Origin of the sequence: Microbacterium sp. Kw_RZR3, from assembly GCF_029222405.1 — a bacterium.
Classification (GTDB): Bacteria; Actinomycetota; Actinomycetes; order Actinomycetales; family Microbacteriaceae; genus Microbacterium.
In genome coordinates this window covers 1-57,671 of sequence record NZ_JARHXC010000221.1, presented here as the reverse complement: position 1 = coordinate 57,671, position 57,671 = coordinate 1, and the positions used below count along the sequence as shown (strand labels likewise).

Annotated in this window: 49 protein-coding genes (1 of these 49 running past the window's edge); 28 read left to right on the top strand and 21 right to left on the bottom strand. The window is 71.3% G+C overall.

The features are described 5' to 3' along the window. Positions 1 to 199, bottom strand: the start of a protein-coding gene (locus P2P98_RS12355; RefSeq protein WP_275800158.1) for an ABC transporter substrate-binding protein. Its footprint begins 1,331 nt before the window's first position; 199 of the gene's 1,530 nt are visible here — the first part of the coding sequence; the start codon lies at positions 197 to 199; its stop codon lies beyond the left edge, outside the window. A 160-nt stretch (positions 200 to 359) separates the two neighbouring features. On the opposite strand from P2P98_RS12355, the gene P2P98_RS12350 reads away from it, so the two are divergent. The 5 genes from P2P98_RS12350 (at position 360) to P2P98_RS12330 (ending at position 8,691) form a co-directional block, all read left to right on the top strand. Then, complete coding sequence (locus P2P98_RS12350; RefSeq protein ID WP_275800156.1) at positions 360 to 983, top strand: DUF1028 domain-containing protein; 624 nt, start codon at positions 360 to 362, stop codon at positions 981 to 983. 99 nt (positions 984 to 1,082) lie between these two features. Then, positions 1,083 to 3,059, top strand: coding sequence for a glycosyltransferase family 39 protein (locus P2P98_RS12345; RefSeq protein WP_275800154.1), 1,977 nt, complete (start codon positions 1,083 to 1,085; stop codon positions 3,057 to 3,059). A gap of 52 nt (positions 3,060 to 3,111) precedes the next feature. Next, positions 3,112 to 4,587: a DUF3375 domain-containing protein gene (locus P2P98_RS12340; protein WP_275800153.1), complete on the top strand. Its 1,476-nt coding sequence runs from the start codon at positions 3,112 to 3,114 to the stop codon at positions 4,585 to 4,587. 97 nt (positions 4,588 to 4,684) lie between these two features. Beyond that, a complete protein-coding gene (locus P2P98_RS12335; protein WP_275800171.1) occupies positions 4,685 to 5,344 on the top strand; it encodes a DUF4194 domain-containing protein in 660 nt (219 codons plus the stop codon). Next, the gene (locus tag P2P98_RS12330) at positions 5,341 to 8,691 is read left to right on the top strand and encodes an SbcC/MukB-like Walker B domain-containing protein (protein ID WP_275800152.1); all 3,351 of its coding nucleotides are present in this window, start codon (positions 5,341 to 5,343) and stop codon (positions 8,689 to 8,691) included. Before P2P98_RS12335 ends, P2P98_RS12330 begins: the two co-directional genes overlap by 4 nt. Before the next feature lie 52 nt (positions 8,692 to 8,743). Here P2P98_RS12330 and P2P98_RS12325 read toward each other — a convergent pair whose 3' ends face one another. Next, positions 8,744 to 9,430 (bottom strand): hypothetical protein, encoded by a 687-nt coding sequence (locus tag P2P98_RS12325; RefSeq protein ID WP_275800150.1) that lies wholly within the window; start codon positions 9,428 to 9,430, stop codon positions 8,744 to 8,746. A gap of 78 nt (positions 9,431 to 9,508) precedes the next feature. Between P2P98_RS12325 and P2P98_RS12320 the strand changes: the two genes are divergently transcribed. Genes P2P98_RS12320 through P2P98_RS12305 form a run of 4 tightly spaced genes read left to right on the top strand, consistent with a single transcriptional unit; the run spans position 9,509 to position 16,126 of the window. Further along, positions 9,509 to 10,960: a DUF3375 domain-containing protein gene (locus P2P98_RS12320; RefSeq protein WP_275800149.1), complete on the top strand. Its 1,452-nt coding sequence runs from the start codon at positions 9,509 to 9,511 to the stop codon at positions 10,958 to 10,960. After that, positions 10,957 to 11,649 carry a DUF4194 domain-containing protein gene (locus P2P98_RS12315; protein WP_275800147.1) on the top strand — a complete coding sequence of 231 codons (693 nt, stop codon included), beginning with the start codon at positions 10,957 to 10,959 and terminating at the stop codon, positions 11,647 to 11,649. Before P2P98_RS12320 ends, P2P98_RS12315 begins: the two co-directional genes overlap by 4 nt. Before the next feature lie 5 nt (positions 11,650 to 11,654). Beyond that, a complete protein-coding gene (locus P2P98_RS12310) occupies positions 11,655 to 14,996 on the top strand; it encodes an SbcC/MukB-like Walker B domain-containing protein (RefSeq protein WP_275800169.1) in 3,342 nt (1,113 codons plus the stop codon). Beyond that, positions 14,993 to 16,126, top strand: a complete 1,134-nt coding sequence (locus P2P98_RS12305) for a Wadjet anti-phage system protein JetD domain-containing protein (RefSeq protein WP_275800145.1) — start codon at positions 14,993 to 14,995, stop codon at positions 16,124 to 16,126. The genes P2P98_RS12310 and P2P98_RS12305 overlap by 4 nt, the downstream gene beginning before the upstream one ends. 362 nt (positions 16,127 to 16,488) lie before the next feature. Here the strand turns inward: P2P98_RS12305 and P2P98_RS12300 are convergent, their stop codons facing one another. Then, the gene (locus tag P2P98_RS12300) at positions 16,489 to 18,315 is read right to left on the bottom strand and encodes an HNH endonuclease signature motif containing protein (protein WP_275800143.1); all 1,827 of its coding nucleotides are present in this window, start codon (positions 18,313 to 18,315) and stop codon (positions 16,489 to 16,491) included. 259 nt (positions 18,316 to 18,574) lie between these two features. Here P2P98_RS12300 and P2P98_RS12295 point away from each other — a divergent pair, with 259 nt between their 5' ends. Continuing rightward, complete coding sequence (locus tag P2P98_RS12295) at positions 18,575 to 18,967, top strand: DUF3021 domain-containing protein (RefSeq protein WP_275800141.1); 393 nt, start codon at positions 18,575 to 18,577, stop codon at positions 18,965 to 18,967. Positions 18,968 to 19,001: 34 nt separating this feature from the next. Here P2P98_RS12295 and P2P98_RS12290 read toward each other — a convergent pair whose 3' ends face one another. After that, complete coding sequence (locus P2P98_RS12290; RefSeq protein WP_275800139.1) at positions 19,002 to 19,325, bottom strand: hypothetical protein; 324 nt, start codon at positions 19,323 to 19,325, stop codon at positions 19,002 to 19,004. Positions 19,326 to 19,344: 19 nt separating this feature from the next. Between P2P98_RS12290 and P2P98_RS12285 the strand changes: the two genes are divergently transcribed. The 4 genes from P2P98_RS12285 (at position 19,345) to P2P98_RS12270 (ending at position 25,237) form a co-directional block, all read left to right on the top strand. Continuing rightward, on the top strand, positions 19,345 to 20,808 hold the full coding sequence (locus P2P98_RS12285; protein WP_275800137.1) for a PLP-dependent aminotransferase family protein: 1,464 nt from the start codon (positions 19,345 to 19,347) through the stop codon (positions 20,806 to 20,808). Between the two features lie 213 nt (positions 20,809 to 21,021). Continuing rightward, a complete protein-coding gene (locus tag P2P98_RS12280) occupies positions 21,022 to 22,782 on the top strand; it encodes a Na+/H+ antiporter (protein ID WP_275800136.1) in 1,761 nt (586 codons plus the stop codon). Between the two features lie 381 nt (positions 22,783 to 23,163). Then, entirely contained in the window at positions 23,164 to 24,210 is a 1,047-nt protein-coding gene (locus tag P2P98_RS12275; protein ID WP_275800135.1) for an alpha/beta hydrolase, read from the top strand. Between the two features lie 79 nt (positions 24,211 to 24,289). Further along, entirely contained in the window at positions 24,290 to 25,237 is a 948-nt protein-coding gene (locus tag P2P98_RS12270; RefSeq protein WP_275800134.1) for a hypothetical protein, read from the top strand. On the opposite strand, the gene P2P98_RS12265 is transcribed toward P2P98_RS12270, so the two are convergent. The 5 genes from P2P98_RS12265 to P2P98_RS12245 all read right to left on the bottom strand — a co-directional run bounded on the left by P2P98_RS12265 (position 25,179) and on the right by P2P98_RS12245 (position 29,847). Continuing rightward, on the bottom strand, positions 25,179 to 26,210 hold the full coding sequence (locus P2P98_RS12265) for a branched-chain amino acid ABC transporter permease (RefSeq protein ID WP_275800133.1): 1,032 nt from the start codon (positions 26,208 to 26,210) through the stop codon (positions 25,179 to 25,181). The genes P2P98_RS12270 and P2P98_RS12265 overlap by 59 nt on opposite strands. After that, positions 26,207 to 27,061 carry a branched-chain amino acid ABC transporter permease gene (locus P2P98_RS12260; RefSeq protein ID WP_058594834.1) on the bottom strand — a complete coding sequence of 285 codons (855 nt, stop codon included), beginning with the start codon at positions 27,059 to 27,061 and terminating at the stop codon, positions 26,207 to 26,209. Before P2P98_RS12260 ends, P2P98_RS12265 begins: the two co-directional genes overlap by 4 nt. A gap of 76 nt (positions 27,062 to 27,137) precedes the next feature. Then, positions 27,138 to 27,815, bottom strand: coding sequence for an ABC transporter ATP-binding protein (locus tag P2P98_RS12255; RefSeq protein WP_275800132.1), 678 nt, complete (start codon positions 27,813 to 27,815; stop codon positions 27,138 to 27,140). Beyond that, complete coding sequence (locus P2P98_RS12250) at positions 27,812 to 28,654, bottom strand: ABC transporter ATP-binding protein (RefSeq protein ID WP_275800131.1); 843 nt, start codon at positions 28,652 to 28,654, stop codon at positions 27,812 to 27,814. Before P2P98_RS12250 ends, P2P98_RS12255 begins: the two co-directional genes overlap by 4 nt. Then, positions 28,651 to 29,847: an ABC transporter substrate-binding protein gene (locus P2P98_RS12245; protein ID WP_275800130.1), complete on the bottom strand. Its 1,197-nt coding sequence runs from the start codon at positions 29,845 to 29,847 to the stop codon at positions 28,651 to 28,653. The genes P2P98_RS12250 and P2P98_RS12245 overlap by 4 nt, the downstream gene beginning before the upstream one ends. A gap of 185 nt (positions 29,848 to 30,032) precedes the next feature. Here P2P98_RS12245 and P2P98_RS12240 point away from each other — a divergent pair, with 185 nt between their 5' ends. The 9 genes from P2P98_RS12240 (at position 30,033) to P2P98_RS12200 (ending at position 40,891) form a co-directional block, all read left to right on the top strand. Then, on the top strand, positions 30,033 to 32,267 hold the full coding sequence (locus tag P2P98_RS12240) for a LuxR C-terminal-related transcriptional regulator (protein ID WP_275800129.1): 2,235 nt from the start codon (positions 30,033 to 30,035) through the stop codon (positions 32,265 to 32,267). Between the two features lie 361 nt (positions 32,268 to 32,628). Then, a complete protein-coding gene (locus P2P98_RS12235) occupies positions 32,629 to 33,345 on the top strand; it encodes an alpha/beta hydrolase (protein ID WP_275800128.1) in 717 nt (238 codons plus the stop codon). After that, entirely contained in the window at positions 33,342 to 34,808 is a 1,467-nt protein-coding gene (locus P2P98_RS12230) for an aldehyde dehydrogenase family protein (protein WP_275800127.1), read from the top strand. The genes P2P98_RS12235 and P2P98_RS12230 overlap by 4 nt, the downstream gene beginning before the upstream one ends. Next, entirely contained in the window at positions 34,805 to 35,929 is a 1,125-nt protein-coding gene (locus tag P2P98_RS12225) for an NAD(P)-dependent alcohol dehydrogenase (RefSeq protein WP_275800126.1), read from the top strand. Before P2P98_RS12230 ends, P2P98_RS12225 begins: the two co-directional genes overlap by 4 nt. 185 nt (positions 35,930 to 36,114) lie before the next feature. Next, positions 36,115 to 37,044, top strand: a complete 930-nt coding sequence (locus P2P98_RS12220) for an iron-siderophore ABC transporter substrate-binding protein (protein ID WP_275800125.1) — start codon at positions 36,115 to 36,117, stop codon at positions 37,042 to 37,044. Further along, positions 37,041 to 38,087: an iron chelate uptake ABC transporter family permease subunit gene (locus P2P98_RS12215; RefSeq protein WP_275800124.1), complete on the top strand. Its 1,047-nt coding sequence runs from the start codon at positions 37,041 to 37,043 to the stop codon at positions 38,085 to 38,087. The genes P2P98_RS12220 and P2P98_RS12215 overlap by 4 nt, the downstream gene beginning before the upstream one ends. After that, positions 38,084 to 39,118: an iron chelate uptake ABC transporter family permease subunit gene (locus tag P2P98_RS12210; protein WP_275800122.1), complete on the top strand. Its 1,035-nt coding sequence runs from the start codon at positions 38,084 to 38,086 to the stop codon at positions 39,116 to 39,118. The genes P2P98_RS12215 and P2P98_RS12210 overlap by 4 nt, the downstream gene beginning before the upstream one ends. Continuing rightward, positions 39,111 to 39,944, top strand: a complete 834-nt coding sequence (locus P2P98_RS12205; RefSeq protein WP_275800121.1) for an ABC transporter ATP-binding protein — start codon at positions 39,111 to 39,113, stop codon at positions 39,942 to 39,944. The genes P2P98_RS12210 and P2P98_RS12205 overlap by 8 nt, the downstream gene beginning before the upstream one ends. After that, entirely contained in the window at positions 39,941 to 40,891 is a 951-nt protein-coding gene (locus tag P2P98_RS12200) for a siderophore-interacting protein (RefSeq protein WP_275800120.1), read from the top strand. Before P2P98_RS12205 ends, P2P98_RS12200 begins: the two co-directional genes overlap by 4 nt. A 165-nt stretch (positions 40,892 to 41,056) precedes the next feature. Here P2P98_RS12200 and P2P98_RS12195 read toward each other — a convergent pair whose 3' ends face one another. The 4 genes from P2P98_RS12195 to poxB form a co-directional block, all read right to left on the bottom strand. After that, the gene (locus P2P98_RS12195) at positions 41,057 to 42,934 is read right to left on the bottom strand and encodes an amidase family protein (RefSeq protein ID WP_275800118.1); all 1,878 of its coding nucleotides are present in this window, start codon (positions 42,932 to 42,934) and stop codon (positions 41,057 to 41,059) included. Continuing rightward, positions 42,931 to 44,055, bottom strand: a complete 1,125-nt coding sequence (locus P2P98_RS12190; RefSeq protein ID WP_275800116.1) for a cohesin domain-containing protein — start codon at positions 44,053 to 44,055, stop codon at positions 42,931 to 42,933. The genes P2P98_RS12195 and P2P98_RS12190 overlap by 4 nt, the downstream gene beginning before the upstream one ends. A gap of 117 nt (positions 44,056 to 44,172) precedes the next feature. Further along, positions 44,173 to 44,451: a hypothetical protein gene (locus P2P98_RS12185; RefSeq protein WP_275800115.1), complete on the bottom strand. Its 279-nt coding sequence runs from the start codon at positions 44,449 to 44,451 to the stop codon at positions 44,173 to 44,175. Between the two features lie 89 nt (positions 44,452 to 44,540). Continuing rightward, the gene (gene poxB / locus P2P98_RS12180) at positions 44,541 to 46,265 is read right to left on the bottom strand and encodes a ubiquinone-dependent pyruvate dehydrogenase (protein WP_275800114.1); all 1,725 of its coding nucleotides are present in this window, start codon (positions 46,263 to 46,265) and stop codon (positions 44,541 to 44,543) included. Positions 46,266 to 46,367: 102 nt separating this feature from the next. On the opposite strand from poxB, the gene P2P98_RS12175 reads away from it, so the two are divergent. Beyond that, positions 46,368 to 47,267 carry a hypothetical protein gene (locus tag P2P98_RS12175; RefSeq protein WP_275800113.1) on the top strand — a complete coding sequence of 300 codons (900 nt, stop codon included), beginning with the start codon at positions 46,368 to 46,370 and terminating at the stop codon, positions 47,265 to 47,267. Here the strand turns inward: P2P98_RS12175 and P2P98_RS12170 are convergent. After that, positions 47,264 to 48,040 (bottom strand): AraC family transcriptional regulator, encoded by a 777-nt coding sequence (locus P2P98_RS12170; protein WP_275800112.1) that lies wholly within the window; start codon positions 48,038 to 48,040, stop codon positions 47,264 to 47,266. The two genes, P2P98_RS12175 and P2P98_RS12170, sit on opposite strands and share 4 nt — an antisense overlap. Before the next feature lie 49 nt (positions 48,041 to 48,089). Between P2P98_RS12170 and P2P98_RS12165 the strand changes: the two genes are divergently transcribed. Next, positions 48,090 to 48,524 carry a DUF2000 family protein gene (locus tag P2P98_RS12165; RefSeq protein WP_275800111.1) on the top strand — a complete coding sequence of 145 codons (435 nt, stop codon included), beginning with the start codon at positions 48,090 to 48,092 and terminating at the stop codon, positions 48,522 to 48,524. Between the two features lie 53 nt (positions 48,525 to 48,577). On the opposite strand, the gene P2P98_RS12160 is transcribed toward P2P98_RS12165, so the two are convergent. Next, a complete protein-coding gene (locus tag P2P98_RS12160) occupies positions 48,578 to 49,243 on the bottom strand; it encodes a response regulator transcription factor (RefSeq protein ID WP_275800110.1) in 666 nt (221 codons plus the stop codon). After that, positions 49,240 to 50,472, bottom strand: a complete 1,233-nt coding sequence (locus P2P98_RS12155; RefSeq protein ID WP_275800109.1) for a histidine kinase — start codon at positions 50,470 to 50,472, stop codon at positions 49,240 to 49,242. The genes P2P98_RS12160 and P2P98_RS12155 overlap by 4 nt, the downstream gene beginning before the upstream one ends. Before the next feature lie 132 nt (positions 50,473 to 50,604). On the opposite strand from P2P98_RS12155, the gene P2P98_RS12150 reads away from it, so the two are divergent. Both P2P98_RS12150 and P2P98_RS12145 read left to right on the top strand, forming a co-directional pair. Next, entirely contained in the window at positions 50,605 to 51,312 is a 708-nt protein-coding gene (locus tag P2P98_RS12150; protein WP_275800108.1) for an ABC transporter ATP-binding protein, read from the top strand. After that, on the top strand, positions 51,309 to 52,604 hold the full coding sequence (locus P2P98_RS12145; RefSeq protein WP_275800107.1) for an ABC transporter permease: 1,296 nt from the start codon (positions 51,309 to 51,311) through the stop codon (positions 52,602 to 52,604). The genes P2P98_RS12150 and P2P98_RS12145 overlap by 4 nt, the downstream gene beginning before the upstream one ends. Before the next feature lie 70 nt (positions 52,605 to 52,674). Here P2P98_RS12145 and P2P98_RS12140 read toward each other — a convergent pair whose 3' ends face one another. After that, positions 52,675 to 53,028 carry a YnfA family protein gene (locus P2P98_RS12140; protein WP_275800106.1) on the bottom strand — a complete coding sequence of 118 codons (354 nt, stop codon included), beginning with the start codon at positions 53,026 to 53,028 and terminating at the stop codon, positions 52,675 to 52,677. Between the two features lie 7 nt (positions 53,029 to 53,035). Beyond that, positions 53,036 to 54,025 carry a hypothetical protein gene (locus P2P98_RS12135; RefSeq protein WP_275800105.1) on the bottom strand — a complete coding sequence of 330 codons (990 nt, stop codon included), beginning with the start codon at positions 54,023 to 54,025 and terminating at the stop codon, positions 53,036 to 53,038. Positions 54,026 to 54,114: 89 nt separating this feature from the next. On the opposite strand from P2P98_RS12135, the gene P2P98_RS12130 reads away from it, so the two are divergent. Continuing rightward, entirely contained in the window at positions 54,115 to 55,137 is a 1,023-nt protein-coding gene (locus P2P98_RS12130) for a putative zinc-binding metallopeptidase (protein ID WP_275800104.1), read from the top strand. Positions 55,138 to 55,167: 30 nt separating this feature from the next. On the opposite strand, the gene P2P98_RS12125 is transcribed toward P2P98_RS12130, so the two are convergent. The 3 genes from P2P98_RS12125 to P2P98_RS12115 are packed head-to-tail and all read right to left on the bottom strand — an operon-like array spanning position 55,168 to position 57,516. Further along, positions 55,168 to 55,824 carry a response regulator transcription factor gene (locus P2P98_RS12125; RefSeq protein ID WP_275800103.1) on the bottom strand — a complete coding sequence of 219 codons (657 nt, stop codon included), beginning with the start codon at positions 55,822 to 55,824 and terminating at the stop codon, positions 55,168 to 55,170. Continuing rightward, positions 55,821 to 56,978, bottom strand: coding sequence for a histidine kinase (locus tag P2P98_RS12120; RefSeq protein WP_275800102.1), 1,158 nt, complete (start codon positions 56,976 to 56,978; stop codon positions 55,821 to 55,823). The genes P2P98_RS12125 and P2P98_RS12120 overlap by 4 nt, the downstream gene beginning before the upstream one ends. A 7-nt stretch (positions 56,979 to 56,985) precedes the next feature. Beyond that, positions 56,986 to 57,516 carry a hypothetical protein gene (locus P2P98_RS12115; protein WP_275800101.1) on the bottom strand — a complete coding sequence of 177 codons (531 nt, stop codon included), beginning with the start codon at positions 57,514 to 57,516 and terminating at the stop codon, positions 56,986 to 56,988. Positions 57,517 to 57,671: the final 155 nt, after the last annotated feature.

Here is a 57,671-nt window from a genome sequence, read left to right as displayed (position 1 = left end):
CGAGCACCTCGAACGCGAAGTACGACGTCGTCTTCTGGGGGTCGAGCTGGTCGGGCTCGCCACCGATCGCGGCGACGAGGGTCTGACCGGATGCGGAACCGGAGTCGCCGAGGTCGACGCTCTGGCCCGCGGAACAACCGGCGAGGGCGAGGACCGCGGCGAGCGCGCCGGCGATGCCGAGAGTGGTGCGCGATGTCATGTGATTGCCAATCGGGTGGGCGGGTCATCATTTAGATGATGTTTCGATCAGTATGTGCAAGCATGGGGGCGGGCACAAGCCCGGGGCGGCCTCGAAACACGATCGTCACAAAGCCGCTCCGACCCGACCGCCCGCCCTTCGTCGACCCCCGGGAGCGCCCATGACCTTCACCGTCCTCGCCCGTGACACCCGTCGCGGCCTGATCGGTGCCGCGACGGCCAGTCGCTCCCTCGCCGTGGGGGCGTCGGTGATCGCCGTGGATCCCGCCGTCGGCGTCGCGGCCAGCCAGGCGTGGACCAACCGCGCCCTGCGGGGACGCCTGCTGACCGCGATGCGCGAGGGGAGCACGGCCGCCGAAGCCGTGGCATCCGTCCCCTCCTGGGATGACGGGCACGCCCTCCGGCAGGTCGCGGCTCTCGCGTGGGACGCGCCCGGGGCGGCTCGCTCGGGTGAGTCGATCACGGCCTGGGCGGGGCAGGCGACGGCGACGGATGCCGTGTTCGTCGGCAATCTGCTGACCGGGCCCGAGGTGCTCGAGGCGATGAACGATGCCTGGGTCCGCGGTGAAGGCGACTTCGCGGACCGACTGATCGAGGTGCTCCGGGCCGGGGAGGCCGCCGGTGGCGACGCGCGCGGCCGGCAGAGCTGCGCGCTCCTGATCGCATCGCCCGAGGACACCGTCCTCGACCTCCGCGTCGACGACCACGACGAACCGCTCGCCGAGCTGGCGCGGCTGCGGACCCTGTCGATGATCCCCGTCGAAATTCCGAGCGCTGCCCGCTGAGCGGGATCACGCGGACCTGGACATCTCCACCCGCACATCACGGCGAGCTCATAGCCCGCTGCTATGCCGACACGGATACGCGGGGCGATGCTGTGGGGCGTGACCGAACCCCTCCCGCTCGCGCGCTGGTGGCGCGAACCCCTCTGGGCGAAGGGCGTGCTGGCCGCGATCCTCGCCGGCAGTGCCCTGTTGATGACCTGGAACCTCGCCCGCGGCGGCGACTTCGCCTTCTACGAGGCCGCGGCCCGATCGATGTCGGAGTCGTGGCGCGCCCTGCTGTTCGGCGCTTTCGACCCGGCAGGGACGGTCACGCTCGACAAGCTCGCGGGCTTCGCCGTGCCCCAGGCCATCGCGATCCACCTCTTCGGCATGTCGACCTCGGCCGTCGCGCTCCCCCAGGTGATCGAGGGTCTGGTCACCGTGATGGCCTGCGCGGTGGTGGGCCTGCGCGGGGGAGGGACGGGAGCGGGACTCGTCGCCGCTCTCGCGGCCGCGTCGACGCCGATCTTCGTGTCGATGTTCGGCCACCCGATGGAGGACGGCCTGCTCACGATGGCGCTCGCGGTGGCCCTGGTGTGGTGGCAGCGCGCGATGCTCACCGCGCGGTGGTGGCCGCTCGTGATGGCGGCGGTCTTCATCGGGGTGGGGTTCCAGGCCAAGATGATGTCGGCCTGGTTCGTCCTTCCCGCCCTCGTGGTGGGGACCGTCATCGCGACGCCCGCGATTCGGCGGGGACTGGCCCGCGCCGCGGCGCTGGTCGGCGCGAGCGTGGTGGCCTCGATCGCGTGGATCGCCGCGATCGCCCTCACCCCGGCCGCAGCGCGCCCCTACATCGACGGCTCGACCGACAACGACGTCTTCGCGATGGTCTTCGGATACAACGGCCTCGACCGCTTCGTTCCGGGTGCCGTGCCGGGCTCGGTCGGCGGCCCGACCGGAGGCGGGCTCGGCGAGGGTCTCAGCGCGCTCGGTCGCGCGGTCAGCGCGCACGCGGGCGCCGCCAACGGGGGATCGTCTCCCACGAAGCTGCTCGAGATGCCGCTGGTGACGCAGATCGGCTGGCTGTATCCCGCGGCCCTGGTCGGTCTGGCTCTCGCTCTCTGGCGATTCTGGCCGCGGCGCGCGCGCCCCGGGGATCGAGCGCGCTTCGCGCTGGCCGTCGTCGCGGGTCTGTGGCTGACCACCTCGGCGGTGGTCCTGTCGGCCACGAAGGTGCCGCACACCGCCTACGTCGCGGCCCTCGGCGTGCCGCTCGTGCTGCTGACCGCGATGGCGTGGAGCGAGGGCGGCCGCCTGCTCCGCTCGCCGCGGCGCCGGGATCGACTGGTGCTTCCCGCGCTCCTCGTCGCACAGGGCGCCTGGTGGAGCGTGCTGGCCCGCGAGGCGCAGCTCCCCGAGGCCTTCGCGACGGGCGCGGGCGTCGTCCTCGTCGCCGGCGTGGTGCTGGGCATGATCGGCGCGTGGCCGCGTCGCACCCGTCCGGCGCTCGCGCGCGCGCTTCCCGCCGTCCTCGCCCTGGCTCTGCTCTGCGCCCCGGTCGCGGCGAGCCTGCAGGTGCTCGATGCGAACCGCGACGGGAGCGGCGGCGACGCGTACGTCGGGATCGCCCCGCGCTCCGCGCACGCCACGGAGCCGTTCGCGATCTCACCGCCGGCGTTCTGGGGCGGCACCCCGCAGATCTCGTCGGGGGTGGCGCAGCTCGCTGCCGCCGCGCGCGCGGACGGCGGCGGCGCCGACGGCGCGCCGCTCCTCGTGAGCGACAGCTGGTCCGTGTCGGCGCAGATCATCGACGCCACGGGTGCCAGCGTTCTGACCGACGGCGGATACTCCGGTCGCGTGCCCGTGTTCACGGCATCCGCTCTCCAGTCGATGGAGCGGTCGGGTCACGTCCACCTGTTCGCCGTGTCGTCGGGGGCGTCGAAGAGGGATCCGGTCCGCGAGGTGGCGACGGAGCCCGGATGCCACGAGGTCAAGGCGTGGCAGCTGGGCGACCCGGGCAAGGCGGGAGACACCGCGCACGGGTCGAGCAAGCCGGGGAGTGTCGCGCTGTATTCCTGCGGGGGCGGGGCGACGTGAGCTCCCGCCGGCGGGATCGGTCGCGAGTCTCCGCGCCGGTAGACTCCCCTCAGTGACCACCACCCGCACCGAAGCCGCGTACCTGCGCTCGGTGACGGCGTTCAAGAACCCGACGCTCGACCTCCTGCACGGGCGTTTCGCGCCCTTCGTCGTCGCCGTCCTGTCGGTCGTCTTCACCCCCGACCGTCCGGCCGTCGCCGTCGCCGACGCGCACGTCGAGGTCGCCGAGGCGATCGACGAGTTGCGCGCCGCGGGATACGACACCGACGACGACCGCCGGATCCCTGCCGGGTCGGCGCGCGACATCTGTCGCGGGTGGGTGCGCGTGGGGTGGCTGGGGCTGCAGATCGAGGACGACGTCGAGGTCTACCGCCTCTCGGCGCACGCGGTCGGCGCGCTCGAGATCGCCGGCCGGGCCGGTGGGGGTCGGGCGCGGGTGTCGCGCTCCCGTGTGCGTACCCTTCTCGACGCGGTCGAGCGGCTGGCTCGCGACGCCGAGAGCGATCCCGCTCGCCGCCGCGAAGCCCTGCTCGAAGAGCGGGCGGCCCTGGATGCCGAGATCGCGGCCCTCGACGAGGGCATCGTCGAACCGCTCGACGACGACCATCTGCTCGAAGAGGCCGAGAACGTCATCCATCTCGCGCGCGAGCTCCCCGCGGACTTCTCGCGCGTCGCCGAGTCGATCGCCGCGATGCAGCGCGACGTCGTCGCGGAGCTGCGCCGCGACGTGCGCCCCACCGGGGAGGTGCTGCGCGAGTACCTCGAACGCGGGCGGCAGGTGATGCAGGCGACCCCCGAAGGCCGCGCGTTCCAGGGCGCGCTCCGCCTGATCGGCGACCCCGAGAACATCGACGACCTGATCGACCAGCTCCACGCCGTGCTCGCGCAGCCCTTCTCGCGGCTCATGACCCCGGACCAGCGCGGAGAACTGGATGCCATCGCCCGCCGCGTCGAAGCGGGTGTGCAGGAGGTGCTCACGGCGCAACGGCGCGCCTCGCACGTCATCACCGCCCAGGTGCGCACCCACGACCCGATCCGCGACCGCCAGGTCGACGACCTGCTGCGCGGCGTGATGGCGGGGCTGCACCGCTGGAGCCAGACCCGCTCCCCCGGCCGCGTCGAGCCGGTCCGGACCCTCCCGCTCGCCGACGTCGGGCATCTGCGCCAGTCGATCAGCGACGTCCGGCCTCCCGGGGCGCCCGAGCCCCTGGCATCCGAGACCCCCGATGTCGAGTTCGTCGACGCCGACACGCGTGCGTGGGGCGGGCCGCACTACGCCGAGCTCGAGGAGTACGTCGCGCGCCTGGGCGACGGCTTCGACCTCGCCGACGCCTTCGAGGGCGCGGATGCCGAGACCCGGCGCCCCGTCGACCTCGTGGGTCTGCTCGAGATCGTGCACCGCCGTGGTCTGACCGAGACCGACGACGTCTCGATCGTCGAGGCCGTGCGCCCCGACGGAACGACCCGGCGTTTCGCGTTCGGGGCGGTCCGGGCAGGAAACAGGAGAGAACAGGATGCCGATGAGTGACGTGAGCACCTCGAACGCACCGACGGCGGCTGCGACCGACCGAGGCGGCGACGGCGAGTTCGAGGCATCCACTCCCGCCTTCATCGCCCCCGTGGCGATGGAGAACGACCCCGACGCGCTCTTCGCCGGCGACCGGGGCACACTCGACGCCGACGTGCGGCGCGTGCTCGTGCGGATCCTGCAGCGCCGGTTCCTGCTCGCCGAGAGCTCGCCCGCCGAGTGGAAGCTGCTGCTCGAGCACCAGCAGATGATCGAGTCGCGGCTGAACGACCTGTTCGTGCGGCTCGTCGTCGACCACGCGCGAGGGGTCGCCTACAAGGAGCAGGTGCGCAGCGACGAGGTCGACGTGCCGATCCTGCTGAAGGACGAGGCCTACTCGCGCGCCGAGACGCTCGTGCTCGTCTACCTGCGGACGGTGTTCCAGCGCGAGACGACCGCGGGCACGGCATCCGCCCGGGTCGATGTCGAAGAGGTCGAGCAGACCGTGCTCACGTACTTCAGCGAGACCGACGGCACCCGCGCGAGCCAGCAGCGCGCGGTGCGCACGGCGATCGCGCGCCTGGACCGCGAGGGGATCATCGAGGAGGAGTCCGAAGGGCGCTACCGCATCGGATCTCTTATTGAGGTGGTGCTGAGCGCAGAGGTCTTGCGGGAGCTTCAGCGCTGGCTCGACGAGCAAACTCAGGATGCCGAGGCACCGGCGGTGCGCGAGCGCGAGGTCGTGGCATCCGGGGCTTCCGAAGGAGACTCACTGTGACCATGCTCGAGACCCTCTTCGGACTCATCCCCGCCGCGTCCCGCGGTCAGCAGTGGGTCGCCGAAGACCTGCAGCTGATCAACTGGGGCGGCTATGACGGCATGCACCGCGTGCGGTTCGCGCCGACCGCGACGCTGCTGTGCGGCGGGTCGGGCTCGGGCAAGTCGACGCTCATGGACGCGTACGTCGCGCTGATGATGCCGCACACGACACCGTTCAACGGCGCCTCGAACGGGGCGGTCGTGGGGCGTCCGCGCGGGCAGGAGCAGCGCAACATCCTGTCGTACGGGCGGGGCAAGCTCGACGAGTCGCGCACCGACGAGGGCACGAAGGTGCGGGTGCTGCGCGGTGACGGCGTCGACACGTGGACCGCGATCGCGATGACGTGGGCCGACCACGACGGCGCCCGGTTCACGGCGGTGCGCGCGTGGTACATCCCGGCGGCGGCGCGGACGCTCGACGACGCCGTGAAGGTGCGCGCGACCGTGCACGGCGCTTTCGACCTGCGTCAGCTCGAGCGAGCGGCGCAGAGCCACCTGTCGGATGCCGCCGTGCGGGCGACGGGACTCGACACCCTCGCGACCGACCGCGAGTTCTCGGCGCGGTTGCACGCCGTGCTCGGGATCGGCGCGGCCGGCGCGGGGACGAAGGCGATGAGCCTGCTCGCGCGTATTCAGGCGGGGCAGCAGATCACCACCGTCGACGACCTGTACAAGCGCATGGTGCTCGAAGAGCCCGAGACCCTCGCGGTCGCCGAGGCGGTCGTGTCGCACTTCGACGGACTCGAGTCGACGCGCACCCGCATGCTCGAGGCACGCCAGCAGGTGCGCGCGCTGCAGCCGATCCGCGGGATGAAGACACGCATCGACGAGGCGGCGGAGCGGTTGCGGCTCATCGAGGCGCTCGGGAGGTTCAGCGACCCCGAGTCGCGCGCGTCGCTGTGGCGGGCGCAGCGTCGGGTCGACCTGCTCGGCGCGGTCGAAGACGAACTGCGCGAGCGCACGCACGCGACCGACGCCCTCGTCCGCGAGCGGCAGGCGCTGGCCGACGCGGCCGAGGCCGAGCGCGAGGGACTCGGCGACGTGCTCCGTGCCGCAGGCGGCGACCGACTGGACGTCGCGCAGCGCGAGCTCCGGGGACTCGAGCGACGCCTCGCCGGGATGCAGCGCGATCGCGAACGTTTCGAGGCAGCGCTCGCCGTGCTGTCGGTCGAGGTCACGACCGAGAAGCAGTTCACCGCCCTCGTCGACGAAGCGCGCCGCACCCTCGGAGACGCGGATGCCAAGAGCGCTGTGCGCGAGGCATTCGTCGCCGCCAGCAGCGCGCACACGGACGCTCGCCAGAAGCTCGCGGCGCTCGAGGCCGAGCACCGGCGCACGCAGACCCGCGACGACAACATCCCCCCGCGACTGCACGAGGCGCGCGAAGCACTGGCGGAGGCGGCGGGTCTCACCGCGGCCGAACTGCCCTTCGTCGCCGAGCTCGTCGACGTCCGCACCGAGTTCGAGCCGTGGCGCGGGGCGTTCACGCTGGCCCTCGGCGGTTTCGCGACGACGCTGCTCGTGGATGCCGCGCACCTGGCATCCTTCCGCTCCGCGATCGACGGCGTGCGCCTCTCGGAGCGTCTGCGGTTCGAGGGCGTGTCGACCGGGATGCCGGAGCGCACCGGGCTCGACCCCGCGACGCTCCCCGGGCGCCTGGAGTACCGCCGCTCCCCCTTCACGGGCTGGCTGCAGGACCGGCTCGAACAGCAGTTCGCGTTCGTGTGCGTGGACAGCGCCTCCGAGCTCACCGGGCATCGCATGGCGTTGACGATCTCGGGGCAGACGAGCCAGGGCGCTCGCGGGGCTCACGGTGGGTCTTCCCGCCACAGCATCCTCGGGTTCTCGAGCCGCGTGCGCCTCACCGAGCTGGGCGAGCAGATCGTCACCGTCCGCCGCGAGCTCACGGCCGCGAAAGCCGCGGTCGACGAGGCCGCCGCCGCGCTCGATGCGTTCGACGAGCGGCGGAGCGCTCTCGAGAAGATCGCGGACCTGTCGTGGGACCAGGTGGACGTGGCATCCGTCGAGCGCGACCTGGAGCGCTGGAACGAGACGATCGTCGAGATCACCGCCGGAAACCCGCGCATCGCCGAGCTGCAGGAGCAGATCTCGGGCGCGAAGGCCCGCGTCGCGCGACTGCGGGAGGAGATCGGCGGAGCAAAGACCGAGCAGCAGGCGCTCGCGGCACGGTGGGCGGAGGTCACGGACGACGTGGACAGCGCGAAGGAGCGACTCGAACGCGCCGAGGACGCCGAGATGGAGCTGTCAACGGACGAAGCCGCGTATCTCGACGGGCTCTTCGTGGCGCCGTCGAACGATGCCTCGCCGTCGCAACTGCTCGCGCGCTTCGACGCCGCGCTGGAGTCCGCCTCGAAGCGCTTGCTCGAGGAGCAGCGTGCGGCCCAAGAGACCTGGGGCGATCAGCGCGAGAGCCTCCGGCGCACTCTCACCGCGTTCACCGACCGGTGGCCGAGTCCGAACCTGCTCGCCGATCCCGACGAGTCGCTCGGTGATTTCGAGCGGATCCTCGCCGACCTCGAGGCGAGCGGTCTGCACGAGCTCGAAGCGGAGTGGCGCGACTCGCTGCTGCGCCTGTCGGGCAACGACCTGACGAACCTCGATTCGGCGCTGACGCGCGCCCTGCGCGAGATCCGCGAACGCATCGCCCCGATCAACGACATCATGCAGGACCTGCCGTTCTACGACGACGAGCACCGGCTGCAGATCGTGCCGCGCGAGAACCAGTCGGAAGTCCGTCGCCGGTTCCGTCGCGAGCTGCGCGACGTGCGGGCCGCGATCGACGCCGCGTCATCGGACGAGGAGCGTGAGGCCGTGTACGGGCGGATGGCGCGACTGATCAACCGCATCCGGCCCACGGCTCCCGATTTCGCCGACCTCGTCGACGTGCGGAACCACGTGCGCGTGAGCGCCGAACGCTTCCGCGCCGATACCGGCGAGCACGTCGCCCTGTACGACCACATCGGCGAGAAGTCCGGTGGGGAGTCGCAGGAGCTCATCGCGTTCATCGTCGGCGCGGCCCTGCGGTACCAGCTCGGGGATGCCGGGGCCGAGCGCCCGCGGTATGCCCCGGTGTTCCTCGACGAGGCGCTCATCAAAGCCGACGCGCACTTCACCAAGCGCGCGATCGGAGCCTGGCGGGGACTCGGTTTCCAGCTCGTCATCGGCGCGCCGAACGACAAGTACAGCGCGATCGAGCCGCATGTCGACGTCGAGTACGACATCCTCAAGGACACGCGGGGGCGGTCGTGGGCGAAGGCGAAGGTGGGGGTGGCGGCGGACGCGTGACGCTCGGGCCGGGCCTGCGGTCGCGGCCGAGAACGCGGGTCTGCCGGCGTGCTCACATCGTCATGAGCGTCGCCAGCGAGAGCAGATACCCCACGAGCAGCGAGACCACCCACGCCGTCGCGGCCGCGAAGTGCCAGTTCTGGCGTTCCTGCATTTCGAGACGGCGCGGGTCGTCCGCGGGCAAACTCCGAAGCGCTCGCTGGGTGACGATGAACGCGGGGGCCGCAAGCGCGAGGATCACGACCGTCGCGATGAGCTGGAGAAGAAGCCCGTTCTCGCGCGGACCGATTGCGACGCTCGCTCCGGCCGATGCGACGGCGCTCACGATATCGAGGGGGCCGCTCAGGGCGATGATGCCGATGGCGCCGACGACGACGATCACGGAACGGACGACCGCCTCCCCAGCCGTCGGCGCGGGGGAAGCACCCCCGCCCTGACGGCTCCACAGCTCGCGCCGGAGCCGTCGAAGGGCAAGGGGCCACACGATGACGCCGGTGATCGCGGCGAGGATCCACGCCAGCACCTGGGTCGACGACATCTCGAACCCCCACGCGTCGACGAGGAAGACGCCGCCGATCCACGCGAACAGTGCGGCCGGGATGCCGATGAAGACCACGAGGAGGGTGATGAGCAGCCGGGTGCGGCCCGGGAGCTGGTCGGGTCCGATGGCCCCGGTGCGGGCGGGGCGGGAATGGCCGGAAGGATGTGCCGCGCGCTGGGTGTCGCGCTCGAAGCTCATAGGGAAAGGGTAGCCAGTCGCTCTCGAGGGCAACCTCGTGGGAAGAGCCATGTCGGCGGTCTGATGAAGAATGTCCTCATGTCCGCCGTCGTCTCAACCCTCGAGCTCGCGCCATTGATGAAGCGCGACGTGGCGTGGCAACTCATCCGCGCCGACCTCGCGCCCGTGATCGCCGGCCTGCTCGGCACCCATCTCGGAGGACAGACGCGCCGGGTCGACGCCGAAGAGCTCTACGAGCGGCTCGACGACGATCTCGAACAGCTGCGTATGCACGGCCTGAGCCTGCCGCTCAGCGGACAGGGGTATTGCGCGCAGTGGCGAGCCGCCGGTTTCCTCCTTCGTCGCCCCGCAGTCGATGCGCGCGGCGAGACCCTCGAGCTGTCACCCGATGCCATTGCGGCGGTGCGCTTCCTTCAGGGACGCGCTGCTCCCCGATCCGCCGCAACGGAGTCACGGCTGGCGAGCATCGCCGCGCAAGTTCGCCGTCTTGCCATCGACACCGATCCCGACGCGGCTGCACGTATTTCGCTGCTCGAAGATGAGAAGGACGCGATCGACCGGCGCATCGCCGCCCTGCGCTCCGGCGACGACAGCACCCTCGATACCGACCGTGCGCTCGAGCGCACCCGCGACCTGTTGGCGCAGGCGGCCGACGTGCCCGACGACTTCGCCCGTGTGCGCACTGAGTTCGAGACGCTCAACACATCTCTTCGGGCACGGGTCGTCGAATCCGACGGTTCACAGGCGGCCGTGATCGACGAGGTCTTTCTCGGCATCGACCACATTGCCGACTCCGACGCCGGGCGCAGTTTCGCCGCCTTCTCGCGTCTCGTGCTCGACCCCGCGTTGAGCGCCGCGTTCGAATCCGACATCCGCCGCGTCCTGGAGCGCGACTTCGCGCAACAGCTCACCCGCGACGAGCGGCACACCCTTCGCACTTTCCTCACGACGCTGAAAGCGCGTAGCGCCGAGATCCACGACGTCATCACGCTGTTCGCTCGTGCGCTCAGACGATACGTCCAGTCACAGGACTACCAGCGCGACCGCGTGCTGCGAGGGATGCTTCGAGAGGCGATGCACGCCGGCGTCGCCGCGTCCGCTGGGATCAAGCCGTGGCATCACACGCGCTTGCACCTCGATCTGTCGGCCGTCACGCTGTCGAGCGCCGCGACCGTCGATCTTCACGATCCGGCCGAGTTCACTGCCATCGACGTCATCGAGCACCACTCGGCCGAGATCGCCGACCTCGAGGAGTTGCGCGCGCTCGCCCGCGAGACCGAGATCGACTTCGACGAGCTGACACGTCACGTCAACGACGTGCTGGCAGAGAGCGATTCCTGCACCGTCGCCCAGGTTCTCGCGCGCTTTCCCGCCTCGCAAGGCGTCGGGAGCGTGGTCGGCCTCCTTTCTCTCGCCGCCGAGCAGGGAACCGTCGACAAGACCTATGAGGCGCTCACGTGGCGCGGCCTCGACGGAGTGGACCGCACAGCCGTCGTCGCGACGCATCGATTCACAGGGAGGCTCGTATGAGCACAACGGACATCGAAGACGCCGCCGAGACGGCGCCGTCCGTGGAGGTGTGGCCAGGCGACCCCGGTGAGTTGCCCGAGCGCACCCGGCGGGTGCTCCTTCGGCTGATCCGCGGCCCGTACCTCTCCGGCGCCCGAGAACCGCAGCTCTGGTCCGTCCTTCTCAGCGATGAGAGCGTGTTGCGTTCTCGCGTTGCCGAACTGTTCCTCGAACTCGTCATCGACCGCGACAACGAGTTCGCCTTCGTGCGCAACGCACCCGCCGAAGACGCTCCGAAGGCCGTCCGGTCGGAGCGGCTCACCTTTCTCGACACGGCGATGCTGCTGATACTCCGACAAACGCTGCTGAGCGAAGAGGGCCGAGGACGAGTCATCGTCGGGCAGAGCGAGATCTTCGAACAGTTGACGGTGTATCGCACACCCGACCGGGACGAGAAAGACTTCCTCAGCCGACTCAACTCGTCGTGGCACAAGATGCAGAACAAGCTGCGCGTGCTGCATCCGGTCGGCACCGACCGAGCCGAGATCTCACCGGTGCTCCGACTGATCGTCGATGCCGATCAGGTTCGCGCCATCACGGCAGAGTACCAACGGATCGCGGACGAAGACGGCTCAACCATCAGCCAACCCGACCGGGACGACATCGAGTCCGGCGACGCTGTCGATGAGGCTGAGGAGACAGACGAGTGACGACGATGACCTTCCCCGACGAGATAGCCGAAGATACGGAACCGACCGATCAATGGCGCTTGTCACGCGTCGAACTCGTCAACTGGGGCACCCTTCGCGGATTCGTCACGATCGACGTCGCGCGCCGAGGACATCTCTTCACCGGCGCGTCAGGATCGGGAAAGTCGTCGTTGCTGGATGCCATTGCCACCGTGCTCACCCCCGACAAATGGCTCCGGCTGAACGCTGCCGCCCAAGACGGGAACTCTCGTCTGAGCGACCGCAGTCTCATGAGCTACGTTCGCGGAGCGTGGACGAAGGAAGCACACGACAGCGCGGATCGCGCCACCACCACCTACCTCCGGCCGCGCGCCACCTGGAGCGGCATCCTGCTCCGATACGAGAACCCCGCCAGCGACCCTGTCACCCTCGCACGTGTGTTCCACGCGCCGGGTGCGAGAATTGAAGCGGGGGCTCTCAAAGACGCTCGACTCTTCATACGTGACGATGTCGACCTCATGGCGCTGAAGCCGCACGTCGAAGCAGGAATCGATGCACGACGCATGGCGAAAGCGTTCCCCGAAGCGCTCATCACGACGGGTGGGCGGCATGGGCGCTTCCACGATCGCATCGTGCGGCAGTTCGGCTTTCGCAGCGACGCCACGTTGCACCTTCTCCACAAGACCCAGTCAGCCAAGAACCTCGGCACGCTGGATGCCCTCTTCCGCGGATTCATGTTGGATGCGCCAGAGACATTCGCTCGCGCCGACAATGCGGTCGAACAGTTCGTCGAACTTGATCGAGCGCACGCGCACGTCGTCGATCTTCGCCGACAGGCGGATGCACTGCGCCGCATTGACGAGACCATCACCGCGTACGACTCCGCATCGGCGGAGGTCGCCCGCGCGGTGGGTCTGCTCGACGCCGTCGAACCGCACACCTCCGCGCTCAAGCTCCGGCTTGCTCGCGAGGCTCTGGGACCCGCGCGCGCGGGTCTGGCGCGTGTCGTTGCATCCCTCGGGGACGCCAAGAGGGAGCGCGACCTCGCGGCCGATGCCCTGGCTTCCGCTGACGCACGTGTGCGCGAGGAAGGGGGGACTCGGGTCGAGGTGCTTCAGATGCGCCTTGACGCTGCGATTCACCACGAACGAACCGTGGAGCGTCAACGTTCGCTCCTCGAAAGCGACCTCGCGCAGATCGGCGCTCCGGTTCCCGAAGACGCGGGGCAGTTCGCCGAACTGATCTCGGTCGCCGCGAGCGAAGCCGATCACAACATCCCCGCGGTCGCGCACGAGGTTCGGGATGCCGCCAGCGAGGCACGTAAAGCGCTCGCCCGGATCGACGACCAGCTCGCCGCACTCCGCGAGAATCGCAGCAATATCGACCCCCGGCTTCTCGGCGCGCGCAGATATCTCGCGCACACGCTCGGGGTGCCCGAGTCGAGTCTGCCGTTCGTGGCTGAGCTCGTGTCAGTGGCGCCCGAGCACGCGGCCTGGCGCGGCGCCATCGAACGCGCCCTGGCGCCAGTTGCGACCACGATGCTCGTCGGCGACGAACGGCTGGCCGAGGTGCGACGAGCGGTGAACACGAGGTACCTCGGCGTGCGTCTCGTCATCGAAGCCGTACCGCCGTCCGTCGAGGAACCCCGCCGTCCGCGGGAACCGAGGTCGCTCGTCCACCGAGTCGTCGTCGCTGACACCGCGTTTCGCACCTTCGTGCTCCGCCGCATCGTCACCGACTTCGACTACGCGTGCGTCGACCACCCCGACGATCTCGACGGCGTGCAGCTCGGTGTGACCATCGTCGGTCTACTCAAACGCTCGTCTCGTCGGTATGAGAAAGACGATCGCTCCTCCGTCGACGATCCCGCGCGCTGGGTGCTCGGCGGAGACACCGAGGCACGGCTCGATGCGCTGCTGAGCCAGCGCCGCGACGCGACAGAGGCGATGAAGACGGCGACAGCCGCAGACGCTCGCGCCGACGCCGCGCGTGAGGCCGCTCTCGCTCGACGCGAGGTCTTCCGCCGAGTGAGCGGCCACGCGTGGGAACACATCGATGTCGCGGGAGCTGCCGCGCTCGCGGCTGCTCGCCGGGCGGAGCTCGACGCCCTGACGGCGGCCTCGTCCTCGCTGAGCGCGGCGCAGGAGACGCGAGATCGAGAAGCGGCGCGACTCGAGACGGCGACGGCCGAGTTCGAAAGGCTGCTCCGCGCCGAGGGCAGCGCGCGCGATGCGCTCGATCGGCTGGAGGGCCAGCTCGCCGATCTCGAACGCTCGTCTCCTCCACCCGTAGACGAGAAGTCAACCGGCGTTCTCGACGAGCGGTTTCGAGCGGCGCGGCGATCGCTCACGCTGGACACGATTGATGAGGTCGCCCGCGCTGTGCAGACCGCACTCGCTCGAGAGAAGGACGCCGCGACGCGACGCGAGAGCGATGCGGCGGCATCCTTCGCCGGGCGGGCGGCCCAGTTTCACGCGAAGTGGGCTGCAGCGGCCGCGGAGCTCACGACCGAGATCGGTGATCGGTACGGCTACCGGGAACTTCTGGAAGGGATTCTCGCCCGCGGACTGCCCGAGAAGGAAGGCGAGTTCCGGCGTCTGCTCCGCGAGAGAACCCGTGATGTCGTCGCTCACCTTCTCGCTGATCTCCGCGATGCGCCGGGACTCGTGCGGGAGCGGACCCTCCCCGTCAATGCCTCCCTCGGACGCTCTCCCTTCGAGGGAACCGACCGTTTTCTCGAGATCGACGTGCGAACGAGTCGCACACCCGAGGTCGAGGAGTTCCTCGCCGATCTTCGCCGCGTCGTCGAGGGCAACTGGGCCGACGAGTCGACCACGGGAGCCGAGGAGCGATTCGCCGTTCTGCAGCGTGTGATCGGTCGCCTCGGTTCCAAGGACCGCGTGGACCTCGACTGGCGTGCCCGGGTGCTGGACACCCGGTTGCACGTCTCCTTCCTCGCCCGCGAGAAAGATCCGACTGGTCGCGTCGTTCGTGTGTACGACTCTGCGGAGGGGCTCTCCGGCGGGCAGAGGCAGAAGCTCGTCATCTTCTGCCTCGCTGCGGCCCTTCGGTATCAGCTCACGGACGACGAGTCCGATGTTCCGCGATTCGGCTCGATCGTTCTCGATGAGGCCTTCGACAAAGCCGACAGCCGGTACACCCGCAATGCGATGAATGTTTTCCGCGCGTTCGGCTTCCATATGATTCTCGCGACTCCGCAGAAGCTTCTGCAGACGCTCGAACCATACGTCGGGGCGATCACCGCCGTCTCGAATCCGGAACGCAACAGCACACGCCTGGCGAATGTCGTCTTCAACGAGGCCCCCCAGGGCGGGACGGCCATCGCCAAAGAGGGTGACCGGCCATGACCTCTCCCGTGTCGGTATCCGGTGCCCGCGATCGAGCTCGCCGACTGTACGACCGTGACGCGCGCGACTGGGCAGCGACCGGGCGCGCCGACGTCGTTCTCGACATGCCGTTGCATCCGCCGACCGAGCGGGCCGCGCTCGCCGATCTCGATTCAGCGCGGCTCTGGGTAGACGACTGGCGGCAATGCGAGAGGTCGTCGACGGTCACCGTGTCGTGGAGCACGCGCGTATGGTCGCGCGTGGGCTCACAGTCGGTTCCTGATCGGCTTCGGGTCGAAGGACCGAGCGCGATCGCGATGTTCGCTGGGAGGAAGAGCGACTGGACACGACTGTCCGGGCGTCTCGGAGTACTGCGTGATCTCGTCGGATCCGCGTCCGCCTCGACACTCAGGTCACACGCACGCGACATCGATTCGCTGGACGACGCAGACTTCGCGCGGTTGACGGATGTCGTGACGTGGCTGCGCCTGCATCCCGTGTCCGGACGACGCGTACGGGAACTGCCGATCCGAGGCATTCATACGAAATGGATCGAGAGGCGCCGATCGCTTCTCGAAGCGCTCCACCGCTCCGGAACCGGGGAGAGCGGACTCGGTCTGCACGAGCCGGAGCCACTCGTGCGCATGAGAGTTCTCGACCCCACGCTCGCCGTCGGCGGACTCACCGATGTCTCGGCTCCGGTCAGTGATCTCGCCAAGCTCGATCTCCGGCCCGAACGGATCTTCGTGTTCGAGAACCTGGCGACGGTGCTGGCGATGCCGCCCGTCGCCGGCGCGGTCGTCCTTCACGGCGGGGGCCACCGTGTCGAGCCCGTCGCCCACCTACCGTGGGCTCGCACGGTGACGTACTGGGGTGACCTCGATTCGCACGGGTTCGCCATTTTGCATCGGCTACGTGCGCACGGGGTGACAGCGACGTCGATACTGATGGACACCGACACCCTGCTGGCTCACCAGGACATGTGGGGTTCCGATGCCGAACCGAACGTCTCGGTTCTCTCGCTCCTTACCCCCGACGAGAGCTCGACACTACGCATTCTCAGCAGCGCCGGCAACGTCCGACTCGAGCAAGAGAGAATCCCCTGGGACTACGCCATTGAGGCCCTGACCAACGGCCCGTCACGTTCGTAACAAGCATTTGGGAGAGCCTGAGCGAACGGGTTTGGCTTCGTCTTTCTGGAGGCTCCACCCTCGGGCGACGGAAGGCACCCGATGGCTGCAGTCATGTGCGTGACGGCGAGGCCTGACTCGCTCGCTCCCGCATCAACAAGCGAGGAATGACGGCGTTCTCTATGTCGACCGGCAACCGGGCACGCGTCGGCGTGATACCGCCGCGTGGAACGTCAGCGCGCTGAGGAGTCGACGAGGCGAGCAAACGTGGCGATTTAAGGTCCGAATTACTGTTCTCTCGCCGCCGGGTGGCAAGGCGAAGGACCTCAGAACCAGCCCTCGTCCTACGGGATGCCGTCGGCCCACTTGCACGCATCGGACCATCAGAAGGGCGGCGGGTCTTCGGCGACCTCGGCACCCAGCGGAGACGTCCACCGCATCTCGCCCGTGTCGGGGTCGCGGGACGGGGCCCACCGCGACTCGTGCCGCAGACGATGGTGATGTCGGCACTCGGGGGCGAGATTCTCGTCGTCGGTCGCGCCGCCCTCGCTCCACGCGGTCAGGTGATCGAGGTCGCAGTCGCGAGCGGGCCGACCGCACCCGGGGAACACACACGTCGGCGAGGTGACGCCCAACCATCTCCGCAACGCGGTGGGAACGCGATACGTCGATCGGTCGAGCGCGACCGGTGCACCCGTGAGCGGGTGGGTGAGAACGCGTACCCACGAGCTCGCCTCGCCGGCGAGGCGACGAGGGGTGTCGAGGTCGATCGGGCCGTAGCCGTCGAGCGTCGCGGGCTCGGCGCCCGCGCCGAGCAGCGTGAGCGCGGGAACGGTCACGACGACGCCGGGCCGACGATCCGGGCGCGCGATGGGTGGGAACGTCGTCGTCGGTGAGCCGTGGACGGACGCGGAGCGAACTGCGCTGGGTGTCGAGATGCGGGAGACCGTGGGAGCGTCCGCGGCAGGCGCAGAACCACCGGCGGACAGAGAACCACCGGCAGACGGGGCACCCGCCGTGGTCGGGGCACCGGCCGTGAGCAGATCCGCGACAGCGTCCGCGCGCAGCTGCGCGAGAGTGCGCTCTTCGTCGGGCGCGACGCGAAGGTGACGCGCGATACGGTCGACACGCGTCAGAGCGTCGTAGGCACGATCCGCGGGAAGAAGAGCGGTCAAGGTCGCCATACCGTCGAGCTCGGGGCTCACCCACACCCCGCGATCGCGAGCCGCCCGGCGATGACGTGCCTCGATCGACTCGCTGTGCACCCGCTCTCGAAGCGCTCGAGCCGCAGCCGTGAAGCGCGCGGGCGGAAGCCGGAGCGCACGATCGAGAGCGCCCTCGTCGAACGCGCGCCACGATTCGTGATGCTCGGGCGGGGTCGACGTGGTGCCGTCGGCCGCGTCCGCGGTCTCGTCGGGGAGCATCGTGACGCCTTCGAGGAGCCCGTCACCTGCACCTCCGTCACCAGGATCTCCGCCAGGGGGTGCACCGTCGCTGGAGAAACGGTCGCCTTGGTGCAACGGATCGCCCGGGCCCTCGGCATCCGGAACCTGCACATCAGCGCCGGTCGACGACGCGTCGCAGGGTTCTGCGGGCAGCGACGTCGCCAACCGGGCCGCCTCAACCGCGTGTCGCTCGGAAAGCAGGCCGTCTGAAAAGGCGCTCCACACCTCGGGGCACCGGGTCTTCAGCATTTCGGCGTGGGCCGCTCGCGTGCGAACGGTCTGCTCGGACAACCGGAGGCGCGTCGCGATCTCGGCGACGACGGCACGCTCTGCCATGTCGCGCCGGTCGCGTCGCACAGCGGCGACCGTGCGTCGCCGGGGGTCGCTCCACTCGAGGTCGAGCGTCGGATCGGCGCCGACCCATGGAACGGGGTCTTCCCGCGCCGCTCGCAAGAGCGTGGCGATCAGACGGTACTCCGCGGCCGTAGCGCGGTGGCGTTGGCGGGCCTGGCGCTTCAGTTCGTCGAGGAGCTCGGTGGGGCTGAGGTCGTCCCGCCCCGCGTCCGATCCGCGGTCGAGACCGTCGAGGTCGCCCGATCCTGTGGTCCGGACCGCACCGGAAAAGGGATCAGGATCGAACAGACCCTGTTCGATCGCCCACGCGGAGTGAGCGTCGGCGAGCAGGTCGTCGTCGCTCGGCCACGGCACGCCCCACGGCGAGACGACCGAGCTCGGCCGGTCGTTTGCGGGTGCCGTGACGTCCATGATGCAACGCTAGCGAGGGGGTCCGACATCGGCCGGGCGCCCGGATTCGAGCGCGCCCGAGGTCGTCGAAGGAGCGGATGCCGACGGCTCGCGCTCCGAGCATCACGCACGAAGCGGATGCCGACAACAAGCCAAACCCCACCACCCACGCCGCACCGACACCGAACATCGATGCCGCTGACACACCCCACCCCGGTCACACCGCGCCGCGCGGGGCTCCCACCGCGGGGCCGGATCCCTCGTTCCCTCAGCTGGCCCCATGAAACTGCTCGGCGCTGTGCTCCTCCGAGCGGGTATCCCCCTCGTCATCATGAGCGCGATCGGCATCGCGCTCCTCGCCCAGGGAAAGCCCGACGACGGACGCGCGACGCTCGCGGTCGGCGTCATCGCGGCCGCCGTGTCGGGGGCGTCCGTGATCTACCAGGTCGAGGCGTGGAGCATGCGCACGCAGACACTCGTGCATTTCGTGGTCATGACCGTGACGGTGCTGCCCGCGCTGCTGCTGAGCGGGTGGTTCCCGCTCGACACCGGGTGGCACTACCTCGGCGTGGTCGCGGTGTTCCTCGGGACCGGCATCCTGCTCTGGGCGTTCTTCTTCGTGCTTTTCACGAAGATCCTGCCGAGGCGCCGCACCCCGCCGGCGTCCACCTAGACGGGAGCCCGTGCCGGCGCGTCGCCCGCGCGCCTCACGCGGGAACGAGAACCTCCCCCTCGGCCACGGCAGGCGTCTCACGGTCGCGAACCGCGAGCACCTCGCCCAGCACCCGCTCCCCCACGCTCGGCTCCGCCGCCACCCGCGCGGCCAGCGCCCGCACGTGCACGACGACGCGAGTCGCCGCGCGAGCCGAAGAGGGGTGAAGCGCCCGGTCCACGGCATCCAGAATCCCGAGGAGACGCTCGTCGTGGCAGCGGTCGTCCGACGCGGCGATCCACTCGAGCACGTCGGCGATGGTCCAATCCGGACTCAGTGGACTGACAAAAGCGGATTCGGGAGAGTCGAAGCGGGTCATTGGCCCACAATCGGGGTTTATGACCCTCGATGACAGAGCCACTTCCGGCCTGGTGGACCATCGCACAGCCATCGTCTCGGCGGAGCGCCTGGCGGTTCGGATCGGGCGCTGGGCGACGACCGACGCGACCCTGAGCGCCAGCCTCGCCGAGGCGATCGCCCGTCTGGTCCGCGAGGGAGAGCTGCGCGGCGGCGACCGCCTTCCGTCCGAGCGGACGCTCGCCGCCACCGTCGCCGTCTCACGCGGAACCGTGGTCAGTGCGTACGCGCGCCTGTACGACGAGGGCATCCTCGATCGTCGCCAGGGCAGCGGAACGCGCGTCGCCGGCGCCGCTCCCCTCGCCGCGCGCCAAGCAGCCGGGCGCGGCGAGGCGCTCTACGCGACCCTGCCGTCGAGTATCAACCTGCTGCGTGCGGTGCCCGCGATCTCGCCGCGCGCGGTCGGCATCGTCCAGCGTCATCGACCCGTGCTCGACGCCACGACCGTCGAGGCCGACCCCGCGGGACTCCCGGATCTTCGCGCCGCGATGGCCCTCGCGATGACCGAGGACGGAACCCCGACGACGCCGGCGCAGGTGCTCGTGACGCACGGGGGACAACAGGCCCTCAGCCTGCTCGTCGACGAGGTCGTCTCCCCCGGCGACACCGTGCTCACCGAGGAGGTCGCCTGGCCCGGACTCACGGATGCCGTGCGCCGACGCGGCGGCCACGTCCACGGCATCCGGCTCACTCCCGACGGGATCGACGTCGAGGCGCTCGAGATGGCGATCGTGGTGCGTCGCCCCGTGCTCATCGCCCTGAACCCCCACAACCACAACCCGACCGGGATGCAGACGAGTCCGGCCGTCCGTCAGCGGATCGCCGACCTCGCCGCCGATCACGGCGTGACCGTGGTCGAGGACCGGGTGCTCGCGCACGTGTCGTTCGACGGCATCACGCCGCCGTCGCTGGCGGCCCTCCGGCCCGACGCACCGATCATCGTCGTCGAATCACTGTCGAAGTGGGCGTGGGAGGGGCTGCGGGTCGGATGGCTGCGCGCAGACCCGGTGCTCGTGCGGCGACTGCGCGGCCTCCGCCAGAGCACCGATCTCTCGACCAGTGTTCCCGCGCAGATGCTGGCCCTCGACCTGCTCGCCGAGGCTCCCGCCCTGCGCCGCGACGTCGCGACGGTGCACCGTGACGCCGCCGTCACGACGGGGCGGCTGCTCCAGGCGCATCTCCCCGACTGGCGGTGGCGACCTCCGCGCGGCGGACTGTGCATCTGGGCGCAGCTGCCCGCGGGCTCCGCGGCGGCCTTCTCCCGCCACGCGGCCGGGTTCGGGGTCTCGGTCGCGGGATCGGCGCAGTTCACCTCGGATATGGATGCCGACGACCACATCCGCCTCCCGGTGACCCCGGAAGCGCACGTGCTCGAGGCCGGCCTGCAACGGCTCGGCGAGGCATGGCGGGCGTACGGGGCGTCGCTGTCGCGGGAGGTCTCCTGAGGGCGTCTCCGAAACGGCCGTGGACGTCACCGAGCGTCCGCGGGGAGAACGCCTTCGTGGGCGGTGACGGGAAATCTTCTGCACGCGGGCCCCGTCCCGTCCTGCACAGGAGGCCCGGACGCGATGCTGTCCGCAGCTCGCGAAAAGAGCGACGGGAATGTCCTGGCCCCTCTCTACGCTGTCTGCTGAAGGGCACGGCGGAAGGCGGTAACAATGCAAGGACTCGAGGTCACGGTCCTGCTCGGACTCGCGATGCTGGTGGGGACGATCCTCGCGCCGCGTCTACGGGTGGCGACGCCGCTCGTCCTCCTCGTCATCGGGCTCGCGCTGGGGTTCATCCCCGAGCTGCGCGCGATCGAGCTCCCGCCCGAGACCGTGCTGCTGCTCTTCCTTCCCGTCATGCTGTTCCGCGAGGCGTGGACCACGTCACTGCGCTCGGTTCGCCGATCGTTGCGGTACATCATCCCGATGAGCACGCTGCTGGTGGTGGCATCCGCCTTCGCCGTCGCGGGTGTCGCGACCTGGATGGGCGTGCCGTGGGAGGCCGCGCTCGTCATCGGCGCGGCGGTCGCGCCGCCCGACGCGACGGCGGTCGCCGCCCTCGGGCGGCTGCTCCCTCAGAAGACCTTCATGAAGCTGAAGGCCGAGAGCCTCACCAATGACGGCACGGCCCTCGTCCTGTACGCGATCGCGGTGTCACTGCTGCTCGGCGGCCAGGTCACCCCGTGGTCGATCACCGGAATGGTGCTGCTGTCGTACCTCGGCGGCGCGGCCGCGGGCATCGCCGTCGCCGCTCTGGCCTACTTCGCCCTGCGGCGCATGCAGTCCACTCTCACCATCAACCTCACGATGCTGCTCGTGCCGTTCGTGTCGTTCCTGGTCGCGGAGCTGATCGACGCGTCCGGGGTGCTCGCGGTCGTCTTCGCGGGCCTCATCGTGGCCTGGGTCTCGCCCCGGATCACCACGGCGATGTCTCGTCGAGCCGCGGATGCCACGTGGCCCTTCGGCGTCTACCTGCTCAACGGTGCGCTGTTCGTGTTGATCGGCCTCGAGGTCCAGCTCGTCCTGCACGAGATCTCGCCCTCCGAGATCGGCATCCTGTCGCTGATCACGGTGGCGGCCTGGATCGCGCTCTTCCTCGTGCGCTATCTGTTCCAGTGGCTGTTCAGCCCCTTCTCGCGCCCCGCGGCCGGGTCGACGCGTTCGCTCCGACACCGTTCCCGGATGGTCAGCACCGTCGCCGGCTTCCGTGGCGCCGTCTCGCTCGCGATCGCACTCTCGGTGCCCATCACGACCGAGAGCGGCGCGCCGGTCGCCGGACGCGACGCGGTGGTGTTCGTCACGGCGGGGGTCATCGTCCTCACACTCCTTGTGCAGGGGCCCCTGCTTCCCGTGGTCATCCGCTGGGCGAAGCTCCCGAACGACGATGCCGCGATCGAAGAGTACGAGCTCGCCGAGCGCGCGATCTCGGGAGCGGCGCTCGCCGCCCTCGACGACCTCGCCGTCGAGCACGGCATCAGCGATCGGGTGCGTGACCGCGCTCGCCGCGAGGGATACGAGCGCCTCGAGCTCGCCAACGCCCGCGCCGTCGCCCGCCAGCGCGCGATCGAGGAGCGCGATCTGGCCGAGCTCGACGCCTCTCTCGACTCCTCGGTCGACGACGACGGCGGCGGTTCGACCTCGTCGACGATGGGACCGGTTCCTCCCGCCGGCACCGACGACGAAGGGCGACGCACCCTCGGCGGGCTCGAGATGATCGCCGTGAGCGACGACATCGACGTGACCCAGCGCTCCCCGCTCATCCGGCACAAGGAGGCGACCCGGCTGCGCCTGGCGATCCTCGACCGCAAGCGAGAGGTGCTCCTGCGGCTGCGACGCGAAGGCACGATCGACGACCTCGTCGCGCGGAAGATCCTCGCCAACCTCGACCTCGAAGAGATCCGCACGCGCGGGATCGAGAAGGCGAGCGACTGAGCGGGATGCCGTGGGTCGGGAGTCCGCCGGTGATCGCGGGCGCCCCGGGGGCGCATCGGGGCGGGGCGTGCGGGCGGGCCGGGACGGCACGTGCGGCCGGGGCGCGTACGGGCGGGGCGCGTGCGGGCGGGGCGCGTACGGGCGGGGCGCGTACGGGCGGGGCGCGTGCGGGCGGGGCGCGTACGGGCGGGGCGCGTGCGGGCGGGGCGCGTACGGGCGGGCCGGGGACTCACCGGCGGCGCTCGGCATCCGGACACCCGCATACCCGCCACCTGTCGGCCCGCCCCCGGTGATCTTCCGCCGCGTGGCGGGGCACCGGGCGCACCGCCGCGCGCACAATCGAGACGGACGCGACGAGGCGTCCCCGACGAAGGAGTCATCATGACCCGCGAATCGCATCCCGAGGAATCGGCTGCCGGCGTCATCACTGCCACCGACGGCCACCTGGCCACCCTCGCCGTCGACGGCATCCCGAACCGCCCTCCCTTCGATCCCGAACTCGAGACGATGCTGGGGGTGATCTCGCAGATGGTGCCCCCGACGCTGACCGCCGAGATGGTGCCGGTGATGCGCTCGGCGAGCGTGCCGGGGATGCCGACCCGCGACGAGATCCTCGACACCGCCGACCTGCAGTCCCGCGACGTGACTATCCCCGGCTACGAGGGCGCGGAGATCGTCGTCTCGATCGTCGAGGCGAAAGGACGCACCGGACACGGCCCCGGGATCTTCCACACGCACGGCGGCGGCATGATCTTCGGCGATCGTTTCACCGGCGTCGAGGGCTTCGCCGAATGGCTGCACCGCTACAACGCCGTCATGGTGACCGTCGAGTACCGACTGGCACCCGAGTTCCCCGACCCGTATCCGGTCGAGGACTGCTATGCGGGACTCGTCTGGACGGCCGCGCACGCGGAGGAGCTCGGCATCGAGCACGAGCGGCTCCTCATCGCGGGCGGCAGCGCCGGCGGCGGGCTCGCAGCGGGGGTCGCCCTGCTCGCGCGCGACCGGCGGGGACCCCACCTCATCGGCCAGATGCTGATGTATCCGATGCTCGACGACCGCGACGCGACCGTCTCGACGCATCAGATCCAGGGCGTGGGCGTGTGGGATCGCGCGAGCAACCTGCTCGGGTGGAACGCGCTCCTCGGCGAGCGTCGCGGCACCGACGGGGTGTCGATCTACGCGGCTCCCGCACGGGCGACCGACCTGTCGGACCTCCCTCCCGCGTTCATCGACTGCGGCAGCGCGGAGGTGTTCCGCGACGAGGACGTCGCCTATGCGTCGGCCATCTGGGCGGCGGGAGGCCGGGCCGAACTGCACGTCTGGCCCGGGGGCTTCCACGCCTTCGAGGGATTCGCCCCGCAGGCGGCCCTCTCCCACGACGCCGTCGAGGCGCGGGACCGGTGGATCCGTCGGCTGCTGGGGTGAGGCGGACGCGCGGGCGGCGGGGCGATCCCCCGCCCTATGCTGTGTGCGACACGGCCGCGCGGGACGAAGGAGTGACGCCATGCAGGAACTCGCGGGACGCCTGAGAGTCCTCGATCCCGCGGCGAGCGAGTCGGTGAAGATCATCGACTACTTCGACTCCCTCATCGCCGGCGGCGCGGGCGTGGAGTCGGTGGTCCGGGCGGCCGCGATCCTCGGCGGGACGACCGCGGGAGCCCGCGTGCGCGGTCGCCTGCTCGGCATCGACGCCGACGGCGCGCGGATCACCCCGACCCCGCCCGCGTCCCTGTCGGACACGGACGCCCCGTGCGTCTGGCTCCAGCGCGACACCGGGTCGGCCGTCAACGACGCGATGATCGTCGATCGCGCGCAGGTCGCCCTCGCGATCATCACCGCCCGCGCCGACCCGACCACCGGCGCGGTCGAGCGTGTGATCGACGCCGGCGTCTCGCGCGTGGATCGCGAAGCGGCCGCGCATCGCCTCCGCCTCGACGGGGAGGTCCGCGTCGTGGCCGCGCCGCCCCACTCGCGGCACGTGACCACGGCCTCCACCGTGCTCGCCACCGCGGAGGGCGCGGTCTGGATCGGCCTCGGCGAGGTCGTCCCGCCCGAGGGGCCCGTGGGCACGAGTGTCGCGCGCGATCTCGACGACCTCCCCCGCGCCTGCGCCGACGCCCGCCTCGCCCTGCGGCTGGCCGACGACAGGCATCGCGTGGTCGATGCGGGCGAGCTCGGCGTTCTCGTCGAGCTCGCCCGCGCGTTCCATCCGTCGGGTCCACGGCATCCGGATCTCGCCGCGCTCGACGCCCTCGACGCCCGGACGCTCGAGGCGCTCGATGTGGTCGTCGACAGCGAGAGCATCCGCGCCGCGGCGACCCGGCTCTCGCTGCACCACAGCAGCCTGCAGTCCCGGCACGAGAGCTGGACCCGGCAGCTCGGCTACGACCCGCTCACCCCGCGCGGTCGTGCGCGGTTCCTCGCGGCGCGGATGCTACAGCGGTTGGGGTGAGGGGAGCCCGCGCTCCCGCCGGTACCCCGTGGCGCCGCGCCCGCAGCCCCGCGAGCGTCGGCACGATCCCCCGCGGCACGAACAGCAGGAAGACCACCAGCACGATCCCGTACCCGGCGTACTGCAGGATCGGCCCGGCCGCCGCCGGCATCCCGGGCGTCGCGCTCAGCGCGCTCAGCACCTGCAGCCACAGACTCAGCGCGAGGGTCCCCACGACCCCGCCCCACACCGACCCGAGACCTCCCACGACCGCCATCACGACGTACCCGAACGAGACGAACGGCGGGTAGGTGTCCTGGCTGACGTACGGGGTGAAGAACGCTCCCAGCGCCCCCGCGAACCCCGCGAATCCGCCCGCCACCGCGAACACGGTGAGCTTGCTGCGCAGGATCGGCACCCCGCTCGACGCGGCCGCCGACTCGCTCCCGGCGAGCGCACGGATCCCCCGACCGAAGCGCGACCGGACGAGGTTGTGGCAGACCAGCAGCGCCGCGGCGAGCGCGGCCAGCGCGACGTACGAGTACACGCGCTGATCGGTGACGACGAGACCCCCGACCGAGAGCGGAGGGATGCCGAAGATCCCGACGCCCGCGCCGAACAGGGGCGCTGTGGCCATGACCGTCTGGATGATCAGCAGCACCGCGAGCGAGCCGAACGCGAGGTAGTGCCCGCGCAACCGCAGCAGTGGCCAGCCCACGAGAGCGGCGACGAGCGCCCCGAGCACGGGAGCGGCGACGAGCGCGACGAGGGGCGGGATGCCGAGGGTCACCGTCCCGACCGCGACGGTGAGTCCGCCCACGGCGACGAAAGCGCCCTGGCCGAGCGAGGCCTGACCGGCGTAGCCCATGAACAGAGACAGCCCCGTGACGACGAGCGCGGTCAGCGCGGTCTGCACGAAGAACGTCTGGTCGGTCAGCAGCAGCGGGGCGATGGCGGCGGCGATCGCGGCCATCGCGATGACGATGCGGGTCATTTCGCCTCCTCGGCGGTGAAGGAACGCGACCGCGCGATCATGATGACGAGCATCATGATGAGCGCGATCTGGGTCTGGTACGAGCCGTTCGCGTAGCCCGCGACGAGCTGCCCGGTCACCCCCAGGACGAGGGCGCCGACGAACGTCATCCACGGGCTCCGGAGCCCCCCGAACACGGCGGCGGCGAGCGCGCTGAGCACGAACGGCAGGTCGGAGGTCACCGACACCGCCGTGGTGGGCGCGATCAGCACCCCGGCGAGACCGCCGAGCACTCCCGCGATCGTGAACGACAGCAGGCCCATCACGCGGGTGTCGATCCCGACGAGTCGGGCCGCCCGGGGATTGGATGCCGCGGCCGTGAGCGCGCGACCGATGTCGGTGCGCGTGAACAGCAGACTCATCGCGGCGAGCGTCACGACGGCCACCGCGAGGGTCAGCAGCCGCTGCGTCTCGATCTCGGCACCGAACAGCCGGACAGTGCCCGAGATCCCCGCGGGCGAGACGGGGTTCTGCCCCCAGACGGCGATGATGACGGCAGCGGCGACCAGCGACATCCCCAGCGTGATCAGCAGCGACGTCATCGGGTGCGTGCCGGGCTTGCCGATCGCGACGGCCCCCACGACGAAGCCGATGAGACCGACGACGACAACCGCCGCGAGCTCGGAGAGTCCGGGCGGGAGCCCGAGCTGACGGAAGGTCTGCGAGAGGAACGCACCGAAGACGACGAACGAGCCCTGCGCGAAGTTCAGCACGTGGGTCACGCGGTAGACGACGACGATGCCGCTGCCGACGAGAGCGAACGACCCCGCGAGGGCGAGACCGCTGAGCAGGTAGGTGGCGAGATCGCTCACGAGATCACATCCTGACGTGTGATCGGGGAGGAGAACGGGGCGGGGACGGCCCGCTCCCCCGTGCTGGGCGGGTGATTCACGAGAGGTTCTCCTGTTCGTCGAAGCCGCCGAGATACGCGGCGCGCACGGCGGGGGCGGCGGCGAGCTGCGCCGTCGGCCCTTCGGCGACGATGCGCCCGGCATCCAGCACGTACGCGCGAGAGCAGAGGCCGAACGCAAGGCCCACCTCCTGCTCGATGAGCAGCACCGCGGTGCCGCGGTCGGCGTTGAGGGCGGCGAGGTGGCGCACGAGGTCGGCGGCGATCAGCGGCGCGAGCCCGAGCGACAGCTCGTCGACGACGAGAAGGTCGGGTTCGGCCATGAGCGCCCGCCCCACGGCGACCATCTGCTGCTGACCGCCCGAGAGCGTGTCCGCACGCTGACGACGGAGGCGCTGCAGGTCGGGCAGCAGCTCGTACACGGCATCCGTCCGCCGAGATCGCCGCCGCCAGGCGCCGAGGCGCAGGTTGTCGTCGACGCTGAGGTCTCCGAACATCTGACGTCCCTCGGGAACCTGGGCGACCGTGCCGTCGACACGGACGGTTCCGGATGCCGGACGCACGAGACCGCTGACGGCGTTGACGAGCGAGGTCTTGCCGGCGCCATTGGGTCCGACGAGCGCGACGAGCTCGCCCGGATCGACCCGCAACGAGACGCCGTCGAGGGCCGTCGCCGAGCCATAGCGCACGACCAGGTCATCGACCTCGAGCATCATGCGGCGGCCTCGCTTCCGAGATACGCGGCGATCACCGCGGGGTCGCGGCGGATCTCCTCGGGCGTCCCGTCGGCGATGAGCCGGCCGAGATCGAGCACGGAGATCCGGTCGGCCAGGGCCGTCACCATCGCCACGTCGTGCTCGATGAGCAGGATCGTCGTGCCGTCGTCGTGCAGCTCGCGGATGAGACCGCGCAGATCGTCGCGCTCGTCTGCGCGCAGGCCAGACGCCGGCTCGTCCAGGAGGAGCACCCGGGGGCGGGCGGTCAGAGCTCTCGCGACCTGCAGCCGACGCTGCTGCCCGAGCGGGAGCTGCTCAGCGCCCCGACCCGCCCAGTCGGCGAGTCCGACGCGGGCGAGGGCCTCCTCGGCATCCGCCCTGATCTCCCTCTCCTCGCGGCGGTGACGGGGCGAACGCACGGCGGCGTCGAGAGCCCCCGAACGGGTGCGGGCGTGCGCTCCGACGGCGACGTTCTCGAGCACGGTCATGCCCGGGAAGAGGCGCGCACCCTGGAAGACGATCGCGATGCCGCGCCGGGCGCGGCGGTGCGGGGGCAGGCGATCGATGCGTTCGCCATCGAGGCGGATGACGCCCTCCTGGGCGCGCACGTGTCCGCTGATCAGACCGAACAGGGTGGACTTGCCGGCCCCGTTCGGTCCGATCACGCCGCGGAGCTCGCCCGGAGCGACCCGGAACGAGATGTCGCGGTTGGCGTAGACCCCGCCGAACCGGCGGGAGAGGCCCGCCAGCTCGAGTCCTGCGGAGGTGTTCTCGGCGGAGGAGTTCTCGACGGACCCGTGGGTCGTCGAGCCGACCCCGGTGGGCGTGGGCGTGCTCACTGCGGGAGCTCGGTCGCGAACTGCTTCGTCGCGGCCTCGGTCGGGACCCATTTGCCGCCCTTCGCCTCGAAGATCGCGAGCGAGGTCGCATCGAGTCCCATGTGGTCGGTGGGGCTGTAGGTGTAGCGCCCGTTCGAGGTCAGCAGGTCGGTCTTCTCGAGAGCGTCGCGGATCTTCTGCCGATCGGTTGAGTCTGCCGCGTCGATCGCGGCGGCGAGGAGCTCGACACCCGATGCCCCACCGAACGCGAACTCGGGCGGGTAGGCCCCGTCGTTGGCATCCATCCAGGGCTTCGCGACCGCCATGACCTTGGTCTTGTACGGCCCGTCGGGCAGCGCGTCACCACCCAGGGCGATGGTCGCCGCGGCCTTCACGCCCTCGGCGGCATCTCCCGCGGGCTGGAGGTACAGGTCGGAGGCCTCGGCGCCGGTGAAGTAGGTCGCGATGCCCTTGCCCGCGATCTGCTTCGTGATGATGACAGGAGCCGGGCCCGCGCCCCAGACGACGAACGCGTCGGGCTTCGCCGAGACGACCTTCGTGATGAGCGGGGTGAAGTCGGTCGCGGTCTGGTCGTACGACTCGTCGAGCACGACGTCGATGCCGGCCTCCTTCGCGTACTCCGCCGTGGCCTTGTCTCCGTTTCCGCCGTAGAGGTCGCCGCCGGTGTAGCCGATCGCGAGGGTCTTCACCCCCTGGCTGACCCAGTAGTCGACGAGCGCCCGCGCGTAGACCGCGGGGATCGGCGGCGACGTGAACGCGTACGGGTTGCTGCCGTCGGCGAAGGCGTCGACCGGCCCGAGGGCGATCGTGGGGATCTTCGCCGACTGCGCGGTGCTGCCCACGGCGGTGGCGGCCGAGACGAAGCTGCTCGCGAGCATCGCCGAGTACGAGGGGTCGGATGCCAACTGGTTGAACTGCTTGACCGACTCGGTCACGTCGGCCTTGTCGTCGACGACCGTCAGTTCGACCTGTCGTCCGTCGATGCCGCCGGCGGCGTTGAGGTCGGCGACGACGCGCTCGGCCGCCTCTTTGTCGCCCTGCCCGAGGGCCGAGAGGAAGCCGGTCAGCGGCACGACCATGCCGATCTTCACGGGCCCGGACGCGTTGCCCGGGGCGGCGGATCCCCCTCCCGCACAGGCGGTGAGGGCGAGGACGAGGGCTGCGGTGGCGACCGCGGGAACGGTTCTGCGCATGGACTTTCTCCTGGTTCGTCGTTGAACACATCGTTGGCACGAAGGCCCCGATGGGCCCGGCGCCATTGTTCGGGGGACGACGACGGTCCCGTCTATCCGTGAAATCACGTAATCCGGGCGGAAAGCATTCCGGTGAATCGACCGCCGACCGATAATGAGAATTCCCGGACGCAAGGAAGCTCCCCGTGATCAGAGAGCCGCGCAGCGAATTCGTCGGGCGTCGGCGCGAACTGGACGCCCTCGCCGACGCGCTCGAACGCACGCGCCTCATCACGCTCACCGGTGTCGGCGGGGTGGGCAAGACACGTCTCGCCGTGCGACTCGCCAACGCGCACGCGCGACGCACGTCGACGAACGTCTACTTCGTCGGTCTCGACGCGGTGAGCGATCCGCGGCGGGTGGTCGCCGCGATCGCGCAGGCCCTGCCCTTCGGTGACCTGTCGGCCCGCGAACCGCTCGAGTTCGTGGTCGACGTGCTGAGCGATGAGACCGCCCTCCTCGTGCTCGACAACTGCGAGCACGTCATCGACGCCGCCGCCTCCGTGGTCGACGAGCTGCTCGACGCCCTGCCGTCCCTGACGGTCGTGGCCACCAGCCGACGCCGTCTCGACGTGGACGGGGAGCAGGTCTTCCCCGTACCCCCGCTGGGGACGGAGACCGCGGGAGACGAGCCCGCCGAAGCCGTGGAGCTTCTGGTGGCGCGCGCCCGCGCCGCCGACGCGGGGTTCGAGCTCTCCCCCGCCGACCACGCCGTCGCCGCCCAGCTGTGCCGCGCGCTCGACGGGCTGCCGCTCGCGATCGAGCTCGCCGCCGGGCGCCTGCGCACCCTCTCGGTCGCGGATCTCGCGCGTCGCCTGTCGCAGCGTTTCACCCTCTTGCGGGCGGGGTCCCGGGCCCCGGTCTCGCGTCAACGGACCCTCCGCGCGGTCGTCGACTGGAGCCACGAGCTGTGCACACCGCCCGAGCGCGCGCTCTGGGCGGCGCTCAGCGTGTTCGCCGGCCCCTTCGACCTCCCCGCGGCGGCGGCCGTCGCGGGCGGCGACGAAGCCGCGACCGTCGAGACCCTCGAGCAGTTGATCGACCAGTCGCTCGTCGAAGCCGACCGTGAGACCGGCCGGTTCCACCTCCTCGAGACGATCCGCGGCTACGGGCGCGACCGCGCCGAGGAGTCGGGGGAACAACCCGATCTCGTGCGCCGGCACCTCGAGTACTACCGCGGGCTCGCGCGCCTCGCGCGCACGCACTGGTACGGGCCGGCTCAGCGGCGGATCCTGGCCGGTCAACGTGCCGACCGCGCCGAACTGGATGCCGCCCTGCGCACGGCCGCGGCGAGCGACACCGACATCGCGCTCGAGTTCTTTTCCGACCTCCGCTACCACTGGGCGGTGGGGGGATTCCTCTCGGAGGGGCGGCGATGGACCCGCCGCCTCCTGCGTCTGGCCGGCGGCTCTGCGTCGCGGCGGACGCCCGCCCTGCTCGTGGCGACCTGGATCTGCGTCCTCCAGGGCGCGCTCGACGAGGCGCGAACCCATCTCGACGAAGCGCGGGGGCTCCTGCCGTCACTGTCTCCGACCGAACAGGAGCAGTGCGAGGTGGAGCTTCGCCGATTGAGCGGGACGCGCGCGCTCTTCGCGGGCGAAAGCGACCTCGCGCGCGAGGAGTTGAGCCGGTCGATCCGGCTCTCCCGCTCGATCGGCCGACCCGAAGAGGCGCTGCTCGCGCAGTTCCAGCTGACCGTCGCCCTCGTGCAGGGCGAGCTCCCCGACACTCTCGGTCCCGCGCGCGAGGCGCTGCGCCACGCCACCGAGATCGGCGAGCGGTGGATCCGATCGCTCTCCCTGTGGGCGATCGGCCTCGCTCTCTACGCCGACGGCGAGCTCGACGACGCCGAGCGCCATGCGCGCGAGGCCCTCGCGATGGAGGAGGGGATCGACGACCCCGTCGGCGACTGCCTCGTGCTGGAGCTGCTGAGCTGGATCGACGCCGCGCGCTCCCCCACCGAACGCACGGCCGTCCTTCTGGGGGCCGCGCGGGCCTGGTGGCGCCGCATCGACTCGGGTATCGCCGTGCACGGGCCCCAGATGCTCGCGCAGCACGACCGCTGCGTCGCGGTCGTGCGCCAGCGGCTCGGCGAAGAGGCCTTCCAGCGGCTCTCGGCGGTCGGCGAACGACTGTCGCCCGCCGAGGCCGCCGCCTTCGCCGGAGCTCCCGGGCGACCGGCCGCGGGCCTGAGCGCCCGCGAGAGCGAGGTCGCCGCGGGAGTGCACGAGGGCCTCAGCAATCGCGAGATCGCCGAGCGGCTCGTGCTGAGCGTGCGGACGGTCGACACGCACGTGCAACGCATCCTCGGCAAGCTCGGCTTCACCTCGCGCGCGCAGATCGCGGCCTGGTATCAGTCGACGCTGGTGAGCGTGCCGTAGAGCGCCGTAGCGCGCCCGGAGGCTTCGACGAGCTCAGCCACCTCCGCCGCACCCCAGGTCTCCAGCGCGCACCCCAGGCTCCCGGAGCCCCCTGAGCCTGTCGAAGGGACCGGAGGCTTCGACGAGCTCAGCCACCTCCGCCGCACCCCACGTCCCCAGCCCGCACCCCACGTCCTCCAGCCCGCACCCCACGTGCCCCAGCCCGCATCCCCACGTGCCCCAGCCCGCAACCCAGGTCCCTGAGCCTGTCGAAGGGACCGGAAGCCCCGCGTTCGGTAGTCCTACGGATACCGCCCCGCCCGAGCGCGTCGGACACTGGCGAAGACGACGCCGAGGTCGTCCCCGTCCGAGGAGCGCACGCATGACCCCTTCCCCTCCCCGCATCCTTCTGGTCCACGGTGCCTGGGCCGGGCCCTGGGTGTTCGACCGTCTCGCCGCCGAGCTGAGCGCACGCGGCTTCGCCGTCGACACGGTGACCCTGCCGAGCATCGGCAGCACGGCCGACCTGTACGCCGACGCCGCCGCGATCACCGCGAAACTCGACGAGGCCGACGGCCCCGTCACCCTCATCGCGCATTCCTATGGCGGGATCCCCACCACTCAGGCCGGAGACCACCCGTCGGTCGAGCGGATCGTCTACGTCGCGGCCTTCGCCCTCGACGAGGGCGAGACCCTCCAACAGGCCGTGGGCGGTGGCATCCCGGACTTCTGGGGGATCGCCGACGGCATGGTCTCGATGGGCCGCTCTCGCGAAGAGCGCATCGCGATGATCGCCGCCGACCTTCCCGCGGGCATCCCCGACACGGTCGCGGCCGAGCTCGCCGACACCTTCCGTCCGCAGTCGCTCACCGCCTTCACCTCGCCCGTGACGCGCGTCGCCTGGCGCGCGAAGCCGACGACCTACGTGCTCACCGAGCGCGACGAGCTCGTGCCGCCCGCCTTCCAGGAGCACCTCGTCGCGCGCAGCGGTGCCCGCGTCGTGCGCGTCGACACGGGCCACACGCCCTTCGAGGACGACCCGGTGTGGTTCGCGGGCGTCCTCGCCGACATCGTCGCCCCCGCGGAGGTGACGCGATGAGCCTCACGGTCACCACCGCGCCCGGCCGCCTCTTCATCGACGGACGATGGACGGATGCCGCGGACGGCGGCCGCATGGACGTCATCGCCCCGTCCACCGGCGAGAAGATCACCGATGTCGCGCGCGGCACGACCGCTGACGTCGACGCCGCCGTCGCCGCGGCCCGACGCGCCTTCGACGAGGGCCCCTGGCCGCGGATGTCGAGCCGCGAACGAGCACGCATCCTCCAGCGGGCCTACGCGCTCATGCGGGAGCGCAGCGAAGAACTCGCGCACGCCGAGAGCCTCGACGTCGGCAAGCCCATCACCTTCGCCCGCGTCGTCGACGTCAACAACGCCGCCGAGCTGTACGAGTACTACGCCGCTCTCGGCCATCGCCTCGACGGCGACGTGCGCGAGATCACCGCGGACGCCCACGCGTACGTCCGCACCGAGCCGCTCGGCGTGGTCACGGCCATCACGCCGTTCAACTTCCCGCTGATCCTGTCGAGCACGAAGATCGCTCCCGCGCTCGTGGCCGGCAACACCGTGGTGCACAAGCCCGCGAGCGACACCCCGTTGAGCGCCCTGCTGATGGCGGAGCTGCTCCGCGACGCCGGCGTGCCCGACGGCGTGTTCAACGTCGTCACGGGGCCCGGCTCGACGCTCGGCGACCACCTCGTCTCGCATCCCGACGTCGACAAGGTCGCGTTCACCGGGTCGACCGAGATCGGCGCGCACGCGGCGGCCCTCGCCGGCCGGTCGCTCAAGCCGTTCACCGCCGAGCTCGGCGGGAACGCGGCGAACATCCTCTTCGCGGACGCCGACCTCGACCGCGCGATCCACACCGTCATCTCGGCCTTCGTGTTCAATGCGGGACAGTTCTGCATGGCCGGCCCCCGGCTGCTGGTCGAGCGTCCGATCTACGGGGTGGTGCTCGGCATCCTGAAAGACGCCGTACCGCATGTGCCCTTCGGCGACATCGAGGACCCGGCGACCGTGATCGGCCCGGTCGCGAGCCGCACGCAGCTCGACAAGGTCGCGGCGATGGTCGATCGGGCACGTGCCGCGGGCGCGCGGGTCGTGACGGGCGGCCACGCGGTCGAGCGAGACGGCGGGTTCTACTACGCGCCCACGGTCCTCGCCGACCTCGATCCCGAGGCCGAGGTCGTCGTGGACGAGGTGTTCGGCCCGGTCCTCACCGTGCAGCCCTTCGACACCGAGGACGAGGCCGTCGCGCTCGCGAACGGCACGCGGTACGGCCTGGCGAGCGGCATCCAGACCGGTGATCTCGCCCGCGCCCACCGGATCGCCGCGCGCCTGCGCGCCGGCATCACCTGGGTGAACGGCTGGGCGATCCTCGACCCGGCCGTGCCCTTCGGCGGGGTGAAGGCCTCGGGCTGGGGACGCGAGGGCGGCCCGGAAGCACTGCAGTCGTACCAGAAAGCCCATTCGATCGTGTTCGACCTGGGCGGCGCGCAGTGACCGCGGGGCGCGCGGCGATCGTCGAAGAGAGCCGAGACAGTGCCGCTCCCGGGACGCGGACGATCTCGGTCGCCGACGTCGACTACGCCGAGCCCGGCCACGGCGAGGTGCTCGTGCGGCTCACCGCGACCGGTCTCTGCCACACCGATCTCGGGGTGCTGGCCGGCGGCATCCCGTTCCCCACCCCGGGGATCATCGGGCACGAGGGGGCCGGGCGCGTCGAGCGCGTCGGGCCGGGCGTGCGCGGGGTGAGCCCCGGGGATGCCGTGCTCCTGAGCTTCACCTCGTGCGGCGCGTGCGACGCCTGCGTCGGCGCCCACCCGGCGTACTGCGAGACGTGGCTGCCGCGAAACCTGCTCGGCGGGCTCCGCGACGGCGACTCGGGCGGAGTCACGCGCGACGGGGAGCCGGTCGCCGCGCACTTCTTCGGGCAGTCGTCCTTCGGCACCCACGCGATCGCCGACGAGCGCTCGCTGGTGCGGGTCGCCGACGACGCCGACCTCGCGGCGCTCGCCCCGCTCGGCTGCGGCGTGCTCACCGGCTTCGGATCGATGTGGAACGTGCTCGACCCGGGACCGGCGGATGTCGTGGCAGTCTACGGAGCCGGGGCGGTCGGCCTCTCCGCGGTGATGGCGGCGGCGCTCCGCGAGCCCGCGCGTCTCATCGCAATCGACCGCGTGTCCTCGCGCCTCGACCTCGCGCGGGAGCTCGGGGCGACCGACACCATCGACGCCGTGCACGAAGACGTCGCCGCACGTCTGGCCGAGCTGACCGGTGGCCGCGGCGTCACCCTGAGCTTCGACACCACCGGGCACCCCGGGGTCGCCCGGACCGCCCTCGATGCCGCCGCCGCGCGCGGCACGGTGCTCGTGTGCGGGGCTCCGCCTCCGGGAACCGAGATCCCCGTCGACATCCAGGGCATCCTGACCGGCAAGATCCTCCGCGGCGTCACGATGGGCGACGCCGACCCGCGCGAGCTCATCCCGCGACTCGTCGCGCTGCACGCCGAAGGGCGCCTGCCGCTGGAGAAGCTCGAGCGGCGGTACGCCCTCGACGACATCGCCCGGGCGATCGACGACATGCACCACGGGCGGACGGTGAAGCCGGTCATCGTCCACTGAGCACCGGATGCCGTGCGCCCCGCGATCCCACCGATCGCCCTCGCGCACGGCATCCGTGTGCCTCGGTGATCGCAGCGTTTCCGCAAGTCCGGGCGGGCCGCGTGTCGCGATCGGGCGCACTTGGTAAGGTAACCCTTGCCTAAGCTTCAGCTTTCGGCCTCCCCCACCCGAAAGGACATCTCGCCATGCCCGCACGCCGTTCCTCCCGGCGCTTCGCCCTCCTCGCCGCGGCGACCGGTCTCGCCCTCGCCCTCTCCGGCTGCGCGGGCGGCGCGAGCGCTTCTCCCGCCGAGAGCTCCGCCTCGACCCACGATGTGGCTCACGCGCGTGGGACCACCTCCGTCAGCACGGCTCCGCAGCGCGTCGTCACGCTCGAGCCGCTCGAACTCGACACCGCGGTGGCCGTCGGGATCACCCCCGTCGGCGCGGCCGTGGCGAACATGGTCAACGGCGTGCCGAGCTACCTCGGCGTCGAGGGCGTCACACCCGTCGGCACGGTGAGCGAGCCCGACCTCGAGGCGATCGCCGCACTCAAGCCCGACCTCATCCTCGGCACCGAGTCCCGCCACTCCGCGCTGTACGACCAGCTCAGCGCGATCGCCCCGACGGTGTTCATCGCGACGCAGGCCGATCCGTGGCGCGACAACGCCGCCCTCATCGGTGAGGCGCTCGGCCGCGAGGACGACGTGACGAAGGCCGTGGATGCCGTCGACCAGCGCTGCGACGAGATCAAGAGCGCACACGACCTCGCGGGGAAGACCGCCGAGATGATCCGCCCGCGCGACGAGACGACACTGAGCCTCTACGGCCCGGTCTCGTTCGCCGGGAGCCTGCTCGAGTGCGTCGGCTACACGATCCCCGATCACGAGTGGGAGGACGGCCTGCAGGCGGACATCTCGCCCGAGAACATCGCGAGCGCGACCGCCGACGCCGTCTTCGTCACCACGACCGACGTGAACGACCCGTCGACCGTCCCCGCGGCGATCGCGCAGAACGCCGCGGCGTTCCCCGTCGTCACGCTCGTCGACACGAGCACGTGGGTCGCCGGCGTCGGGCCGAAGGGCGCGCAGTCGGTGCTCGACGACATCGAGACCTTCCTCGCATCGGGGAAATGACCTCGATCGTCTCCCCGCGGGTGCCGGACACGGCACCCCGATCCCCACGGATCGGTCGGACCGTCGCCGGCACCCTCGTGCTGGCGGCGGTCCTCGCCATCGCGATCGCCCTGTCGCTCATGATCGGCGCGAACCCCCTACCCTGGCACGCGGTGTGGGCCTCGCTCACCGGCGCGGGCACCCCCGACACCGACTACGTGGTGCAGGGACTCCGTGTGCCCCGCACCATCGCCGGCATCGTCGCCGGGGCCGCCCTGGGCGTCGCCGGAGCCCTCATGCAGGCGTTCTCGCGCAACCCGCTCGCCGACCCCGGCATCCTCGGCGTCAACGCGGGAGCCGCGTTCGCCGTCGCCGTGACGGTGGCACTGTTCGGCATCCAGAGCTCTCTCCTGCTCGTCTGGCCCGCATTCCTCGGAGCGCTCGTCATCACGGTCGCCGTCGCGCTCGTCGGCTCGTCGGGGCGCGGGCCGGCCGATCCGATCCGTCTGACGCTCGCGGGTGTCGCGGTCGGTGCGGTGCTCTCAGGCATCACCTCGGGCATGATGCTGAGCAACCCCGACGCGTTCGACCTCATGCGCGGATGGAACGCCGGTTCGCTCCTCGGACGCGGTCTCGACGTCGTCCTCCCCGTCATCCCCTTCATCGCGATCGGACTCGCGGTGGCTCTCGTGCTCGGCCGCGCGCTCAATGCCCTCGCTCTCGGCGACGACCTCGCCCGTGCGCAGGGCATTCCCGTCGGCGCCGTGCGCGTGGCATCCATCGCCGCCATCACCGTGCTCGCGGGAGCGGCGACCGCCCTCGTCGGCCCCCTGTCGTTCGTCGGGCTCATGGTGCCGCACGTCGTGCGGTGGATCGTCGGGCCCGACCAGCGCCGCATCTTCCCCCTCAGCGCTCTCGCGGCGCCGATCGTCGTGCTGCTCGCCGACGTGCTCGGCCGCGTGATCATCGCCCCGGCCGAGGTGCCCGCCGGGATCGTCACCGCGTTCGTCGGCGCTCCCGTGCTCATCGCGCTCGCGCGCCGACGGAGAGCGAGCGCGCTGTGACGGCCGTCGACGTGGGGTACCGCCGGGTGGTCCTCGGCGCGCTGCCGGTGCGGCTGCGGAGCATCGCCGTCGGTGTCGCGGTGCTCGTCGCCGTCGTCGTGCTCGCGGTGCTCTCGCTCGGCTGGGGCACGTATCCCCTGGCTCCGGATGCCGTCATCCGCGCGCTCCTCGGAGCGGGCGACGCGCTCGACACCACCGTGGTCGTCGGCTGGCGCCTCCCCCGCGTCCTCGCCGCGATCACCCTGGGCGCCCTGCTCGCGATCGCCGGGGCCCTGTTCCAGACGGTCACGCGCAATCCGCTCGCGAGCCCCGACATCCTCGGGCTCTCGAACGGCGCCTTCACCGGCATGCTGCTGACGCTCGTGCTCGTCTCGTCGTCGTGGCCGGCGCGGGCGGCGGGCGCGCTGATCGGTTGCCTCGCGGCATCCGTCGTCATCTGGTTCCTGTCGTACCGCGGTGGCGTGCAGGGCTTCCGGCTCATCGTCGTGGGCATCGGCGTCTCGGCCATGCTCGCCTCGCTCAACACCTGGATGCTGCTGCAGATCGAACTCGAGACGGCGATGTTCGCGTCGGCGTGGGGGCACGGGTCGCTCAACGGCGTCACCGGTGACGCGCTCGGCGGGGTGCTGCTGTGCGCGGCGCCGTTCGCGCTCGCGGCCTTCGCGCTGGTGCCCGCGCTCCGCCAGCTGGAGCTGGGCGACGACCTGGCCGCCGCGTCCGGCGTGCGCCCCCACCTCGTGCGCAGCCTCGCGCTGCTCACCGGCGTGGTGCTCGTGGCCGCGGCGACCGCTGTCGCGGGACCGATCGCCTTCGTCGCCCTCGCCGCCCCGCAGATCGCGCGGCGACTCGCTCGCACGCCGTCGCTGTCGCTCGCGCTGTCGGCTCTCGTCGGCGCCCTGCTGCTGCTGGGCTCCGACGCCATCGCGCAGCACGTGCTGCCGGTGACCCTCCCCGTGGGCGTCGTCACCGTCTCGGTCGGCGGCGCGTACCTCATCGTCATGATCGTTACGGAGATCCGCCGCCGTGTCTGACCCCTCCCGCCTCGAAGCCCGCTCCGTCTCGCTCGCGTACGACGGCGCCACCGTCGTCCCCGAGCTGACCGTCGCGATCCCGCCCGGGTCGTTCACGGTGATCATCGGCCCGAACGCGTGCGGCAAGTCGACGCTGCTGCGGGGGCTCTCGCGCCTCCTCTCCCCCGCCACCGGATCCGTCGTGCTCGACGGGCGTGACATCTCGACCTACCCCGCGAAGGAGGTCGCGCGCCGTCTCGGCCTCCTCCCGCAGAGCGCGCTCGCTCCCGACGGCATCACGATCGCCGACCTCGTCGGTCGCGGCCGCTACCCGCACCAGTCGCTGCTGCGGCAGTGGTCGAGCGCCGATGAGGCGGCGGTGAAGGAGGCCCTGGATGCCACGGGCACGACCGACCTGTCGGCCCGACCCGTCGATGCGCTGTCGGGCGGGCAGCGTCAGCGCGTCTGGGTGGCGATGGTGCTCGCGCAGCAGACCGACCTGCTGCTGCTCGACGAACCCACCACCTACCTCGACGTCGCGCACCAGGTCGAGCTCATGGAGCTGTTCGCCGAATTGAACGCCCGCGGGCGCACCGTCGTCGCCGTGCTGCACGACCTCAACCACGCCGCCCGGTACGCGAGCCACATCGTCGCGATGCGCGACGGCCGCATCGTCGCCGAGGGAGCCCCGCGCGAGGTCATCACGAGCGAACGCGTCGAGGAGGTCTACGGCCTGCCGAACGTCGTGATCGACGACCCGGTCACGGGCGGTCCACTGGTGGTGCCGCTGCGCGGCGGGGCGTTCGCCGCGCGGGCGGCGGCTGCGGCGACGGGGCTCGACGCGTGAGCGGGGAGCGGATGCCGGGAGTCGCGGCGGACGCGGCGGCGGGGGCTTGCCGCTCGGGCGACGACCGGATGCCGTCGGGCGCCGGGACGAGAGGGGTCCCCGCGGCTTCCACGGGCCCCGACGACGCGGCATCCGCTGCTCCCCGTCCGTGGGAATACAGCGCCTTCCCCGTCACCGTGGCCCGACGCGAGATGCTCTCCCCGAACTTCCTGCGACTCACCTTCTCGGGCGACGCGCTGCAGCACTTCGCGCCGTGGGGCCTCGATCAACGCATCAAGCTCGTCCTGCCCCTGCCGGGCGGAGGGCTCGCCGAGTTCGGCCTTCTCGACGACCCCACGCCGCACCCGTCGGACTGGTACACGCGGTGGAAGGCGCTGCCGCCCGCCGAGCGCAACGTGCTGCGCACCTACACACCCGCAGCGATCCGCCCCGAGGCAGGCGAGATCGACGTGGACATCTACCTGCACTCCCCCGACGGCCCCGCCTCACGGTGGGCGCGCGGAGCGCGCGTGGGCGAGACGCTCGTGATCACGGGCCCCGACGTCCGCAACGGGTGGACGGGATACGGCATCCATTGGCAGCCGCCCGAGCAGTACACCTCGTTCCTGCTGGTCGCGGACGAGACGGCGATCCCCGCCGTACGCGGCATCGCGGCGTCGCTGCCGCCCGCCGCCCGCGGCATCGCGATCGTCGAGATCGGCGAGCACGCCGACGACGTCACCGTCGCCGCCCTCGGCCCGCAGGTCGACGTGCGCGTCGTCGGGCGCGGCGAGACCGAGGCCGCCGTGCGCGCGTGGGCCACGCCCGACGTCGACGTCGCGTGGCTCGCCGGCGAATCCGGGGTCGTCACGGCCTCGCGACGCGTGCTGGTCCGCGAGCTCGGCGTACCGCGCGAGCGCGTCGCCTTCCTCGGCTACTGGCGCGAGGGCGGGGCGCTGGTCGACTGAGGCGCGGCGGGCTGCGCGAAACTCCTGAGTTTCCGCGTCCTCAAGCGGACAAGCAGCCCCTTGTCGCCCCCGCGAGCCGGGTTCTCCGGAGTTTCGCACAGCGCAACCGCACCACCGGCGCGTGCGGAAGAACGCTCGCGTCACCGCAGAGCGTCGGCGCTCGGGTCAGGGCTCGGTCGGCAGATCGGGGAACAGCGAGGGCGCCTGCCTGTGGTGGGTCTGCTGCTCGTACGCGTACGCGAAGCCGATCAGGCGGTCCTCGGCATAGGGCGCGCCGAGGAACTCGAGACCGCGGTGGATCCCCAGGATCGTCCCCTCCGGCAGGTCGACGTCGGCGGCCCCCATGGGCACCGAGATCGCCGGGTAGCCGCTGGCCGCGCTGATGAGGTTGTTGAAGCCCGAGAGGAGGTCGGGGGCGCCGGTGCTCGGGTAGATGAGCGCGTCGAGGTCGTTCTCCCGCATGAGCTGGTCGATGCGATCCTGGACTGCCTTCTGCCCCGCACGGAAGGGGCCGTAGGCCGCCTCGCGCTCCTCCGTGGTCGTCGAGGCGAACTCGCGCACGACCTCCGCCGGCCAGCTCGAGAGCGGATGCCCCGCCGCTTCGGCATCGGTGACCTTCTGCGCCAGGTCGGCGAATGTGTAGCCGGGTCGGTAGTAAGTGTCGAGGTACACGTCGACTCCGTGGGTGAAGGTCTTGCTCCCGTGGATGTCCTCCATCCGGCCGCCAGCGACCGGGTCGAACGAGGCGATGTCGACGACCGTGGCGCCCGCGGCCTCCAGGTCGGCACGCGCCGCGGCGACGAGCTGGAAGTCCCCGGTCTGCGAGTCCGTGGGTCCTCGGTCCACGAGGTAGCCGACGCGGACGCCCTGAAGAGCGTTCGGATCGAGGCTGCTCGCGTACGAGGCGGGCTTGCGGAACGCCTCCGGAGCGATCGCGTGCTCGCCGGGCGCGGCCTCCGCCAGCGCGTCGAGCGACAGCGCGGCATCCGAGACCGTCCGTGTCATGGGGCCGATGGTGTCGCGGTACTCGTCGAGGGGAAGGACCCCCTCGCGACTGACAAGGCCGACGGTCGGACGGATGCCGACGAGGGCGTTGTACGACGAGGGGACGCGTACCGAGCCACCGGTGTCGGTGCCGAGCCCCACCGCTCCGAGGTTGGCCGAGACCGAAGCACCGGTGCCGCCGCTCGACCCGCCCGGGGGCAGATCGAAACCGTAGGCGTTCTTGGTGTTGCCGTACGAGCTGTTCGACACGACGGTCGACATCGCGAACTCCGACAGGTTGGCCTTCGCGATCACGATCGCCCCCATCGCCTTCAGCCGCGTGATGGCCTCGGCGTCCGTCGAGGTCACGTTGTCGGCCAGGCAGGCGCACCCCGCGGTGGTGGCGAGCCCAGCCAGGTTGATGTTGTCTTTCGCGATGACCGGGATGCCGTGCAGGATGCTGCGCGGCCCGGTCGCTGCCCGCTCCGCGTCGAGAGCCGCGGCCTCGGCCATGGCCGTCGGGTTCGTCGCGATGATGGACTCGAGCGCCGCGTCCGGGTCGCGGGGGTCGAGCCCGGACGTGCGGTCGTAGGCGGCGATGCGGCGCAGATACTGCGCCGTCAACTCCTGGGAGGTGAGCGTCCCGGCCGTCATCGCCTTCTGGATCGCGACGACGTCGGTCTCCTGCAGTTCGAAGGGGTCGTCGTCGTAGACGAACTGCTTCGAGAGCGCGGCGACGTCGGTCACCGTGATCGCACCGTCCTGATCAGCGTCCGCCGCGGCGACGGCATCCCATCCGGGATCACCGGCCTTCCGCCCGACGGCGGTCATCAGCACGGTCAGGTCGTCGCGGTCGACCTTCGCGTCGCCGGTGAGTTCGCCGCGCTGGTAGGCGGGAGCCGCGTAGCTGACCGAGTCGGTCTCGGCGTGCGCCGGCGCGACCGCCCCGAACACCAGCGCCGCCGCGGTGACGGCGGCCACCGCGGAAGCGAGCATCGTCCTTCTCACGAGTGTTCCCTTCACCACGATCGGGGCGGGGGCGAAGCGGAGAGCGTTCATCCCCGACCCCCGTCATCGCCTGCGGCGCGACGGAACCGTCGCCTCATGAGCACGATCGCGGCCGCGCCGAGCAGGACGACGACCGCGATGAGCGCCCACACCAGCGCGGACGTCGAGTCCGCGGAGACCGGCGCGGCGTCGGCGGTCGCCTCGTTCGTGACACCGGCGGCTCCGACGGAGGGGCTGGCCGAACTCCGCGGGGCGGATGCCGCTCCGTCCGCCTCGCGGATCGTGATCGGGAGCGTCGTCACCGCGAGCCCCCGCGAGAGGACGACGATCTCGTGCTCCCCGGTGGGGGCGGTCTCGGGGATCGTCGCCGCCAGGACGAACGATCCGGTCTCGTCCGCGGTGACCTCACCCAGGAGGATCGAGTCGGAGTCCAGTCCGACCCGGTACGCGGCATCAGGGGTGAGTCCGCGGGCGGTCAGGGTGATCGTCTCGCCGACCCGCGGGGTGAGCGATGACGCCGTGATCCTCGGCGAGGTCGCGGTCGGGGCCGCGGACGACTGCGGGGCCGAGCCGCGGAAGGTCGTGTCCCCGCCGCGCGACACGCCCGACCCCTGCCCCGTCACCGAGATGGTCGGCGGTGCGCCCGGCGCGGACGGCTCCGGCGCCGACGACGAGGGGGCGACCGTGTAGCCCAGGCCGATGGCGGGCGAGAGAGTTGTGCCGACCAGGGCGGAGTCGATGATCGTGACCTCGTCGATGCGGAGGAGCGCTTCTCCCGGCCCCGTGGCCACGAAGCCCAGCGACCCCAGGGGAACGTCGCCCGCTCGGCCGCTCGAGGTTCCCAGACGCGTCACGGTGAACTCGATCGCCCCCTCGACGCCCGACACGCTGAACATGCCTGGGAAGTCCGACGTCACCGCGGCGGGGTCGAGAACGACACGGTCGGTGTCGTAGGTGACGCGCACCGTCGCGGCGTAGAGGTCGGTTGCCCCGGTCACTCCGAGGTCGAGTGCGACCGGATCCCCCGACGCGCCGTCCGTGTCGGACAGCGTCGCCGTCAGCGACGGGGAGGACTCAGCAGCGATCGCGGCGGGTGCCACGGAGCCGAGGAGCGCGGTCGCCGCGATCGTCGACAGCAGGAGGACGAGCCAGCGGCTTCGGAGTCGCGGCATGCAATGGGCCTCACGGTCGGCGGGAAAGCGCGTCGGTTTCGCCGACTTCGCCCACCATACTGTGAATAGCCTGACGATTCGTTCTGTCTGCGCTGAGTCGTCTCCGACTCGCCGCGGTCAGCGCATCAGGTCCAGCACCGATAGTCCGGCGCCGACGGCCCACCCCTCGGTGAGGGCGGCGAGTTCGGGGACGTCCTGCAGCGCGACTCCCCCGCCGGTGATGACCACGACGGTGCCGTCGCGCACGACCTGCACGCTCGTGATGTTCACCTGCGCGGCCGGATCGTACTGTCCGCCCGCCGTGAGCGCCCAGGCGTCGTCGGCAGCGAGCCGAGGGTCGTCGATCGTCCAGCCGAGATCGTCGTAGTCCTTCTCGACGTAGCTCGGGTCGCGCATGATGCCGATGCTGATCCCGCCGTCGTGCCGACGCGCGCTGCTCCGCCCCGTTCTCGTGCGCTCCCCTGTTCTCGCGACCTGGGCGCCGCTCAGAACAACTGCCGGAAGTTCGTCGCGGCGAGGTCGATCAGCTCGTCGCCGCGCCCCGAGAGCACCGTGCGGATCGCGTAGAGGGTGAAGCCCTTGGCCTGCTCGAGCGTGACGGACGGCGGCATCGACAGCTCCTGCCGCGCGGTCTTCACCGAGACCAGCGCGGGCCCATCGTGCGCGAGAGCGGCGGACAGCGCGCCCTCGAGATCGTCCGCGTCGTCCACGCGGAAGCCCTTCAGTCCGATCGCTTCGGCGACCGCGGCGAAGTCGGGGTTCTTCAGGTCGGTGCCGAAGGTGACGAAGCCCGCGGCCTTCATCTCGAGCTCGACGAAGTTCAACGAGGAGTTGTCGAAGACGACGACCTTCACGGGCAGCTCGTTCTGCACGATCGTGATGAGCTCGCCGAGGAGCATCGCGAGGCCGCCGTCACCGGCGAGGGCGATGACCTGCCGGTCGGGGAACGCCGACTGCGCTCCGATCGCGTGCGAGACCGCGTTGGCCATCGTGCCGTGCGAGAACGACCCGATCAGGCGACGATCGCGCGTCATCGTGAGGTAGCGCGCGGCCCACACCACGGGCGAGCCGACATCGGGGATGAAGACGGCGTCGTCGTCGGCGAGGCGATCGAGCGTCCGCGCGACGAACTGCGGGTGCAGCGGCTTTCCGCGACCCGTCGGCACGGCGAGGTCGTCGAGCTTCGTGCGCGTCTTGCGGTAGTGCTCGCGCGCCTCGTCGGCGTGCCGCGAGGACTTCCCCTCGTCCAGCAGCGGCAGCAGCGCCTGGACCGTGTCGCGGACGGTGCCGACCAGACCGATGTCGACCGGATGCCGCCGGCCCAGCTGCGCACCCCGGATGTCGACCTGGATGTGCGTGGCGTGCTGAGGGTAGAACTGCGGGTACGGGAAGTCGGTGCCGAGCATGAGCACCACGTCGGCGTCTTCCATCGCGCGGTAGCCCGACGAGAAGCCGAGGAGTCCGGTCATCCCGACGTCGTACGAGTTCTCCCATTCGATGTGCTCCTTGCCGCGCATGGCGTGCACGACGGGCGCCTGCAGACGCTCGGCGAGTTCGACGACCTCGTCGTGCGCCCCCGCGACGCCCGCGCCCGCGAGGATCGTGACCTTCTGGGCGGCGTTGAGCACCTCGGCCGTGCGTCGAAGCTCCTCTTCAGAGGGAAGGATGCGAGGGGTCGCGCGCTCGATCGCGACGACCCGCTCGTTCTTGGCCTTCGCCAGCAGCACGTCTCCGGGGATGACGAGCACCGCGACCCCGCGCTTCTCGATCGCCTCGCGCATCGCGATCTCGAGCAGGCGCGGCATCTGCACGGGGTCGGCGACGTACTCGACGTAGACGGAGCACTCGCGGAACAACTCCTGCGGGTGCGTCTCCTGGAAGTAGTTCGTGCCGATCTCGGCCGTCGGGATGTGCGCGGCGATCGCCAGGACCGGAACCCTCGAGCGGTTGGCGTCGTAGAGACCGTTGATGAGGTGGAGGTTTCCCGGCCCGCAGCTGCCCGCGCACACCGTGAGCTCGCCGGTCAACTCGGCCTCGGCCGCGGCCGCGAAAGCCGCTCCCTCCTCGTGCCGCACGTGCTGCCACCGGATCACGCCGTCTCGGCGGATGGCATCCGTGAAGCCGTTCAGCGAATCGCCGGGGAGGCCATAGACCCGTTCGATGTTGTGGCGGCGGAGGGAGGCGACGATGTTCTCTGCGACGGTGGTCACGGGAGTCCTTTCGACGAACGTGCGGTACCCCTCACGCTACGCCCGTCCGCGAGCGGGGAGACGGACCCACCGAGGGCCACGGATCGATGCTGAGATGGACCCATGAGCGTCCCGCTGGCTCCGTACCCCCTGCCGTCCGGCTGGAACCTTCGCCCGGCGCGGCCGCGGCCGCGGCTCATCACCAGCGTGCTCGTCGTGTGCTGTCTCGCGCTCTCGGCTGCGCTGTGGGGCGCCGTCGTCGGCGATCAGACCGTCCTCGGGACGATCCTCGCGCTGGTGCTCCTCGGGTTCCTCGCGGTGGTCGCCGTCGGGGGCGAGCGTGCGGGCGGCGAGCGCGCGCTGCCCGAGTTCGTGAACGCGCTCGCGCTCACGCGCGCCGAGACACGACCCGCCGACTCGTGGGTGTCGTTCTTCCGGCAGCGCGCCCCTTCGCTGTGGTCGTGCCTGTGGCTGCTCGGGGGCGGCCTGGTGACGACGGCGGCGTGCGGCATCCTGATCGTCCGCTGCATCGTGGCGGGCGGCCAGTCGCTGCTCGTTCTCGTCTTCCTCGTGCCGCTGACGCTGGCCGCGGTGATCGTCGCTCTCGCCGGCGCGAACTCGCTCGCGGTGCGCGGGCGTGCACGGTGGTTCGCGCGGCGTCCGCGAGGCCTGGTGGTGGGCCGCTCCGGCGTCACGCTGTACTCGTTCGATCGCGGCGAGTTCGACCGCTCCTGGCCGTGGGACGCGATCGTCGATGTCGTACCGGGCGGGCTCGTCGACGCACGGCGCGGGAACACGGTGCCCGAGCTGAAGCTCCACGCCGCGGACGCCGGCGGCGCGGTGGAGGAACACCACGTCCCCGTCGACTCGCTCGCGTCGCACGCGTGGCTCGTCTACGTCGTGCTCCGGTTCTGGAGAGAGCATCCCGAGCTGCGCGACGAGCTCGACACGAGCGCGGGCCAGGACCGCATGGCGTCGTGGATGGCGGGGTTGACCGAGGCGGCGGACGCGCGCCGCGTCTAGGCCGCGCGGATCGCGCCCGGCGTCACACCCCACACGCGGCGGAAGTGCCGAGCGAGGTGCGCCTGGTCGTGGAAGCCGGTGCGGGCCGCGACATCGGCCAGCCGGCATCCCTCCCCCAGCAGACGACGCGCGGCGTCGACCCGCCGACCGACGAGGTAGCGGTGCGGAGCGATGCCGTACGTGGCCGAGAACACCCGGACGAGATGATCGGGGTGCGCGCCGAGCTCGGCGGCGGCCGCGGCGATCGTGAACGACTCGGTGTAGCGGTCATCGAGCATCGCGCGCAGGCGCCGGGCGAGCGGCGCATCCCGGCGCGGGGGCGCCGACGAGCCGGCGTGGGCGAGCACGGCGTCGCGGACGGTGAGCAGCCAGTGCTCGGCGGCCATCTCGTCGCCCGGGTGGGCGAGCGCCGCGTGCACGCGTCGTGCCGCGGTCTGCGCCGGGGCGTTCGTCAGCGTCGGGCGATCCGCGATCCGCGCGGCGACGCCGGCGTCGAGCCAGTCGCCCCGGAGATACAGCACCTGCTTGCGGTAGCCCGAGCCCTCGACCGCCGGACGACCGTCGTGCGCGATCCCGGGCGGAAGGAGCGTGACCGCGGTCGGCGTCGCCTGATGCTCGGCGCGGTCGAGCGAGTAGGTCACGGCACCGCGATCGACGAGCATCACGGCCCAGTCGTCGTGCGTGTGGGGCGGATAGTTGTGCGCGAAGCTCGCGTGGTAGACCTCGCGCAGCATCGGGACGTCGGGATGCCACGCCCGCACCCGATCACCCATGCAAGAAACGTACAAGACACCCCCGACGCCGGGGGCCGAGGCTGGAGGCATGACCGATGCCTCTCCCGCTCCGCTGTTCGACACGAAGGTGGTCGTCGTGCTCGCCGACGACCTCGCCCCCTGGCAGGAACTCAACGTCACGGCCTTCGTGATGAGCGGTATCGCCACGAGCGCGCCCGACCTCGTCGGTGAGCCGTACCGCGACGCCGACGGCACGACGTACTCGCCGATGCTCCGTCAACCCGTCATGGTGATGTCCGCGGATGCCGAGACCCTCGCCCGCGCTCGGGCGAAGGCCGCGTCGCGCGACGATGTCACCCTGGCGCTGTACACGCGCGAGCTGTTCTCGACCTCGCACGACGTGGCGAACCGCGCCGCGGTCGCGGCGGTGGCCGCCGTCGACCTCGACCTCGTGGGGATCGCGCTCCGCGGACCGCGCAACGCCGTCGACCGGATCACGAAGGGGGCGCGCTTCCACGCCTGAGGCGCGGGTCCGTCCCTGGAGCCCTCGCCGAGCGCGCTCCGCGGGCCCAGCCGTCACCGCCCCGGCGCGAGCAACCCGCTTTCGTAGGCCGCGATCACCAGCTGCGCCCGGTCGTGCGCGCCGAGCTTGAGCATCGTGTTCTTCACGTGCGTCTTCGCGGTGTGCGGCGAAATGTAGAGGTGCGCGGCGATCTCGTCGTTCGAGCGTCCCCGGCCGACGTGCAGGAGCACCTCTCGCTCGCGGTCGGTGAGGGCGTCGAGCGCGATGGGGCTCGGCGTCTGCGCGGCATCGGTCGTGCGCACGTACTTCTCGATCAGCGCCCGGGTCGCGGCGGGTGAGAGCAGCGCGCCGCCCTCGTGCACCGAGGCGACGGCCCGCACGATGTCGTCGGGCTCGGCGCCCTTGCCGATGAAGCCGCTCGCACCGGCGCGCAGGGCGGAGACGACGTAGTCGTCCTCCTCGAAGGTCGTCAGGATCAGCACGCGGGTCTCGGCGAGCGCGGGGTCGGCGCAGATGAGCGCGGTCAGCTCGATGCCGTCTCGACGCGGCATCCGGATGTCCGAGACCACGACGTCGGGGCGGAGCCGCCGCGCGAGCTCGACCCCGGCCTCGCCGTCGACCGCCTCCCCGACGACCGAGATGCCTTCCGCCGCATCCAGAAGGTCGCGCACGGCCGTCCGGATGAGCGCCTGATCGTCCACGACGATGACGGTCGTCACGAGGGCCGCTCCCCCGAGAGCACGCGCGGCGTCGCCTCCACGCGGGCGGGCAACGGCAGCCGCGCGGCGAGCCGGAAGCTGCCGGGAGCGAGACCCGCCTCGAGAGTGCCGCGCACCGCGTCGACGCGCTCGCGAAGCCCCACGAGTCCGAAGCCCGACGGGGGAAGTTCCCGGTCGCCGGCGTCGGGCACCTGCTCAACCGGATTCGTCACGACGATCTCCAGCTCGTCACGGTCGCGACGCAGCAGCACGTGCGCACGGCGAGTCGTGCCGTGCTTGAGCGCGTTCGTGAGTCCCTCCTGCACGACGCGATAGGCCACGATGTCGACGCCGAGCGGGATGCCGGCGGCCTCGGCATCCGTCCCGATCTCGTCGCGCACCACGACGTCCCACCCGGCGACGCGCACGGACTCGACGATCTCGGGCACCCGCGCGAGCCCCGGCTGGACGCGGACGGGAGCGTCGTCGGGTGCACGCAGGACGCTCATCATCGTGCCGATCTCGCCGAGCACGTCGCGCGAGGCGGTGCGGATGGTGGCGAGAGCCTCGCGCGCGCGGTCGGGGCGCGTCTCGAGCATCGAGGTGGCGACGCCCGCGTTCAGGCTGATCACCGAGATGCGGTGCGCGACGGCGTCGTGCAGGTCGCGAGCGATGCGCAGGCGTTCCTCGGTGACGCGGCGCCGCGCCTCGGACTCGCGCGTCTCCTCGGCACGGCGCGCCCTCTCGACGACGGCTTCGACGTACGCGCGGCGCGAGCGCGCCGCATCGCCCACCGCCCCGGCGAGCGAGAGCGAGAGAGCCACCTGGAGCACTCGGGTGTCCATACCCGACACGAGCGAGACGATCACGCCCGTCGAGAGCACGACGACCACGGCGGCGGCCGTCGCGATGATCGACGAGCGACGCGGGGTGCGGTGCGCCACGCCGTAGGTCGCGACGACCATGGCCACCGCGCCGCCGGGAGAGAGCGTGCCGAGCGTCAGGGCGGCGGCCCATGCGGCGACGCACACGGCGAGCACCGTCCGCGGCCACCGACGACGGAAAGGCAGGGCGAGCGCGGGCGACAGCACGAGGGCTAACGCGAGCGGGCTCGAGGGCCGCATCTCGGCGAAGGGAAGGGGCGCGAACGCGGGACCCGCGACGAGCACGACGACGAACGCGTCGATCAGCCACGGGCGACCGGCCCAGGGCCAGCGCGGCACCGCATCGCTCGTCTCGTCGGCCCTCACCGCTCCAGTCTCGCGCGTCCCGACGCCCCCGGCCATCGCCCGACGGGGGCATCCGCGAATCCCCCACGCGGGGTAGACGGTCACCCCACCCGTGGGACGCGAGGCGCCCCACCCGCGAGCGAGGGTGAGGGCATGGCATCCGACCCTCCTCCCCCACTCCTCTCGGTCACCGATCTGCACAAGTCCTACGGACGCGGCTCCGCGCGCTTCGACGCACTCCGCGGCGTGAACCTCGACATCCATCGCGGCGAGAGCATTGCGATCGTCGGCAAGAGCGGATCCGGCAAATCGACCCTCATGCACCTGCTCGCCCTCATGGACGCCCCGTCCCGGGGCACCGTGCGCCTGGACGGAGTGGATGCCACGACCCTGCGCGGTCGTCGACTCAACCGCACGCGCAACCAGACGTTCGGGTTCGTGTTCCAGCAGTTCTTCCTCACCCCCAGCGCCTCGGTTTTCGACAACGTCGTGCTGCCGCTGAAGATCGCAGGGGTGGGCCGTGCCGAGCGCGCGCGGCGCGGGAGAGCGGCGCTCGCCGAGCTCGACATGGCCGACAAGGCGCGCAACAAAGCCACCGCTCTCTCGGGCGGACAGAAGCAGCGCGCGGTGATCGCCCGGGCCCTCGTGAACGATCCGCGAGTGATCTTCGCGGACGAGCCCACCGGCAACCTCGACACGGCCACCGGCGCCGTCGTCGAAGACATCCTCTTCCGTCTGAATCGCGAGCACGGCATCACGCTCATCGTCGTCACGCACGACGAAGACCTCGCCGCGCGCTGCGATCGACGTGTGCAGATCCGCGACGGCCTGATCGTCGCCGACGAACGAAGCGCCGCATGAGAACCGTCGACCTCGTCTCCACCGCCGTCGCGAACACGTTCCGCTCGAAGACCCGCACGATCCTCACGGTGCTCGCGATCTTCGTCGGTGCCTTCACCCTCACCATCACGAATGGCCTGGGCACGGGCATCAACGCGTTCATCGACAGCACCGTCGCCTCGATGGGCGCCTCCGACGTGCTGACCGTGACGAAGACCACCACGGCGACCTCGACCGGGCCGCAGAAGTACGATCAGGATGCCGTCGCCTCGGCGTCGCAGCCCGGGGGGCGCCCCGGCGGCACGACGGAGGTGACCGCGCTCACCGACCAGGACATCACGACGATCTCGCAGATCGCGGGCGTCGAGAAGGTCGTTCCCGTGACGTCGGTGTCGATCGACTACGTCGAGGCACCGGGCGGCGACCCGTACGTGGCACAGGTCGGCAGCCTCGTCGCCGGTCAGACCCCGCGGATCGCCGACGGGTCAGCACCCGACGACGGCTCCGACGCGCTGCAGGTCGCCCTCCCGTCGGCGCTGGTGACACCCCTCGGCTTCGCGACCGCCACGGACGCGGTGGGGGCGACCGTGACGATCGCGGTGACCGACCCGGTGCGCACGCAGCATCTCGTCGAGGTGACCGTGACCGGTGTGACCGAAGACGCGTTCGGCGGCACGACCTCGCTCACCACGAACACCGCCCTCGAGAAGGAGCTGTTCACGCTGCAGAACACCGGGGTCCCCGCCGACCAGCTCGACCGGTACGCCTCGGCGAGCGTGACGGTGTCGTCGGCGACGACCGCGCAGGTCGACGAGGTCAAGACCGCGCTGAGCGACGCCGGCTACACGGGGACCACCGTGGCCGATCAGCTCGGCACGTTCGAGTCGGTGATCAACGGCATCGTCCTGGTGCTGAACGCGTTCGCGATCATCGCGCTGCTGGCGGCGAGCTTCGGCATCGTCAACACCCTGCTCATGTCGGTGCAGGAACGCACCCGGGAGATCGGCCTCATGAAGGCGATGGGAATGGGCAGCGGGCGGATCTTCTCGCTCTTCAGCCTCGAGGCGATCTTCATCGGATTCCTCGGCAGCGCGCTGGGCGCGGTCATCGCGATCGGCGTCGGCACGGCGGTGAGCGCGCAGCTCGCGGCGAACCTGTTCAGCGACCTGCCGGGACTGCAGCTCATCGCGTTCGACCCGGTGTCGATCCTCGTGACGACCCTCGTGGTGATGGGGATCGCGTTCCTCGCGGGGACGCTTCCGGCGGCGCGGGCCGCGCGGGCCGATCCCGTGGAGTCGCTGCGCTACGAGTGACGGCGAAGCGGGCGGCGGATCTCCGGGTCTGCCGCCCGTCGGTCGCGGAGGGCCGGGGTCACGGCATCCCTCACGAGATCTCTCCCGCCGTCGACTGGCCGGGGGCGAACATGATGATCGCCGCGCCGACGAGGGCGATCGCCGAGCCGACGTAGTCCCAGGTCGTGGGGCGGAAGCCGTCGACGACGATCCCCCACGCGAGCGAGCCGGCGATGAACACTCCCCCGTACGCGGCGAGGACGCGGCCGAAGTTCGCCTCCGGCTGCAGGGCCGCGAAGAACCCGTAGGCCCCGAGCGCGATGATGCCCAGCAGAGCGAACCACCAGCCCCGGTTCTCGCGCACGGCCTGCCAGATGAGCCAGGCTCCGCCGATCTCGGCCAGGGCGGCGACGGCGAAGAGGATGACGATCCGGGCGGTGGTCATTCCGCCATTATCCGGGTGAGCGCTCGAGGGTCGTCTCGCCCGCCCGGGCCCGCTTGCCCTCCATCACCGTCAGCCCCGCCCCCTCGAGCGCGTGGCGTAGGCGCCGCGGGAACTCGGGTACCGTCGCCGCCGTCCCCTTCGGCTGGCGCGCCATGCCCACCAGCAGCACGAGTCCCGGTCCCTCGACCGGGCGCACGACGATCCGCGTCGGCGGGTTGCGCGACGACACGGTCAGGCTCCGGATGCCATCGGTCCCGGCATCCATCAACGTGACGCCGTCGATGGTCCGCACCCGCACGCGCTCCGCGCTGAGGCACAGCTCCACCGTGGTCGTGCGCGCTCGCGCGAGAGCGCCGACCACCAGGTACACGGGCAACCCCACCGCCCATCCGAGCAGGAGGAGCATCGCCATCGGGCCGAGCCTCTGCGCGAGGTCGGCGAAGACGAGCACGAACGTCGCCATCGCTCCGGCCGCCAGCACGCCGAGCACCGCGCCGACCGCGAGGTACGTCGAGCGTCGGAGCGGCACGACGGGGAGCCGGAGCGTCCACTCGCCGCCCGCGCGCTCCCATTCGGGCTCGACGAGCTGAGCGGCCCGCTTGTCCGAGGTCGCCTGGACGGCCGCGGTCACTCGCCCGACCAACGAGAGCCAGATCCACCCCGCGAAGGGCGCCATCGCGAACGAGAGGGTCGAGCGCACGGTCGGCGGTACCGCCACGGGCCAGTCCCCCGGCTGCACGACCAGGAAGACCGCGAACCCGGCGACGATCCCCAGCGCGAGATGCACCGCCACCGACACCGCACGCGTCCGCAGGAACGCGAGCGCGTACAAAAGCGTCTGCGCCAGCGCCCATCCCGCAACGAGCGAGAGCAGGAAGCCCCCGAACTCCTGACCGAGGCCGAACAGCACCACCGCCCCCGCGAAGCAGACGACCGCCCACGGGAACGGATGCCACAGCACCCGTCGCGCGAGGGATCCGGCCGGGGTGGGGGTCACGGGAGTCCTTCCGGTGGGCGACCTCACGATTCTAGGAAGACCGCGCAACCCCATCCCGCAGGGCGGAGCGTCCGTGTCAGGCTCGAGGGGTGAAATCCTTCCGATGCCGCGTGTGCGGGAACGCCCTCTGGTTCGAGAACTCCATCTGCGTGTCGTGCCACACCCCGCTCGGCTTCTCGCGCGACGAGGTCGAGATCGTTCCCGTCGACGAGAACGGTCGGTACGTCGACGCGGACGGACGAGCCTGGCACGTGTGCCGGAACCTGAACCTGTCGGGCTGCACGTGGCTCGCGCCGGTCGAGGGGGGCCAGTGCTCGGCCTGCGATCTCACGCGCGTGCGCCCGAACGACGCCGACGCCAAGGGCCTCTCGCAGTACCCCGTCGCCGAACGTGCGAAGCGCTGGCTGCTCGTCGAGCTCGACCGTCTCGGCTTCCCCGTCGTCGGCAAGGCCGAGGACCCCGAGCGCGGCCTCTGCTTCGACCTGCTGTCGAGCGTCGCCGAGGACGTCACGATCGGGCACGCCGACGGGGTGATCACGATCGACCTCGCCGAGAGCGACGACGCCTACCGCGTCCGGGTGCAGGAGCAGTTGGGCGAGGCGTACCGCACGATGCTCGGCCACTTCCGGCACGAGAGCGGACACTACTTCGAGTGGATCCTCGTCGAGGGGACCGACCGCCTCGCCGAGGCCCGCGCCCTCTTCGGCGACGAGACCGCCGACTACCAGGCCGAGATCGACCGCCACTACTCCGAGGGGCCGCCGGCCGACTGGCCCGAGCGTTACATCTCCACCTATGCGACCATGCACCCCTACGAGGACTTCGCCGAGACCTGGGCGCATTACCTCCACATCACCGACACGGTCGAGACGGCCGCCGTCAACGGTCTCCTGCACGTCGACTCGTCGGCATCCGGCCCCTTCCGCACCCTGGTGACGGAGGTCTGGATGCCGCTCGCGAGCGCCCTCAACATGGTCAACCGGTCGATGGGCAAGGACGACCTCTACCCTTTCCTCCTGCCGGATCCGGTGCTCGACAAGCTCGATTTCGTCGCGTCGCTGCGCGAGAGCGGGAGCAGCGAATCACGCCGCGGCGACGGGGAGGCCCCGTAACGAGGTCGTCCTCTCGAGCTCGGCCAGGCGTCAGCCTCGGGCCAGCGCCACCGCGGCGCGACGGTCTCGCACGCCGAGTTTGGCGAACAGCGCGTTCACGTGCGTCTTCACGGTCGACACCTCGACGAAGAGGCGCTCCGCGATCTCGGCGTTCGTGCGCCCCTCGACAAGGAGGGCGAACACGTCGATCTCGCGCCGCGTCAGCCGGGGGAAGCGCGCGGCGAGCTCCTCCCCCGGAGACGCCGGGGGCCGCGGACGGATCAGGGAGTCCACGATGGTCGCGCCCACCTCGGCGCTGAAGGTCGCCTGCCCGCGGGCGACCGATCGCACCGCCGCCGCCAGTTCGGCGCGACCGGCATCCTTCGTGAGATATCCCCTGGCCCCCGCGGTCAGCGCGGCGACGATGGACTCGTCGTCGGCGAACGTGGTCAGCACCAGCACCGCGGCGCTCGGAACATCGACGGCGAGCCGGGCGGTGGCCGCAACGCCGTCCAGGCGCGGCATCCGGAGATCCATGAGGACGACGTCGGGATGCCGTTGCACGGCCAGCGCGACGGCCTCTTCGCCGTCCGCGGCGGTGCCGACGACCTCCACGTCGGGCAGCAGGGCGAGGACGGTCGCGAGCCCGTCGCGGACGATCGCCTGATCGTCCGCCACCAGCACGCGGATCGGGGGGTCGTCGTTCACGCCAGCACCTCCTCGACGGTGAGGACGAAGGATCCCGCCTCGGGCCCGGCCGTCACCGTCCCGCCGAGTGCGAGGGCGTCCACGCGTTCCCGCATACCTCGGAGCCCGAAACCCGGCGCGGCGCTCGGCGTGGGTGGCGGCGACGATGGCAAGGGGTTCTCGATGCGGAGGCGCACCACGCCGGGTCGCCAGGCGAGACGCGCGGTGACCGCGCACCCCGGGGCATGGCGTCGCACATTGCTGAGCGCTTCCTGTAGGGCGCGGTGCAGGGCGTCCGCCTGGGCCCGGTCGAGGGGCGCGGGGTCGCCCGAGCGCTCCCAGGCGATCTCGCCCCCGAGCGCGCGATGCATATCGACCAGCTCGTCGAGGCGACGGTCGAGGACGATCGATGCGACCGGGTCGCGGTCGGCGGCTTCGGCTTCGACTCCCGGTTGCCGTGGTCGGCGCAGCGCGGCGACGGCGCGACGCGCCTCGCCGAGACCGGATGCCGCCAGCTCGCGCGCCGAGGCCACCCGGCGGTGGGCGGACGATGCGTCTCCCGCCTCGAGGAGCGCCTCGGCGGCATCCAACTGCACGACCAGCCCACCGAGCGTGTGCGCCAGGACGTCGTGGAGATCGCGCGCGAGCGCGTTGCGCCCGGCCTCCTCACGAAGGGCGCGCTCGCGTTCCGCGAGGAGCGCTTCGCGCCGTCGGGCCTGCGCACCCTGTCGACGGCTGAAGCCGGCGAGCGCTCCCACCAGCACCGCGGCGACCATCCCCGCGAGAGCCGACACCGACGTCGGCCACAGGACGGCGCCCGCCGCGACCAGTGCCACACCGCCACACGCCGTGACCGCCGCCGCGACGACCGACACCGCTTGGTCGGCGACGAGCACCATGGCGCATACGGCAGCGGGAATCAGCGAGTTGGCTCCGGTCGATGTCCCCGCGAGGGCGCCCGCGCCGATGGCGCACAGCGCGGCGACGCGTGCGGTCCGCGCCGCAGCTGATCGCTGCACGAAGACGAGGGCGGTCCGTACGAGCCACGCCGCGAGAGCGAGGAGCGCCAGGACCAGGGCCCACATCGGGCGCGGTGCGCTGAACAGACCCCAGGTGCACAGCGCCGCACCGAAGACGGTCAGCGCCGCCCCGAAGGCGGTCGGGTGGGGAGTCACGGCACCATCATCGCGCGGTGATGCGCGGAGGGCGCGCACCGCCGACGGGAAGGTGCCCGAGGCGGGCACCGAGGACGAGGTTTCGAGCGGCGCGGTTCGCGGCGAAGACGAGCAGGATGACACCGGCGCCGGTGACCCCGTGGGCGCCCATCGCCGTGGCCGCGACGTCGATCCCGACACGGACGAGCAGAAGGGCGGCCCAGAGGGCGAGCCCCCACCACCCGGTGCGGGATTCGACGACAGCTCCCTCGCCGCGACGGCCGGTGACGCGTTGCTCCAGCGGGCGGAAGTGCGCGAGGGCACCCATCCACGCGCCGACGCCAAGGGCGAGGACGAGTTCGATCACGAGGACGGCGACATCGAGGCCGCCGATCGCGAGGTCTCCCCGCGCCAGATTGACGACGCCGAGGACCGCGAGGATGAGCGGGGTGCGCCACAATTTCGCCGGGGAAACCGGACGCCACGTGGTCTGTCGGTACCCGAGCCAGCCGACGAGCAGGACGATGAGGACGATGTCCGCGAGCGTTTCGAGGTTCATGCTTCGAGACTCGTCTCCGCGCGCTCGCGCGACTTCCTCCGCCGGGGTGGAGAAAGGGTGGAGATCGCCCGTCAGGCGAACCCCGCCTTCAACGCGTCGAGGTGCGCGCGGGTCGCGGCGGCGGCGAGCTCGGGGAGGCGATCGCCGATCGCCGC

Excerpts from the sequence above, each read along its gene's own strand:
- P2P98_RS12350 (WP_275800156.1), top strand. The coding sequence starts at position 360 with ATGACCTTCACCGTCCTCGCCCGTGACACCCGTCGCGGCCTGATCGGT.
- P2P98_RS12335 (WP_275800171.1), top strand. The coding sequence starts at position 4,685 with ATGGAGAACGACCCCGACGCGCTCTTCGCCGGCGACCGGGGCACACTC.
- P2P98_RS12325 (WP_275800150.1), bottom strand. The coding sequence starts at position 9,430 with ATGAGCTTCGAGCGCGACACCCAGCGCGCGGCACATCCTTCCGGCCAT.
- P2P98_RS12320 (WP_275800149.1), top strand. The coding sequence starts at position 9,509 with ATGTCCGCCGTCGTCTCAACCCTCGAGCTCGCGCCATTGATGAAGCGC.
- P2P98_RS12315 (WP_275800147.1), top strand. The coding sequence starts at position 10,957 with ATGAGCACAACGGACATCGAAGACGCCGCCGAGACGGCGCCGTCCGTG.
- P2P98_RS12310 (WP_275800169.1), top strand. The coding sequence starts at position 11,655 with ATGACCTTCCCCGACGAGATAGCCGAAGATACGGAACCGACCGATCAA.
- P2P98_RS12305 (WP_275800145.1), top strand. The coding sequence starts at position 14,993 with ATGACCTCTCCCGTGTCGGTATCCGGTGCCCGCGATCGAGCTCGCCGA.
- P2P98_RS12300 (WP_275800143.1), bottom strand. The coding sequence starts at position 18,315 with ATGGACGTCACGGCACCCGCAAACGACCGGCCGAGCTCGGTCGTCTCG.
- P2P98_RS12295 (WP_275800141.1), top strand. The coding sequence starts at position 18,575 with ATGAAACTGCTCGGCGCTGTGCTCCTCCGAGCGGGTATCCCCCTCGTC.
- P2P98_RS12290 (WP_275800139.1), bottom strand. The coding sequence starts at position 19,325 with ATGACCCGCTTCGACTCTCCCGAATCCGCTTTTGTCAGTCCACTGAGT.
- P2P98_RS12285 (WP_275800137.1), top strand. The coding sequence starts at position 19,345 with ATGACCCTCGATGACAGAGCCACTTCCGGCCTGGTGGACCATCGCACA.
- P2P98_RS12280 (WP_275800136.1), top strand. The coding sequence starts at position 21,022 with ATGCAAGGACTCGAGGTCACGGTCCTGCTCGGACTCGCGATGCTGGTG.
- P2P98_RS12275 (WP_275800135.1), top strand. The coding sequence starts at position 23,164 with ATGACCCGCGAATCGCATCCCGAGGAATCGGCTGCCGGCGTCATCACT.
- P2P98_RS12270 (WP_275800134.1), top strand. The coding sequence starts at position 24,290 with ATGCAGGAACTCGCGGGACGCCTGAGAGTCCTCGATCCCGCGGCGAGC.
- P2P98_RS12265 (WP_275800133.1), bottom strand. The coding sequence starts at position 26,210 with ATGACCCGCATCGTCATCGCGATGGCCGCGATCGCCGCCGCCATCGCC.
- P2P98_RS12255 (WP_275800132.1), bottom strand. The coding sequence starts at position 27,815 with ATGATGCTCGAGGTCGATGACCTGGTCGTGCGCTATGGCTCGGCGACG.
- P2P98_RS12245 (WP_275800130.1), bottom strand. The coding sequence starts at position 29,847 with ATGCGCAGAACCGTTCCCGCGGTCGCCACCGCAGCCCTCGTCCTCGCC.
- P2P98_RS12235 (WP_275800128.1), top strand. The coding sequence starts at position 32,629 with ATGACCCCTTCCCCTCCCCGCATCCTTCTGGTCCACGGTGCCTGGGCC.
- P2P98_RS12230 (WP_275800127.1), top strand. The coding sequence starts at position 33,342 with ATGAGCCTCACGGTCACCACCGCGCCCGGCCGCCTCTTCATCGACGGA.
- P2P98_RS12220 (WP_275800125.1), top strand. The coding sequence starts at position 36,115 with ATGCCCGCACGCCGTTCCTCCCGGCGCTTCGCCCTCCTCGCCGCGGCG.
- P2P98_RS12215 (WP_275800124.1), top strand. The coding sequence starts at position 37,041 with ATGACCTCGATCGTCTCCCCGCGGGTGCCGGACACGGCACCCCGATCC.
- P2P98_RS12195 (WP_275800118.1), bottom strand. The coding sequence starts at position 42,934 with ATGAACGCTCTCCGCTTCGCCCCCGCCCCGATCGTGGTGAAGGGAACA.
- P2P98_RS12190 (WP_275800116.1), bottom strand. The coding sequence starts at position 44,055 with ATGCCGCGACTCCGAAGCCGCTGGCTCGTCCTCCTGCTGTCGACGATC.
- P2P98_RS12185 (WP_275800115.1), bottom strand. The coding sequence starts at position 44,451 with ATGCGCGACCCGAGCTACGTCGAGAAGGACTACGACGATCTCGGCTGG.
- P2P98_RS12175 (WP_275800113.1), top strand. The coding sequence starts at position 46,368 with ATGAGCGTCCCGCTGGCTCCGTACCCCCTGCCGTCCGGCTGGAACCTT.
- P2P98_RS12170 (WP_275800112.1), bottom strand. The coding sequence starts at position 48,040 with ATGGGTGATCGGGTGCGGGCGTGGCATCCCGACGTCCCGATGCTGCGC.
- P2P98_RS12165 (WP_275800111.1), top strand. The coding sequence starts at position 48,090 with ATGACCGATGCCTCTCCCGCTCCGCTGTTCGACACGAAGGTGGTCGTC.
- P2P98_RS12150 (WP_275800108.1), top strand. The coding sequence starts at position 50,605 with ATGGCATCCGACCCTCCTCCCCCACTCCTCTCGGTCACCGATCTGCAC.
- P2P98_RS12145 (WP_275800107.1), top strand. The coding sequence starts at position 51,309 with ATGAGAACCGTCGACCTCGTCTCCACCGCCGTCGCGAACACGTTCCGC.
- P2P98_RS12140 (WP_275800106.1), bottom strand. The coding sequence starts at position 53,028 with ATGACCACCGCCCGGATCGTCATCCTCTTCGCCGTCGCCGCCCTGGCC.
- P2P98_RS12115 (WP_275800101.1), bottom strand. The coding sequence starts at position 57,516 with ATGAACCTCGAAACGCTCGCGGACATCGTCCTCATCGTCCTGCTCGTC.